This is a genomic window from Clostridium transplantifaecale (assembly GCF_900626075.1).
GTDB lineage: Bacteria > Bacillota > Clostridia > Lachnospirales > Lachnospiraceae > Otoolea > Otoolea transplantifaecalis.
The window spans coordinates 1-57671 of sequence record NZ_UYZY01000003.1; the positions used below are offsets into that span (position 1 = coordinate 1).

Genomic DNA, 57671 nt, shown 5'->3' on the forward strand with positions numbered 1-57671 from the left:
GTGAACACTACGAAAATCAGGATGGTGCTACTGGTCTTGTTGCAAAAGTAAAATTTGATGCAGATGGTACACTTGTTTTATTTGATGATCTTATTGGCTATGACTATTATCAAAAATAATATTTGATATATTATCATTTAATGGTTCAAATCTATATAAGGGGGGTTTTTATTGAAGAAGTTAGTATTGTTATTCAGTATTGTTACGAGTTTAGGAATATGCATGACTTCGTATGCTCAAGAAGTTATGCCAACATATTTTGGTAGCTATTGCTGGTATGAAAGTCCACCAGAAGGTGCTCCGTTATCCTATATCGAAATATATAATGGTGATGGTTCTGATGTGTTATGCACTTCTCAACAAGGATTACGTGATATAATAGGGGATTTACAATATGGTAAACAACATGGTGGATTTCCTTTTGATGTCAGTTATTATGGAGCAGATGCTAAAGAGTCTTTAAAACAGGTTAGGGCATACTATGTAAATGAAAATGCTTATGTTATTGCCCCATATGATTGTGAAGTAGTTATCGGTGCAGGTTGGGCAGATGAAGGACTAGGTGGAGAAGCTTATGGATATGCTAAAAAAGGTGATAAGATTATGATGTTGCCTGAATTCATAAGGTATAATGACTTTAACTCTTGCTATTATATGATGTTTCTGAGACCTACCGAAAAATTGGAAACTGTTGTAACTAAAAATGGAACTACTACTATAAAAAAATCTCTTGGTTATATAGATGCTACAAGACAGCTAATAAATGCAAAAGCATTAGGACGTATAAATCAAGACTGGCAGAGAGATAGCATTTCACTTTTTTATGCATCTAATGTAAGCAATCCAGAAATATATCCAGATTATAAATATGATAAAGGAATGACTCAGGAAGAATATGAAGAACACCAAAATCTTGTTTATGGTCGTGGAGAATGGATCGACTTAGATAAGCCTTATCCTATATATACCAGTCCCATGACTTCATATAATGTTAATGCTTATATGTTTGAATACGATGGAACAACTGATGATTTAATAGCTATTGTAACTAGAGAAGGATTATATATTAAAGATACCTTTTATAAAGAGCATGATATACAATTAAAAGATGGTGGTTTATATTTAGACGGGTATAGATTAATCTGGTATCAAAGTTATAAATATGCAATAAATCCTGACCCTAAGTATCAATTCATCTTTAGTAATTAGTAAACATTTTACCTGTCTATTATCACCGCAGATATAAATATATATTATCATTTTGTAACCAATAGGAATATAAAGGTGAAGAGGTGATAATATATGCACGCAGGAATATTTATAGGCGCTTGTGTCATAACAGTAGGTGTACTTGTGGCACTCGAAAACAGCAACGCATAACAAGGTAACATACAAAAAGGCAGATGACTATAGTGGTTATCTGCCTTAATTTATTTTCAAAAGAGGACAACGATATGAGGATTAAGAAATCAATACGAATTAAAACTGTTAGTCAATGGTATCTTTTAAAGCAAATGAATAACGATAATTTCTTTGGTAAAAGAAAAATACCAGAGGAAGTTATCAATCAAATTTTCCGTATGCTCTATTCAAAGCAGTTAGGCCGGGACGGATATATAATACTCTGCTTTTCTAAAGTAGCTGACGATCTCATGGGAATAGAGGATATAGTAGGGTTATATCCTTACCGCTTGTGGCTGGATGAGGATATGGACGAGATAGAAACCAGAACGAAAAAAGGAAAAATAAAGCACTGGTATATTGCTCATGTAAGGGTAAGAGGTCAGCGGGCAAAGATAGCCGTAATTTATACTTCAACTAAGCATGAATGAAAGGAGCCATAAAGATTGAACCAGTTTGAGTCATGGGAAGTGTTCCTAGATTATGTAAAACTCCGTATATTAAGCGGTGAGTTTAAGGACTTCTTTCAATCATTGCACATAGATATAAACCAACTGACAAACATATGGACTGAACCCGATCTATACGATATGGACTATATTGAACCTGATGAATGGGAAGGGTTCAAAGAGATGTTCCCATCACCAGAATTATATCAGAAGTTCATAAGTATTGCACCCGTAATGGAAGTACGCTCATGCAGAGCACGTATTACCCCCCTAGAAGCCGTTTTCTATGTGGTAGGGGAAGGTTTACACGGGCAACACTGCTACCGCTGTTTTGCGTATGGTTTTGAGGTTCTAACAGGCTATGCTAAAAGTGATAGTAGTTATGTGTGTTTACTGGATAAATCGGAGGAATAAAGATGTATTACATTATAGGAACTGAAAATCAATATAAGAATGTCACCGATGAATTATCAAAGTATTTACCGGAAAAAGTATCTGGCCTATTACATGAGAGGGTAAAAACGTTTGATAGATATTATGGAGCACACAGAGGTTTAGAAAAGGACTTGGGCGGATATTGTGCCGTATTCCCTACCATGCAGGTCACTGATAATAATACATATTCTAACCTGCTAAAGAAGTATTCTATCCGTTTAGACGAGTGGGAGTATCAGGACTATATCATATGTGACAAGTCAATATGGTGTGAAGAATTATATATACTTAGTTCGGATTACTCGCTAATAATAATATATCCATGTGAAGAGGAGAAATGATATGATTTCAGGTTTACTTGCTCTGACAGTCAGCAGTTTAACATCAAAGGTCATTATAGACTCTTTAAGTGCTGGCGTTGGGTTAGGAATTACAATTTATAAAGCGTCGAGAGTTTCAAGGCAAAATAATAGTTCAAACCGCCGTAAGTAACAACAATGTCCACCTCAAATCCCATGGCTGGTATGTACTGCATTGTGTCATGCTCTGCTTATTTCGTATACCGGCCATGGGATTTTCTCTGTACTTTGTTGTTACTTACAGCTAGTACTATAAAATGTGGTTATAATAAAGCTCAAGTAAAACATTTAATGTTGTACCAATATCTTTTGATGAACAATCTTTTTTTTTATAATGACAAGTAAGTAATCCTTGAGTATAAGTACAATAGAAAGAGTTTATATTAAAGGATTTATTTAATTCTGATGCTAAGAAAATACCAACAAAATCTTCTTTTACAGTAAAGTAAATGATTTCATCATAATTTTTTTTATTTACATTCATTCTTTTCCTAATTGGTTTATTATCTAAAACCTCTTGAATATAACGCCTAATTTGTCTATCGGATCGTTCATCATTATTTTCTGATTCGGAACTATCACTTTCAGTACTATCATTTTTGGAACTATCTTTTTTTTTAGGAATAAAATGCTCCTTTGCTGCATCAAGAATTTCTTGTTTATCGGTAGTATTGTTTTTACTAATATATTCTTCTATGAATGCTATATATCTCGGCTTAACATTTGAATCTCTTTTCATGGTAAAGGCCTCCATTGTGACACACTTATGGAAATTTATATTTTGACATGTTTTTTTTTTGATATTAACATAAAAGCCCAGTAAATACAACATAATTCATACAAGTTTACTAAAGAAAAATTTTTATTTGTGTTTGTCATTGTGATGTCATTTCATCAATTTTTCTGACAAATTTTCCAGAACGACCTAGACAATTTCATGTCATTTCTATTTTTCGATTTTTTGACTTTAAATTGTAAAGGTGCTATTATACTGCCATCAAGTGCTTGAGAAAATCTAAAGAAAGGATAATCCCAGATGGTGCCATGGACTATATGGGGAAAACTATGATTATCAAAATGGATAATCCAATGCTTATAACTGGGAAATGGTATGAGGGTTATGTTTCCCATCATAGAATTGACAAAGCAAAGGGAGTATTAAGAGTATTTGTATTACTGGACGAGGCTCCCAACAACGAACATATGCACGTTATAAGTCTAAGTGATAAGATGGACTCAAAATTTGCGGATTTTGCAAAAAGAATGGCCTTATTTAACGAAGCCGGGCAAGTAGATACAAGTTTCCTCGATAATATAGCAGTTAAAGTTATGCTAAAAAGAGGGAAAAACGGGCAGCTCTACATCAGCTATATGAAAATTGACTATGATTATTACAGAAATGAAGAGGCGGAAGAATACGAGGAGGCGGAAGAATGAAGCCTGAAAACGTTCTGATTAATAACCTAAAGAAAGCTATCGAGGATAAGTCAATAAGAGCAGTCAGCACCGATGATGGTGTGTTCCAATGCTTATTAAAAGGGGATGAGCACAGCGATGTGCTCCCCCTCAATAGTAAACACTTCGCATTGGCATTCAAACTATTTTACCAAAATAAGTTTGATATTAGACTGACTGATTCAGAAATACAGGAAGCAATTAGTTATCTGGAGGAAGAAGCATACAGCAATCCATTGGGAACCCTATATAATCGTGTCTATAACATTGATAACTCACAGATTGTATATGACTTAAACCGTGACGATGATACCGTTGTATGGGTTGAAAATGGTGAATGCTCAATAGAGCATATTGACGAATGGCTATTCGCCAGAACGAGCATGTTCAAGAACCAGGTAACACCTGATTTAACTGTTTCTCCTTTGAAGTTGCCGGAATACGTTAAGAAACACTTTAATCTGATTACTGATGGTAATGTTAAACTGCTGACACTTTATCTTGTTACCTGCTATATGGGGTTAGTTATTAATCACCCTCTGTTAATGTTATCGGGAGAAAAAGGTTCTTCTAAGTCCACGGCATTAAGAAAGCTGGAACGCCTAATCGATCCGAAAACCAACGACCTAACCGGAATACCAAAAGGAAGTGATGGATTAGAACTACGGCTTTCAAATTCTTACTATGTTACTATGGATAATCTTTCCTATATTAGCAGACAGATGTCAGATACACTGTCCAGAGCGGTAACAGGGGGTTCTTATGCTAAAAGAAAGCTATATGAGGATACAACTGAGGTGTGCAAAAATATTAAATCCATAATAGCGATCAACAGCATATACAATGTAGTTAAAGAGTCTGACTTATTAGACCGCACGCTAATATTAAATTTGAAACGGATTGAAAATACGGAATATAAAACAGAGCGAGAAATATGGGAAAGCTTTGATAATGACCTCCCAAAAATGTTAGGCTGCTGCTTTAAATGCCTTGCAAGTGCCATGATAGATACCGAACCGGTTCATGTAAAGGAATGGATTAGATTGGTTGATTTTCATGAGGCATGTGTTCATATTGGCAGAGTGCTAAAATATTCAGATGAAGAAGTAACAGAACTGCTCCTGAGTAATCAGAAATTAGTTAATCTAGAAGCAGTTAATGAAAATTATTCTGCTACGTGTTTAATTATGTTTATGAAGGATCGGGACAGATATGAAGGCTCCGTATCGGAGTTACTTACTGATTTAAAAGAAGTGGCAGAAAATAACTATATCCATCCCACTCTACTACCCAAAGCACCCAACCATTTAACCAGACAACTACGAAAGGTAGAAAGTAACCTATCCCAAGAATACGGTATCACATTTAAAGTAGCTAATGCAGGAAATTACCGGAAAATAGAAATTAATAAAAGGGAAAAAATTACCGACAGTAGCGACAAACGAAAAAAAGGTAAGTAAAACCTATTGGATTTGCTCATTGTCAGTACTGGCGATAAAAATATCCCTTTTTATAAAGAAGAGATATGTAATATACGATAGATAAATTCCACTTACAAGACTATGACAGGCAGTGGTACTCTCAACTGTTCACTGCCCTGTCAGTCTTATGACCTGTGTGTGACGATTAAATATATATTATAATCATGAAATCAATTAGAAAGTGAGGTTATTATATGAGTAACACTAGCAGTAAAGGAGAAGTCACAAGACACACTAAGCTGATTACAGCCAAACAGGTACAGGAAGATTATCTTAATATAGATATTCGTAATGTCCGGGCATTTTTAAATGCTTATTGTAGATACCGTAAGATAGGCAATCAATTTTTCTATATCCGTGAAGAGGTTGAGGAAAAACTTCTGGAGTCAAATGATGATATAGAATACCGGATTGATAACCACATTCCTACTCGCAAAATAGTAAGAGCAAGGAGGAAACGCTAATGTCTTTTTATGTCAGCAAAACCAAACGGAAGAATGGTACGAAATATCGTATAATACATGATAGAACCCGTAATGGTACAAGGACACGTAAATATTTCAACTTACCACCAGGAACTACTAAGGCCAAGGCTGATTCAATCTGCAATCAGATGGCATTGGAAGCGGAGTATGGAAATTATGTATCTAAAGATCCTATTCTATTTGAAGAGTATGCAGAAGAGATTTATTTTCCCAAATATGCCAAAGGCTTGTCTCCTACCACGTTACAGCACTATAAACAGATTTACTATGCTCCGAAGGGTATTAAGGAGAAGATAGGAAATCTTTATCTGTCAGAAATCAGCACTGAAGTGCTCCAGGACATAGTGAATGAATATGAAGCGTTAGGCAGTTCACCGAAGTCTATCCGTAATATTGTCAATCTCATATCTATCATAATCAAGAGGACGAAAATAGACAATTACCTGAACAGAGACACACCAAACCCCTGTGATTTTCTGATACTACCCAAAATGATGAGTAAGGAAGGGAACGTTTACAGTATTGAGGAAATCAAACTGATGATGGAGCGTGCTCAACATACTAAAAACATCAATATGCAGTTAATACTGGTATTGTGCTGTTTTGCAGGAGGTTTAAGGAGGTCTGAACTCATTGGATTGCGCTGGGATGACATTGTACACGGAGAGGAAAGCTATATTCAAATAAGACGGGCGGCTGTATATGCAGAAGGTAAAGTAATGGAAAAAGAAACGAAAACAAAAGCTAGTAATCGTATAATCCCGAGACCATCAAATGGAGTGGTATATAATACGCTATTAGCTGCCAGAAATCAGAATAGCAAGGAAAAGCTAGTGGAAAAGGATTTTCTAGGAGATAACCATGGATATATATGACATAAGTCGCCAATTACACCATTTACACCTAAACGGCTGTATAAGAAATATAAAACCTTTCTTGAAAAAGAATGCCCTGACCTGCCCTGTTTTAGACTGCACGATTTAAGGCATACCTATTTCACACTCTGCTCAGAAATTGAAGGATTTAGTGAGCTTTCCATAATCGGGACTGGAGGACATAGCAGTATTCAGAGCACAAGACGTTATCAGCACGCTACACTGAAACGAATGCGGGAAGATATGGAGAAGCTAGAGGACGAATTTCAGAATACCAAGGTCAAATCAAGCTAGATAAATAAATATTTGGGGGTAAAGGGAATGTCAGAAGAGATTCCCTTTGCCCTCTTCTATTTAAAGTAATAAGAGTGATAGGGATAATTGAATGAATTTTTCAAAAAAATGCATAATTTTTAAATTAGGGCTTGCCAAAAAGGAAAGAAGGTGATAATATAGTTAAGTCGATAGCACGGCAGTCAAGAAACCATAAAGATTATTACTATAGATAGTAGTTTTGCGGCGACAATATGACACCACTTTCGATGACAAGAATAATTATATGAGATTGTCGGGTAAGTGAACCTAGGGTAAAAAATGACATAGAAACAGTTTTAAACTGCTCTTTGGTGTTCGAATCCTGTCACCCCGATTTTTAATTTTACAGGATATTATATTTTTCACGGTAAGACCTTCTAGCCAAATATCTGGCTTTCTCCCATTATTAGTATTTGAATACTGGTTAAGTAAGTACATGTAAGTGCAACCAATTAACAACACATGGCGTCGCTTCGGCTCCCTGACGTCTACAACTAATATAGAACGGTTTTTAATAATATAGAATGATTAAGTATGGAACTATGTTGCAATGACATAGTTCCTTTTTATTTTACGGAGGATAATGATATGACTAAATTAGTAGAGAAAGAAAACATCTTAAAAACGAGGGTTACTGTATCAGCGGACGGAAAGAACACTTATGCCATCTCAAAGGCGGTTGAAGGATTAGACGGCGGAAAAGGTGTGCTTGTGATGTTATATCCCACTCGTACAGTAGATAACTTTTATGTAGAGGACTCAACAAACGTTCATCTTATGAACCATATGAAAAGCCTGGGGATTAATGAATATGTAGTGGTAAACCTGTTCTCAATCGTTACACAGAGCAGATTATCGGTTAAGGGGCTGAAATTAGATGAGGAGAACTTGAAATATATCAGAGATAATATTTTTAAGACGATTGATAATTCCAAAGATAAGGTGATTATTGCATGGGGAAATTCTCATCAGACTTCTAAGGTGGTAAATCAGGCGAAATTAGAAATTCTCAAAATGTGGACCGAATTACACAAGACGGCAAAGCTATACCAGATGACTGCTGATGGGTTAGATAAAGATAATATAGGGGTACACCCTCTTTATCTGGGAATCAGGTATGCAAATGCAACATGGAAACTTGCTCCTTATCCTCATGCAAAGGTATTGAAAGAATTAATAGAGGAAGGCCGAAAGACACCGGAGCAAAAAGCTCCCAGTCTGAAGGTGGTAAAATCACCAAAATCAGAAGAATAGAAAGCGTATAAGAATATGAATGGCTTAGAATATCCTGTCAGTTCATGATATATAAATCCCTCTTGAAGCATTGTGGCTCAAGGGGGATTTTTTAATAAAATTATTTAGATGGACATAGGTGTGTCCTTGCCGTTTGCTATATTAATTAGTATAGAGAGTTTTAAGACTTTTTAGGGGGTATATACTCTATTAATTCATACAAATCGCAATCCAAGACATAACACAAGCGTTTTAGAATATCAATGTCCAACCGCTGGATCTTATTATCTCTATAATTTCTTAATTGTGTACGTTGCATTTCAGTACGAAAGGAAAGCTGATTCAAAGATACTTTTCTTTCTTCCATTAATTCAGCTAGATGGATCTTGATATCTCCGCATTCTTCGTAGTTTACCGGAAGTTGACGCAATGGATTTTCTTTTTTAGGCATAGTTGTACCTCCGTTATTTATTATATTTTACATACGAAACAATTGTAAGATTGGTTTACATATGGTATATTTAAATATGGTTATATATATGCTCAATATACTGGTGAGATAAAAAATTTAGAAGAAAGGGTAAATGTTTATGAGAGAAAAAGATATATATCTAAAGCAATTTATTGAGGTGACATCAGAAGATGCATTAAAGAATGCCATAAAAGTAGGATATGGGAAAATTTGTATAAAAGGTGAGTATGCTAATAATATAGCTGGTAAATTAAGAACGAATGATACGGGGAATAAGCTTTCCAATGCTGGTCTCATAGCAGGATTGCTTTTCTTCACACCGCTATTTTTAGCAGGAGTAGTTGGTAAAATCCTAACAAGAGATTTATCTAAATATAGAATAACAGATGTTAGTGATTGTAAAGTAACTTTAAAGCATAAATCGTTAAAGGATTAAGGAGGGAATAATTATGGGATTTTTTAAAAGAATGATAGGTAAAACTTTATTTCATATGGCTGAAGATCGAATTAGAATGGCTGAACCAGGATATGAGACTATACTGCTATTAGAGAATTCTTCAGATGAGGATCTTGTAGAGCTAGTAACTGCATATGTTTATATGCATAATAAAGAAAAGCTACCTAGAAGAAATGATTTTTATAACAGACTTATTGATGAAATGGTGGATAGACCTGAGTCGGTTAGAAAAGAAATTGAAGAACTTTTAGGATATTTAAAATGAATTTTCCATACTTGTGTCTCTCGAATCAGGAAAATAATTGATATGAATTTAATTATTTGACACATAAACTTAATCAATGGAGGAAAAAAGAATGAAGAGAAGAAGTTTAGTAACAGTATTAAGCGTAGTTGTAATGACAGTATCAATGAGCACTACCGCTCTAGCAGGAACATGGAAACTGGGTAATGGCAATAATCAAGAACGTTGGTGGTATGATAATGATAATGGCAGCTATGCTAATAGTGGCTGGCAATGGATTGATGGTAATAATGACGGTATTGCGGAATGCTATTACTTTGATAATGATGGTTGGTTGTATACGTCTACAACAACACCAGATGGATATAGTGTCAATGAGAATGGAGCATGGACAACTGATGGACATGTGGAAACCCAAACTGCGGTAGTAGACAGTCAGAATGATTCAGTTGCTAGTCAAACTACAGAGGAATATAATGGGGAGTATAAGCTGGTAAAGTTTGTTTCTTTAGATGGTACCACATACACAGGTGATAGCTTGTATTTTACCTATCATAGTATGAACCTTAGGGTAACAAATTACAATGAGAATTCTTTAACCATTACTTATTATCAAGAAGGTAATGAAGCTGAATTTAGCTATCTTTTTGAAAAGAACGGTGAACACTACGAAAATCAGGATGGTGCTACTGGTCTTGTTGCAAAAGTAAAATTTGATGCAGATGGTACACTTGTTTTATTTGATGATCTTATTGGCTATGACTATTATCAAAAATAATATTTGATGTACTAATAGTACGAGGGGGATTTAATAATGAAGAAGATTATTGCATTAATTATGTGTATCACTATGGTATTAGGTATGAGCATAAGTACTTATGCTCAAGAAGGAATTCCAGCGTCATTATACGGAAGTGCTTGGTATCATGAACCTGTAGAAGGTTCTGTAGTATCAACTGTAGAAATATATAATGGAGATGGTTCTGATGTACAAGTATTGACAGGCAAGCAGCTTAAAAATCAATATGGACCTAATATAACTAATATTGTACATTCTCTTTATGGAGATGAATCTGTTTTGAATGGTACAACTACAACATTTGTAAATGAAGATGCTTATGTAGTAGCTCCTTTTGATGGAATAGTTGCAATAGGTTATAATAAAAATACTACAGATGGATGTTTTGGAGATATATTTGCTTATGTAAAAAAGGGTGATAAAATTAGAATGATACCTGATTTTCTAAGATATAACGATATTAATACTGCAGCATATTCTATGTATTTAAGTCCTACTGAATTAGTAGATGCTGTTATACTTAGCGAAAAACGTGCTAATAAAATAGAAAAAACGTTAGGACAAATAAGAGTTCCAATAACACATTGGGAACTGCCAGAAGGACGTCACCCTTCTGATTATGAAAGAGAAAGTATTACGTTATTATATGGTACAAATGTTCCTAATCCTGAAATTTATCCAGTAAATCCTGATGGAATGGAGGGTTATGAGTTAGATGCTAAACGTAAAGAAGCAGAAGAAAAATATGGAGATGATGGAGAAGGTTGGTTTAATGAAGATGGATATCAACCAGAATATTTAAGTAAAGCATTCTATGTTAGTGATATTAGCACCCTTAGGTATTCTTTAGTTGGTGGAAGAAATAAACTTTGTGATAGAGGTGAAACAGAAAGACTTGAAGATGGCTCTTTACGGTATATTACTTATGATTGCTTTGTTGTATCAAGAGATACTTATTATAATCATAATATAGAGCTTATTGATAATCTTTTATATATGGATGGTTATAAGTTAATGTATAATAAACATTATCAAGCTAGAGAAAATCCTGATTATCTATTTGTAAATGTAGATTAATAAAATTTAAATTATAAAGAAAGTACCCCCTTATCTATTATCACCGCAGATATAAATATATATTATCATTTTGTAACCAGTAGGAATATAAAGGCGAAGAGGTGATAATATATGCACGCAGGAATATTTATAGGTGCTTGTGTCATAACAGTAGGTGTACTTGTGGCACTCGAAAACAGCAACGCATAACAAGGTAACATACAGAAAGGCAGATGACTATAGTGGTTATCTGCCTTAATTTATTTTCAAAAGAGGGTAACGATATGAAGAGTAAGAAATCAATACGGATTAAGAATATTAGCCAGTGGCAACTTTTAAAGCAGATGAATAACAACGGTTTCTTTGGTAAGAAAAAGATACCAGAGGAAGTTATAATCAAAATTTTCCGTATAATCTATTCAAAAGAGTTAGGCCAAGAAGGATTTGTAGTACTATGCTTTTCAAAAGTAGACGATGACCTCATAGGTATCGAGGATATTGTAGGGTTATATCCTTACCGCTTGTGGTTGGATGAAGATATGGACGAGATAGAAACCAGAACGAAAAAAGGAAAAATAAAACGCTGGTATATTGCTCATGTAAGGGTAAGAGGTCAACGGGCAAAGATAGCTGTAATTTATACTTCAACTAAGGATGAATGAAAGGAGCCATGAAGATTGAACCAGTTTGAGTCATGGGAAGTGTTCCTAGATTATGTAAAACTCCGTATATTAAACGGTGAGTTTAAGGACTTCTTTCAATTATTACACATAGATATAAACCAACTGACAAACATATGGACTGAACCCGATCTATACGATATGGACTATATTGAGCCTGACGAATGGGAAGGGTTCAAAGAGATGTTCCCATCACCAGATCTATACCAGAAGTTTATAAGTATTGCACCCGTAATGGAAGTACGCTCATGTAGAGCACGTATTACCCCCCTAGAAGCCGTTTTCTATGTGGTAGGGGGTTTACACGGGCAACACTGCTACCGCTGTTTTGCATATGGTTTTGAGGTTCTAACAGGCTATGCTAAAAGTGATAGTAGTTATGTGTGTTTACTGGATAAATCGGAGGAATAAAGATGTATTACATTATAGGAACTGAAAATCAATATAAGAATGTCACTGATGAATTATTAAACTATATACCGGAAAAAGTATGTGGCCTATTACATGAGCGAGTAAAAACGTTTGATAGCTATTATGGAGCACACAGGGATTTAGAAAAAGACTTAGGCGGATATTGTGCTGTATTCCCGACCATGCAGGTCACTGATAATAATACATATTCTAACCTGCTAAAGAAGCATTTTATCCGTTTAGAAGACTGGGAATATCAGGACTATATTGTATGTGACAAGTCAATATGGTGTGAAGAATTATATATACTTAGTTCGGATTACTCACTCATAATAATATATCCATGTGAAGAGGAGAAATAATATGATTTCAGGATTACTTGCTCTGACAGTCAGCAGCTTAACATCAAAGATTATTATAGACTCTTTAAGTGCTGGTGTTGGTTTAGGAATTACAATTTATAAAGCGTCGAGAATATCAAAATCAAATAGTAGAAGACGATAAAAAGCAAGAAGGTGAACTGGAAAATACGGAGCGCAAGAGTATTGTAGCGGTGTTCTCAAAAGAGAAGTCTGCTACAAACGCAAGCTCCGTATTTTTTTGTTTACCTTGCTCGGGGGATAAAAAAATTTTTTTATTTTTTTTGTATTTATCTGGAGTAAAAAGCATAGTATAAAAAGAAATAACTATTAGGTCTTTTTTTTGTACAGCAAAATGGAGGTGATCTTATGATTTGATTGACAAAAAATGATTACAAAAGATATTGAATATACAGTAAGACGAAAAGAGTGAGTTCTCTAAAAAAAAAGAAAGAGGAAAATAATATGAAATTTACATTGATAGACTCAAAACTTAAACTTGGAAAATGGTATAGAGGGCAGATAACACATCACATCATAGATAATAACAGCACTAGGATAAGAATTTTCGTTAACTTAGAAAAGGACAAATCCACTCAGTATATGAAATCTGTTCCCCTTATACTAAACAGTAATTCAAAGTTTGCCAAATTAGCTGATGATTTGGAAATATTTAATGAATATGGCGAAATTGATACCGACCTTATGGATGGTATAGTGGTACAAGCCAAATTGCAGAAAGGAAAGGACGATATAAGATACATAGATGATATGCACATAGATGATGATTGGTATGATCAAACTGACGAAGAAGATAATAATGATGAGGTGGATTAATACGATGATGATGACCAATACCTATAATGGACTAATAACATCATGTATTATTACTCCTGAAAGCCATACAATAATGGTCAGTTTTAATGTAGCAAGAAACGACACTGACATTTCAATAACCCTTATATATGAAGGTGGCAAGGCTTATAAACGGTTATTAGCGGACTTTAACAGTCTTCCAATATTTAAATCAGATGGAAGTGCTGACCTTGTAAGTATCGTAGGGTTACAAGTCCGTCTACAGCTTATAGTACATAATGAAAAAGTGCAACTAACCAATATAGCGTTAGATCTTGATTACTATACGCCTTATCAAGAAACGGAGGACTTAATCGCATGAGCACACAGGAAGAAATAAAGGATTTAACAACACAAGAGCTAATCATAAGTGCCAGTGAGCAGGTTATGTTTTACTACTCTTCTGTTGACGGTGGATTTATAAAAACCCAGATTGAAAAGCAGGGGGAGAAAATAAATGTCTTTTACAGCATTGAATCCACTGAATTTAAAAATTGGTTCAGGCTATTCTGCTTTGACACTTATGGTAAAATAATCAACTCAGGTAATAGCATACAGGCACAGGAGCATTTCCGAATGGTAGCTAAGAAAATCGGAAAAGAAGTCACTCTACATAGACGGTGCATAGAAAAGTCCGATAAAATTTATTATGATTTATACTGGGATAATAGTAGTATCATAAGGATAACAGGAGTAGATGTAAAAATAATAAAACCAAGTAAACCGATGTTTAAAACAGGAGCATCCATGTCTCCGCAAGTAAGACCGGATTTATCAGCCACCCCTCAAGATCTAGTTGAATTGGTAAATAAGCACTTCCATCTACATGACGAGGCTGATAAGGTTTTATTTCCGCTTTTCCTAGTGAGTTGTTTATGGGGGGACAAGCTATCTCATCCATTAATTCAGTTATACGGCCCGCCTGCCAGCGCAAAATCTACTACCCTTAAACGAATTGAGGATTTAATCGATCCCCATATTTATGACTTGTATGATATGCCGGAAAATCCGGAAGATGTAGCATTAGCATTATCTTTAAATTACCTATGCTGCTTCGACAATGTATCATACATACCTCCTAAAATTAGTGACCTGTTATGCCGGAACTGTACGGGGGGCACACAGATAAAGAGGAAGCGATTTACCGATACCGACCAAAGTGCTTTGAAACTCAAATCGGTAGTATGCTTAAATGGAGTGAGCCAGAATATAACCCGTACTGACCTTGCTGAACGTACCCTGTTTTTTGAAATGGAGAAAATCCCTAATGATGAAAAACAGCCTGATAGCGTTCTGCTGGCGACATGGAAAAAGGACTTACCTCTTTTTTTTGGAGCGCTATGTAATTTGGCAAAAGAGGTTCTAAATAGTACGTATCAGTGTAAATATGCAAGCCCTATACGTTTAACTGACTTTTATCAAATAGCAGTCAAAGCAGGCATTATAATAGGGTACAGTGAAAAGGTTGTCAATAAAGCCTTTAAAAATAATACTGCCAGAGTAAAACGAGAACTCGCAGGAAGCAGTATTATTGTGTCTGTTATAGTTGAGTTTATGGCTGATAAACAGCAATATCCAACTGATAATGATACTTGCTCTGTAACAGAGCTTTTTAGAGAACTGAAATTATTTGCCATAGATGAATGCGAAATTGAAGGCAGATACTTTCCAGGTTCACCCACATGGTTTTCACGGAAATTAAATCAAAATCGTGAAACCTTAGAAGCCGTAGGGATTTATTACCATATTAAGAAAAGTAATGATGGTAATTACCAATCTATTTCCCTATGGCAAAAATAATTTCATTTTAGCGTCAGTAGCACCCGTTGTAATATTCCCTTGCCCAACTAGGGAAATGGCAGTTTGATGCTATGGGTGCTATTAGTAAAAGATTTATATAGTCATAACAGAACCAGTACAGGGGAGCTGGAACTCTCCTGTCTGGTATTCTGATGTGATTATGCAAGTCAAATATATATTATTAAATTAATAAATATTATGTGAGGAGGTAATAAAATATGTCTAATTTAATCAGTATTGAAGGTAAAACCATTAATAAAACTAGGCTTATTACGGCTAAACAGGTACAAGAAGAATATCTTAATATAGATATTCGTAATGTTCGGGCATTTTTAAATGCTTATTGCAGGTACCGTAAAATAGGAAATCAATATTTCTATATCCGGTCAGAGGTAGAAGAAAAACTTCTGGAGTCAAACGATGATATAGAATACCGGATTGATAACCACATTTCTAAACGCAAAATAGTAAGAGCAAGGAGGAAACGCTAATGTCTTTTTATGTCAGCAAAACCAAACGGAAGAATGGTACGAAATACCGTATAATACATGATAGAACCCGTAATGGTACAAGGACACGTAAATATTTCAACTTACCACCAGGAACTACTAAGGCCAAGGCTGATTCAATCTGCAATCAGATGGCATTGGAAGCGGAGTATGGAAATTATGTATCTAAAGATCCTATTCTATTTGAAGAGTATGCAGAAGAGATTTATTTTCCCAAATATGCCAAAGGCTTGTCTCCTACCACGTTACAGCACTATAAACAGATTTACTATGCTCCGAAAGGTATCAAGGAGAAGATAGGAAATCTTTATCTGTCAGAAATCAGCACTGAAGTGCTCCAGGACATAGTGAATGAATATGAAGCGTTAGGCAGTTCACCGAAGTCTATCCGTAATATTGTCAATCTCATATCTATCATAATCAAGAGGACGAAAATAGACAATTACCTGAACAGAGACACACCAAACCCCTGTGATTTTCTGATACTACCCAAAATGATGAGTAAGGAAGGGAACGTTTACAGTATTGAGGAAATCAAACTGATGATGGAGCGTGCTCAACATACTAAAAACATCAATATGCAGTTAATACTGGTATTGTGCTGTTTTGCAGGAGGTTTAAGGAGGTCTGAACTCATTGGATTGCGCTGGGATGACATTGTACTCGGAGAGGAAAGCTATATTCAAATAAGACGGGCGGCTGTATATGCAGAAGGTAAAGTAATAGAAAAGGAAACGAAAACAAAAGCTGGTCATCGTATAATCCCTATTCCATCAAATGGAGTGGTATATAATACGCTATTAGCTGCCAGAAAGCAGTATAGCAAGGAAAAGCTAGTGGAAAAGGATTTTCAAGGAGATAACCATGTTTTCATATTACATAAGGCTCCATTTGCACCAGTCTCACCTAATCGGCTGTACAAGATATATAAAACCTTTCTTGAAAAAGAATGCCCTGACCTGCCCTGTTTTAGACTGCACGATTTAAGGCATACCTATTTCACACTCTGCTCAGAAATTGAAGGATTTAGTGAGCTTTCCATAATCGGGACTGGAGGACATAGCAGTATTCAGAGCACAAGACGTTATCAGCACGCTACACTGAAACGAATGCGGGAAGATATGGAGAAGCTAGAGGACGAATTTCAGAATACCAAGGTCAAATCAAGCTAGATAAATAAATATTTGGGGGTAAAGGGAATGTCAGAAGAGATTCCCTTTGCCCTCTTCTATTTAAAGTAATTTAAAGTAATAAGAGTGATAGGGATAATTGAATGAGTTTTTCAAAAAAATGCATAATTTTTAAATTAGGGCTTGCCAAAAAGGAAAGAAGGTGATAATATAGTTAAGTCGATAGCACGGCAGTCAAGAAACCATAAAGATTATTACTATAGATAGTAGTTTTGCGGCGACAATATGACACCACTTTCGATGACACGAATAATTATATGAGATTGTCGGGTAAGTGAACCTAGGGTAAAAAATGACATAGAAACAGTTTTAAACTGCTCTTTGGTGTTCGAATCCTGTCACCCCGATTGGAATGTGAGATGTGGCGGGAGCCCGAGGTATTATGGAACTTCGTTCCATAATCGCCGTTTTACACGGCGATTCAACCTGATACATGAGATATTTCTTATGTGAGCAAGCTTCCAACGGAATATCTCATGTACCAGGTTGTACCTCTCATAATTATTACGCGGGTGTAGTTCAATGGTAGAACACTAGCCTTCCAAGCTAGATACGTGGGTTCGATTCCCATCACCCGCTTTTTTGCTGCCCTGATTTTACAGGGCGGAGAATCCCGATCGCGGGATTTTTCTGTATCGTGTTGCATTGTATGCTGCGTCTCATGCGGCATGAGTTTTGAAAAGTAAGGAGCCGCTGTAACAGTAGAATCATTTCTACCGGGACAACGGCTCCTTTTTTCTGATTTCCGTCCGCTCTTACCGTTCAGACGATTCTGCCGACATCCTGTTGAAAAAATCGAACATTCCCTCCAGGTCATACAGCCATGCCGTTCCGTGCGTCTCGCCGCCAACGGCTGCGAATTCTGCCGGTACGCCCCGGTCTTTCAGTTCCCGGTACATGGAGAGGAGCAGATGGAAGCCGGAGTCCTCCTGAACTTAATTTAACAGGTAAATCATCAGATTGAGATAAGCTGCAAAGAGGCACCATATCAAATACGGAATCTGAAGGAATGCCGCTGCAGGACTGATTTGCAGGAATTGCCGGATCATAAGCGCAATGATAATAATCATAACGGACAGCCACAAAAATGCGGCCAGATAAAGCGACCATCCAAAGAAAATAATGCTCCAGAAAAAGTTGAAAAACAGTTGGAGCCGATATAACTTAAGCGCCTTATCTTTTTTCGGACTGTGGGATTCATAGATAATAAACGACGAGATACCCATTAAAATATACAGGATCGTCCATACAATAGGAAATATAAAGGATGGAGGGCTGAGGGGAGGCTTATTGAGTGAAGAATACCCGGAAGCATTCCCGCTCAGCAGCGCGGACAGTGAGCCGACCACCAGCGGTATCAGAATAGAAATAATCAGGGCGCTTTTATTGTTTATTTTCATAGTCTTCATTCCACGATATTTTTAATAAAGATATGTAAAATTGCCGGCAAATATGAGAGTTGAGTTCTTATTTTCCGGACTTTGGTTATCTGGTGCATAAGGTGTATAAAGGAACGGCGGCCCCGATTATACAGGGGCCGCCGGCAGATGTTTTATGTCAACTGTAATATAAAAATCGTTTTCAGGTAAGTTTCTGCCGATTCGCAAACTTTCACTCGTCTTTGTACATCCTCATTTCATAGCGGCCGTCGGAATATAGCACCTGCAGCGTACAATTGACAGGCGCCACGCCGTACACCCGGTGGCTTTCCATCGGATTACCGCAGCTGCAGGAGTGGTATATGTCCTGTATGCCGCGCCCGCTTAATTCTCCGATTTGAAGGATAAAAAGCTGCTGTTCATAATCTTTCCAATTTTCACATAAAGCAAGCTGCCACAGGTAGTCGATCAGGACGTTCGCCAGGGATTCCCTTACATCGGGTGCCACAGAGCGCACGTCGGTGAGGCTGACCGGCGGAATCTTACTCATCGTTCTCTTCAGCGTCAAATTCATTTTCAATCCCTCCATTTCCGAATGGCGGCTGTTCCATTCCGGACGGGCCGTGACCACGCCCTCTGAAAGGACCGCCGCCGTGAGCACGTTCTCCGGGGCGGCCGCAGCCGTGAGCCCGCTCACCGGGACGGTCGCAGCCACGAGCCCGCTCATCGGGACGGTCGCAGCCGTGAGCATGCCCTCTGAAATGGTCAAAGCCGCGTGTACGGCCGTCACAGTTAGTCCGTGCGTCACAGTTATAACCGGGATAAGGCCAATTTTCACGCTCCTGCGCAACGGATGACATGAACTGTTCCACATACTTGCGGTGAGCTTCAAAATCTTCGTCCGGCCTCAGTTCCTCACACTGCCCGATAATGCGTCCAAGATAATCACTGAAAGCGGACTGTTCCTCGTCATTCAGGCAGTCGAGGATTTTCGAAATGTCCGGTTCGCGATCATCTGTATCATCAATGGCTTTTGCTCCTTCTTCGGTCAGGCGTATCGTCATGACACGTTTGTCGTCCCTGGAAGGTTCACGTGTGATATAACCGCTTTTTTCCAACTTTGCAACCAGTTCGGCGACCGATTGTTTGCTCATATTCAGCAGATATGTCAATTCCTTCTGGCTCATCTCCGGTTTCAGTTTCAGGATTGCCAGGACACGGCCCTGGCCCCGGTGCGGGTTGTGCGGTTTGCGGTACTGGCTGAACATAATGCGGTGCATGTGTGTCTGAAGCTGTTGAAGCTGGCTGGTTATAATATCTTTCATTTCATTCATGGGAATATCCTCCTATTCTTGCGGTTCGTTATCGAATCATTATGTCAGGTACTTGACTTTGATTAGTATAGCACCTGACTAATAGGATGTCAAGTACCTGACTTAAAAATAATCAAGTACCTGACCTTATAGGCGGAACACAGTTCAACAAGCCGGTGTATGTAATTACCGGACGGCAGACCTTCAGCTCGATCGAAAAGATGCATTTAATCAATTTTTCCTGGAATGGCCGGATAAGAGCAGGAACCGGGATGCCTCATTGCAGTAAAAAAGCGTCAGTCTGTGCATGGCCCTCGTGCAGGCAATATAGAGCAGGCTGCGGTCATATTCAGACTGATAAGTCAGGCTGTCCGCATGGGGGATGAGCACCTCGTCAAACTCCAGGCCCTTTGCCATCCGGACGGAGGTAATCGAAATCCCGCCTGCAAAATGTGTGCTTTCCGGCAGAATCAGGTTCACTTCGCATTCGTCCGAGAGCAGGGCGTGGAGTTTCTTAGCTTCCCGTTCCGTTTTGGTGATAATACCGAGTGAAGAACTTTCTCCCGCCCCGAAGTCCCGGACGGCTTCTTTTAATTTCCGGATTTCATCCTGCTCATTTTTACATTTTACCAGTGCGGGAGCTTCCCCGTGGCGCACCATCGCTTCCAGTGCGCTGATTTTTCCAATGCGCTTTGCGAGAGCCATAATCTCATAGGTGGAACGGTAACTTTTATTCAGTTCTACATATCCGGCGCCGTCGTAGATGCGGCGCAGATCCTCCAGAGTGTGCGTATGGTAAGGGTTCAGATACTGCCCGAAGTCGCCCAGAATGGTTTTTTGGCAGGGGAACATCTTGTTTATTACGGCATATTGGATGGGAGTGTAGTCCTGCATTTCATCGATCACCAGATGCTTTGTGATTTTGCTCTCCTTTATCCCTTCGAATGCGGCGTGGAGATAGAGAAAAGGAAAAACATCCGTCCATTCCAGCTTATTCCTGGCCGGCATGACATACATCTGCGGCCGGCCCAGCCATTTGTAAAAATCCTTATAAAGCGCCGGAGTGTTTTTTAAACGCAGCATTGCGGTGAGGCTTTTTAGAACCGTTCTTGCCTTCGGCAGATCTTCCTGCCAGATGTTTTCGTTTTGAAGGCGGTTGCAAATATCGTCTGCGGTCATGGAGAGCCTCCGTTTAACAGGGTATTTTCCGTAGGCCAGAAAACGTTCCCGTATCCATTTGCTGTCTACGGTGAACCGGCCGAATGTATAGTCGGCGGGAGTGAAAATCCGGTCCGGCATCTCCCGTATGTAGTCATCCAGCAGACCGGCAAAATCCGGTGAGGATTTAAAACGGACGCGTTCGATCCATTTCTCATCCTCCACTTCCAGAGGATCCGGCTCAGGTTCAAAGCCGATGATGTTTTCCAGTCCAATCTCTGCAATATCGGAGAAACTCAGTTCATAGATCGGCTCTTCGCCTAATTCCGGGATAACGTTTGAGATATAATCCCCAAAGACCCTGTTGGGGGATAGAATGGTCACATTGCGGGCGGTCAGCCTGTCCTTCTGGCGGTAGAGCAGGAAAGCAATCCGGTGGAGTGCGATGGATGTTTTACCGGAGCCGGCCACTCCCTGGATGATCATCGTCCCGGCCTGTTCACTCCGGATAATCCGGTTCTGTTCTTTCTGAATCGTTGATATGATGGATTTCATCTTTTCATCGGAGGTATGGGAAAGTTCCTTCTGCAGGATGTCGTCCTGTACATGGGCGGCGCTTTCAAGGGCATATTCCAGTACTCCGTCTTTAATTTTAAACTGCCGTTTCCGCTTCAGTTCCCCGTCGATTCTTCCCATCGGGGCGTCATAACCGGCCGGTCCGGTTTCATAATCATAGAACATGCTGGAAACGGGGGCGCGCCAGTCGAAAATAAGAGGTTCCTTTCCCTGGCTGAAGGTAAAACGTCCGATGTAAAATTTCTCCGGTTCTTTACCGTTATTGCTTTGAAAGTCAATTCTGGCGAAGTAGGGAGAATCTTTCAGGCGGGCAATTCTGTCGCGGAGTAAGACGGCAAAAGCGCCCGTCTGATCCGTCTGTCTGAGAAGCAGTTCATTCTGAAACATTTCGTGAGGGTCGATTTCACCCCTGTAGTCCGCCATATAGCGTTTGGAATCCCTGTATTCCCGATCGATCCGCTCCACATCGGCCTGCGCCTCTTTCAGCGCCTGTTCCAGCCTGCGGTTGACTTCTTCAAGATGCGCGGCTTCGTCGGGAAACGGCACGCTGCCTGTTTGGGGCTGTCCGTTATTCATGGTCCTCCTCCTTTAATACAAATCTCTGGGTGGGATACCCAAATTCAATCAACAGTTCCGCTTCGGCAAACCCAAGTCCTTTGATTTCCTTTCGCTGGCCGGTATCCGCCCGGTCGCCCTCACGGTAGGTGGTGATGCTGATTTCCTTCCCTTTCAACAGTTCCCCCATTACCTTTTTCAGAAATGCTTTTGGGATGCCCTTTTTCCGGTAGAGCGGATGGCTGCCCATAAAATCGATGCTTCCGGTGTCATATGAAAAAATCATAATCCCGATGGCGTTCCCGCCGTCTTTCAAAATCAGCGCCTGCCTGGTCTTTATTTTTTCTTTCAGCACGCAGACATATTCCTCCTCATTCAGGCAGGGGAATCCGTCTACGACGAGGCGGACCAGCTCCATCCAGCAGGGGATGTCCTCCTCGGCGGCGAACTCAATTTCCCACTCCGCCGGTTCTTTTAAATCCAACATGCCAAAACTCCCTTCCAAACGGTATTTTAACTGCAGCGGGTAAAATTTTTCATTTTCCCGGTATCTGCCCGGCGACATTTTATACATGGCAGTGAACACATTTGTAAATGCCTGCTGGCTTTCATATCCTGCCAGCAGCGCGATATCCAGAATTGATTTGCCGGAAAATACAAGCAGTTTTGCGGCCTCGGTGAGCTGCCTCCTCTGAAGGTATTCATGCGGCGTCAGGCCGACCGCGCCGGTAAACATGCGGTGCAGATGATATTTGGAATAGTGGACGGCGTCCGCCATACGGTCTAAATCCAGTTTCTCCGTCAGGTGCGCTTCAATATATTCAATCACGGAGACAATATTTTCAATATTTTCGTTTCGCATATCCGAAACCTCCTTCCGGTCTATTATTATACCCGACGATTGCATCGGACTTTTAATCATTCTTGCTCTCTGCGCGCCGCGGAAGCAGCCGGGATGCAGGGGAAACTAAAAACCTAAGGAAAAGCGGGAGAGTATTATGCAATTATGCAACAGGCAAGAAAAAACCGCAAGATCTGGAACAATGGATACGAATGAACGCTTTGGCCTTTCGTAAGGGGAGCGCTGATTCCGTAACGTTATTCAGATATTGTTTATGCCCCTGATTCATGCTATAATCGTTTCAACAGCACTTTGTCAATATGTACACTAACTGGGCGGCGAAAAGCAGGACGGCACCGCCCTGTTTTTATGCAGGGCAAGTTTGAAGCAAAGTATGAAATTTATAAATACGAAAGCGGAGGCCAGGGGGAATGAGTAAATTAAAGGTGGGGAAAAAGTTATTTATCTCGTATGTGATGATCTTAATTGTACTGATAGCGGGATGTGCCGTGAGCATCGCCGATTTTGTTAAATTAGGAGGGCAGATAGAGACTTTTTACAACGGACCCTTCACGGTTAATGACAGCGCAGGCACTGTTAACGCCAATTTTGAAAGAATGCAGAAGGCAGTCTACCGTTCAATTTCAAACACGGATCCTGAGATTGTAAGGGAAGCGGTTACTAATGCCAGGGAAGCCGCTCTGATTATACAGGAGCAGATAGCGATAATTGAAGAGCATTTTCTGGGTGACAAAGAGATTATTGCCCGTCTGAATGCAGCGCTTGAAAAGCTTGCGCCGATGCGGGAGACGGTGCTTTCCCTGGCCGCGGAAAACCGTAATTCGGAAGCGGCCGGTTACATGGAGAACAATAATATCCCCACAATCAAGGAGGCCCAGGCGGAGCTGGATAACCTGATAGAGAGCGGAAAAAACAAGGGGGAAAGTCTTGTCGCCGGGCTTCAGGACAGACAGACCAAGGCGGTCACCACGATGATGATATTGGGAAGCGTTGGAGTGATTGTCAGCGCCATATTCGGCGCATATATCACGCGGGGGATTTCACAGCCGGTGAAGGAACTGGAAGAAGCGGCCCGCAGTATGGCCCGGGGAGAGTTTTCTGATATAAAGATTGAGTACCGCGCGCAGGATGAACTGGGGCAGCTGGCCGACGATATGAGAAATATGGCGTCTATCCTGTCGACTATTATACGGGATGAAACTTATCTGCTTGGAGAAATGGCAAATGGGAATTTTAATGTGCATAGCAGTGAAGAAGAGCAGTACGTAGGTGATTTACGTCAGTTTTTTTTATCGATGAGACGGATTAACGACGGATTGAGCAGTACCCTTTTACAGATTAACCGCGCTTCCCAGGAAGTTGCATCGGGTTCAGAACAGGTGGCCCAGGCAGCCCAGACTCTGGCTGAGGGAGCTTCAGAGCAGGCATCTTCCGTAGAGGAACTTTCCGACACGAATGAGAGAATATCGGAGCAGATAGACAGAAATACAAGGAACGTGCAGGATGCCAGTGCGGGGGCCAGAATCCTTCAGTCAAATGCACAGGAAAGCAAAATCTGCATGCAGGATATGCTGAATGCGATGGCCGAGATCAGCAAAAGTTCCTGCGAAATCAGGAAGATCATAAAAACAATCCAGGACATTGCTTTCCAGACTAATCTTCTTGCCCTGAATGCAGCGGTGGAAGCGGCACATGCGGGAGAACAGGGGAAAGGATTTGCCGTGGTGGCGAATGAGGTGCGCGATCTGGCGGGAAAATCCGCCGCAGCATCGAAAAGCACGGCAGCCCTGATAGAAAATTCTCTTCTGATGGTAGAAAAGGGAACGAAGATAGCAAATAAAACGGCTGAATCATTGGAAGAAGTAGTATCAGGAGTCCGGCAGGTGACGGAATCACTGAGTTATATTGCCGATGCGTCGGAAAAACAGTCTGATTCGATCCGTCAGATTACGGATAGCGTCAATTTGATATCGGGCGTGGTCCAGACAAATTCCGCAACATCGGAAGAGAGCGCCGCCGCCAGTGAGGAATTGTCTTCCCAGGCACAGCTGCTAAATAATTTGGTCGCCCGGTTTAAATTAAAAGAAGCTGCCGGGAATAGTATAGAGAGATTACGCTGAAAAGCGCCGCCGGTTTCCTTCCGGCGGCGCTTTTCTCACGACATTGTGATATAATTAGAGAGGACGGAACACAAACCGTTTAGAATTTCACAAATTTATAACAGACTAAGAGAGGAAAGAGTTTTGACAGACAGCGACAAACTGATTTACAATCTGGTTTATGATTACTATGAGACAAGAATATTAATGGGAGTGTGCCTTTATGGTGAAGAGCTCCCTTCCATACCTAAAATCGGGGAAACTTTTCGTATGGCTCCCCGGACCGTGAGGGCCGCGCTTTCCCGCCTGGAGGAAAAAGGATATATAGAAGTAACGGCCAGAAAACCGGCCAGGGTGATATACCAGGCAGACGAGGCGCGGTTCAGGGAAAATGCCGCTATGTATTTTGTGCCGAGAAGGGCGGGAATCATTGATTTCTGCGGGGCGGGATTATTGCTGGTGGAACCGGTCTGGATGTATGCCCAGAGCAGTTTAGATAAAGATACATGGGAGAAGCTGAAAAAAAATCTGTCGGAAGCATGGATGACGGATTTGTCCGTTTCTACCCGTCTTCATCTTCATGCCTTTGATGAACTGCAGAACAGGCTGTTCCTGAATTTTTATTGGGAACTGCTCCGGTATATCCGTTTTCCCTATCTGTCCAGAAAGGATATGCATTCGGAAAGAGACAGAGAACTTTTGGTTGACGGAAAAGAGAATGAGTCTGAGATTATGAGAGTAACGTTTGAGGACGATTTTAATGCCGGCATGAGAAAACTTCTGATGTTCTGTGCCAGGGCAGAAGAGGAGTATGGGCTGAAGGAAATGGAACCGATACCCTTTTGCTGGAACGTATACTGGCAGCGGCCGCAGTTATGTTATACGCTGGTTTCACGTATTATCACCGTAATCATGAAAGGAACTTATCCGATCGGAAGTTCCCTGCCCTCCCTGTCCAACATGGCGAAGCAGCTGGACGTTTCATACAGGACGCTGCGCCGCACTCTCAGTATCCTGGGCAGTCTTGGGATTATCAGTTGCCACCGGGGAAGAGTGGCGGAAGTCTGTTTCGAGATTGGCCCTATTGATTTTGGGCGGGCTGAAGTAAAGGAGGGATTGCGCCTCTACCGGGAAAGTTTGCAATTCATGGCATTAACGGTGCGTCCCGTTTTGCTTTATACTCTGCAGAATGTGGAAAAGGAACAGCGAGATTCACTGACGGCAGGATTTGAAGAGATTTCCAGACAGGATAAATGCTATCTGTGCTTTAAACTGGTGAGTGATTTCATCGTAACTAACTGCCCTTTGGCTACCGTGAGGGAGTGCTACCGCGTTTTAGATGAATTTATAGTCTGGGGATATCCTTTTGTTTTGAACCGTGCAAAGAGACCAGATCTGCGGGAAGAGTATGCGAAAGTAATCTGTAAGGCGGAAAAATCGCTTAAGAAAGGAGAACTGGAAAGCTTCGCCGACACCTGGAAAAATCTTCTGGAGCAAGATTTGCTGAAAGCCAATCAGATTGTATAGGCATAAATGCCTCACTTTGCAGTTTTATTAACAGGTGTCTTGTCACATGATTTAAAATATGCTATACTTTGCGGGTGCGGTTCATACAGGCGGTTTACCGGATTCACTGACAATTCTTCAGTCCCTCAGCCTGCCGCACAGCAGGAAAGACCGCCATGAGTGCGGCAGAATAGAGGAGCATATGACAAAACAGGAAGAGATAAATCAATTAAAAAAGGAAAAGGATGCAGTGATCCTGGCTCACTATTATGTAGAGCCGGAAGTGCAGGAAATTGCTGATTATGTAGGGGATTCCTTTAATTTGAGCAAATACGCCGCCGGGCTGGCGAATCAGACACTTGTTTTCTGCGGCGTTTCGTTTATGGGAGAGAGCGGGAAGCTTTTAAGCCCTGAAAAGACGGTGCTGATGCCTGATGCGGATGCGGACTGCCCGATGGCCCATATGGTGCGGAAGGAAGAGGTCGAGCAGGCGAGGAAAAGATATGAAGATCTGGCGGTCGTCTGTTATATCAACTCAACGGCAGAGATTAAATCATGGGCCGATGTGTGCGTCACCTCTGCTAATGCCGTACAGATTGTGAGAAATCTGCCAAATAAAAATATATTGTTTATCCCGGATAAAAACCTGGGACGTTTTGTAGCGGAACAGGTCCCGGATAAAAATGTGATTCTGGTGAAAGGGTTCTGCCCTGTCCATGAACAGATGAAAGCGATGGAAATTGAGAAACTGAGGAAGGAGCATCCGGAGGCGAAAGTGCTGGCTCACCCGGAATGCAATGAGCCGCTGCTAAAACAGGCTGATTACATAGGTTCCACCACAGGAATTATAAATTATACGACAAAGAGCGAGGCGGATGAGTTTATCATAGCGACGGAAATCGGAGTACGCTATGAACTGGAAAAGAAAAATCCCGGAAAAAGATTCTATTTTCCTGCAACCGCGCCGGTCTGTGCCGATATGAAGAAAATTACACTGGATAAGATTATCAATGTGCTGAAAACAGGTGACAACAAGGCCGGAGTCCGGGAGGACCTTGCCGCCCCTGCGAAAAAAACTTTGTCTAGAATGCTTGAACTGGCCTGATAAAGAGGGGGGATAACGATGGTGAAGAACATTTACTGCGATGTAGTGATTGCCGGCTGCGGAGTGGGAGGACTTTATACGGCGCTGAGCCTGCCGCGGGAACAGAAGATTGTGATGCTGTCGAAGGAAGGAATTGAAAAATGTGATTCCATGCTGGCACAGGGAGGAATCTGTGTGATGCGGGATGACGAGGATTTTGAACCTTACTTTGAGGATACGATGAAAGCCGGGCATTATGAGAACCGAAAAGAGAGCGTTGAAATCATGATTCGTTCCAGCCGGGAGGTGATTAACCATCTTGTGGAGCTGGGGGTGCAGTTTGACAGAAATCCCGACGGAAGCTTAAATTATACCCGCGAGGGGGCGCATTCCCGTCCGAGAATCTGTTTCCACAAGGATATCACAGGGAAAGAAATTACAAGCGTGCTGCAGAGGCGGGTGAAGGAGCTTCCGAATGTGATAGTGTTGGAATACACGGCCATGACGGACATCCTGGTATCCGACGGAAAATGTGCCGGTATGTCTGCCGTGACGGCGGAGGGACACACGCTTTACATTCATGCGGCCGACACGGTTATGGCTACGGGAGGGATCGGCGGGCTCTATGAACACTCGACGAATTATCCATGTCTTACCGGGGATGCCCTCGCAGTTGCCAAGAAACATGGCATAAAACTGGAACATCTGGATTATGTCCAGATTCATCCGACCAGCCTGTACAGCGGTAAACCGGGGCGCAGCTTCCTGATTTCAGAATCGGCCAGGGGAGAGGGAGCCGTGCTCCTAAACGGCAAGGGAGAGCGCTTTGTAAACGAACTTCTGCCCAGAGACGTGGTTTCAAAAGCGATCAGGAAGGAGATGGAGAAGGAGGGGAGCAGCCATGTCTGGCTGTCCTTTGAGCCGGTGGGCGAAGAGGAAATACGGAGCCATTTCCCCAACATCTATCAGAAATGCCTGGAAGAGGGATATGATATCACAAAGGAACCAATCCCTGTTGTTCCCGCACAGCATTATTTTATGGGCGGAATTCATGTGGACAGTGATTCCAGGACAACAATGGATCATCTGTATGCGGTAGGCGAGACCAGCTGCAACGGTGTCCATGGGAAAAACCGTCTGGCCAGCAACAGCCTGCTGGAAAGCCTTGTATTTGCAAAAAGAGCCGCCGTTAAAATCGCGGAAGGCCGGAAAGGGAGTATCAGCTATGAATCCAATTACCATGCAGCTTGCTGCTGACAAGTATATCCGTCTTGCACTGGAGGAGGATATCAACAGTGAGGATGTGACAACCAATTCCGTCATGCCGGAGTATAGAAAAGGGGAAGTACAGCTTATCTGTAAGGAAGATGGAATGATTGCCGGACTGCGGATATTTGAACGGGTATTTACACTGCTTGATCCGGAAACGGAGGTAGTGTTTGACGTGAAGGACGGCGATGCCGTAAAAAAGGGCCAGCATCTGGCCACAGTAAGAGGCGATATCAGGGTTCTCCTCTCCGGCGAGAGGACGGCGCTCAATTATCTTCAACGCATGAGCGGAATTGCCACCTACACCAACACGGTCGTAAAACTTCTGGAGGGAACAAAAACAAAGCTTCTGGATACGAGAAAGACGACTCCCTGTATGCGGATTTTTGAAAAATACGCGGTCCGTATCGGCGGCGGTAACAATCACAGATATAACTTGTCGGATGGCATTCTGCTAAAGGATAATCACATAGACGCGGCCGGAGGAGTCGGAAAGGCCGTAGAGGCGGCCAGGGCGTACGCTCCGTTTGTCCGCAAAATCGAGGTAGAGACCGAGAACCTTGATATGGTGAAAGAAGCGGTGGAGTCCGGTGCGGATATCATTATGCTGGATAATATGACCCCGGAACAGATGGCTGAGGCCGTGCGTCTGATAGACGGGAGGGCGGAGACAGAATGTTCGGGTAATATCACAAAGGAAAATATAAGGGCCATTACGGCCACGGGCGTAGACTATGTATCCAGCGGCGCCCTGACGCATTCGGCGCCGATCCTGGATATCAGCCTGAAGCATCTGAAAGTTTTGGAATAAGGACGGAAGAAATGCAGAACTGCCTTTTCAATTCTTAAAATATTAAAAATAATTTATTTAGCCTGCGGGGCTGCCGCAGCAGCTGTATTTTTTGATAGCTGCTGCGACAGCCTTTTGTCGATCGAAAATAAAAAATGTGAAGTCCTAATGCCACATAAAAACATTCATTTGACTGCAATAAAGGACTTGAACTAAATGCGGCTATTTTTAAAATGTCAAACTTTAACGAGAATTATCTCGTCATTTGACAGAATAATATTGAAAAACTACAAGAAAAAAGTAGAAAATGAAGTAAAATGAAAAAATGGCAAAAATCCATTGACAATAAAATTTATAAGTGATATAAATAAAACTAAATTAGGACATAAAAATAATAAGTCCTAAAATGGGCGCCTGATAAAAAGACAAAGGAGATAATGAAATGACAAATGCATTATTGACAGAATTGCTGCAGAGCATGGCTCTGCTGGGAGTTTTTCTATTACTCGGGGTTTTTATCAGGGCGAAATTGAAGCTGTTTCAAAAAACGTTCATTCCGTCATCTGTGATCGGAGGTTTTTTACTGCTGCTTTTGGGACCTCAGGTACTGAATGTCCTGCCCGTTCCGGAAGAATGGTTTTCCATCTACTCACTTTTGCCGGGGATTCTCATTGTTCCCGTCGTGGCCTCGGTTCCTCTGGGTCTGACTATCGCAGGAGGAGATAAAAACGGTGTGAATGCCGGAATTTTAAAGAATGTATTTCCTTTAATCGGGATCGGACTCGGAGCTTCCATGCTTCAGTTTGCGACAGGATTCGGGACACATGTCCTTTTTGGCGGAGAGAGTTTATACGAAGTATTTGGAATTGAGCTTTCTATCGGCTTTGTCGGCGGCCACGGCACGGCCGGAACGCTTGGGAATATGCTTTCCGAACTGAACCTTCCATACTGGCAGACCTCTCAGGGGGTGGCCACCACCACAGCCACCTTTGGCATTGTGGGTGGAATCCTGATTGGCATTATGATGATTAACTGGGCGGCCAGACATGGACAGACCGCAGTTTTGAAAAAACCGGCCGATATTCCAGAACCGATCCGAGTCGGGTTTGAGAAAGACATTAAAAAGCAGGCGTCTGTGGGACGTGAGACAACGATGTCTTCCTCTATCGATACCCTGGCCTTCCATGCCGCACTGATTTTCGCAGCCTGCGGTCTGGCGTATCTCCTTCTGATGGGAGCAAAGAAATACCAGATTCCCGTTCTGTCAAGCATTTCAGTGTGGGCTTACGCTATGATTGTAATGTTTGGAATCTGGGGGCTCATGAGTAAATTAAAACTGGCCTATCTGGTGGACGAGAAGATTAAGAGTAAGGTTTCCAGCTCTTTTACGGAATTTGCAGTAATTGCGGCAATTGCCAGTCTGCCGATCAAAGCGGTTGCAGCATACATAATACCGATTATGGTGATGGTACTCATCGGATACATTGTGACAAGTATTGTTTTGTTCTTCTTCTGTAAGAAGCTGCTTAAGGGATACTGGTTTGAGCAGATGGTGGCTACTTTGGGTATGAGTACGGGGGTATTTCTCACCGGAGTGCTGCTCCTTAGAATCTGTGACCCGGATCTGGAGAGTCCTGCCCTGGCTAATTATTCACTGTCGTATACGGTGACCAGCATTATCTATTTTGCGATGCTGAACCTGTTCATTGTGCTGCCGATGAATTACGGTGCAGGGGTTACGGCTCTGGCCGCCCTGGTTATGGGAATTGCCGCACTGCTATTTGCCGTCATTACCAGCCGCCTGTCATTCGGCCCGGCATTTAAGGGGAATTAAAGAATAGCGGGAGACCGGCACTGAAGCTGTGAAAAGCAGGGAGCGCAATGAATGGGACAAGACGAAAAGTGAGCGATACTGAAAGAAAGGTGGAGTGATACAGTGGAAAATTACGAAGAGTTGCTGACAGAGCTGAATGCCTGCATTTGGGATTATGCGGAACTGAAATTCGGAGAATACCGTTCGGCTCAGGCTCTGGAGAAGCTCCTGGAGCAAAACGGATTTGAGGTGAGGAGCAGTGTGGCGGGGATGGAAACGGCCTTTACTGCAACCTGCGGCTCCGGTTCCCCCGTTATTGGAATTCTGGCGGAATATGATGCTCTGTCGGGGCTGAGCCAGGAAGCGGGCGAGACTTGCCAGAAACCGCGGGAAGGGACGGATAACGGCCATGGCTGCGGCCACTGCCTGCTGGGAACGGCCTCCGTGGGAGCGGCTCTGATAGTGAAAGATTATCTGGAAGGACATAAGAAAAACGGAACCGTGGTTCTGGCCGGCTGTCCGGCAGAAGAAGGCGGTTCCGGAAAAGCCTATATGGCCAGGGCGGGTATCTTTGACCGCCTCGATATTGCCCTGACCTGGCATCCGGGCGGAGGTTATGCAGTGCTGACAGGTTCCCTTCAGGCAAACTGCCAGGCATATTTCAGATTTAAAGGCGTGTCGTCCCATGCGGCCGGCGCGCCCCATCTGGGCCGGAGCGCTCTGGATGCGGTGGAGCTGATGGATGTGGGAGTCAATTATATGCGGGAACATATGGAGCCCGTGGATCGAATTCATTACGCCATTACGGACACCGGGGGCAGCTCACCGAATGTGGTGCAAAACCATGCCGAAGTGCTCTATCTGATCCGTTCTGAAAATACAGAAAAGGTCCGGAAACTTTATGAGAGGGTATGTAAAATTGCCCGGGGAGCGGCCATGATGACGGAGACCGCGGTGGAGATTGTATTTGATAAGGCGTGTTCGAATACCATCTCAAATGAGGTTCTGGAGCAATTGCTGTACGAGAGCATGGAACGCGTTCCGCTTCCTGTCTATTCGGAGGAGGAGCTAAAGTTTGCCGCAGAGATGAAAAAGACGATCACCGACAGAGATATTGAAAGCGACTTGTCCATCGGTTTTATGGAAGGCAGGGAAAAGCGCGGTGTGGAGGCCAGATACAGGGAACTCGTAATGAGTGATTTTGTCGTCCCTCACCGTCACCGGGAGGTTCTGGTTGCAGGCTCCTCAGATGTGGGAGATGTGAGCCATACGGTTCCTACGGCCCAGTTTATCGGAGGGTGTTTTGTGCCGGGAACCCCGGCCCATTCCTGGCAGATGGTTTCCCAGAGTAAGTCGGAAACAGCCGTCAAAGGAATGCTTTATGCCGCCAGGGTGCTGGCTGATGCAGCCATACGTGTCATTGAAGATCCGCAGATAGCCGTATTGGCCCGGGAGGAATTTAAGACGGTCACGGAGGGAAAAGCGTATTGCTGCCCGATTCCGCCTGATGTGCTGCCAAACATGAATTCAGGACGAAAGAAGGCGGAACAGCCCTCAGAGTTGCGCCAGACGGCACAGGATGCAGGATAAAGAATCAGGAGGATAAGGGAAAATATGATAATGGAATCAGCCAGACGGCTCCAGCCGCATCTCGGAATGCTCAGAAGGGAATTCCACCGCTGCCCCGAGATATCCGGCCATGAAACAGGGACTGCGGAGAAGATCAGGAAAGAGCTTGAGGAAATAGGAGGTTATGAGCTCCAGACCGGTATTGGGGGATGCGGAATCATCGCATCCCTGCGGGGAGCAAAAGCGGGCAAAACGGTGGCTCTGAGGGCGGATATGGATGCTTTGCAGGTCACGGAGGAGACCGGTCTTCCCTTCAGCTCACAAACACCGGGAGTCATGCATGCCTGCGGCCATGATAATCACATTACGATGCTGCTGGGGGCGGCCCGCCTTCTGGCTGAGAGAAGAGAAGAATTGGCCGGTTCCGTCCGGCTTATCTTCCAGCCTTCAGAGGAGATGTCCCCGCATGGAGGTTCCAGGGAGATGATTGCAGGAGGGGCTATGGAAGGTGTGGACGCCGTGTTTGGCATACACGTATGGCCGGAACTGCCTCTGGGAAGCATCGGGATAAAGGCGGGGCCTCTCATGGCGGCATCGGATCATTTTACCGTGAGAATTAAAGGATGCCTGAGCCATGCAGCCCGTCCAAATGAAGGAGTAGACGCCCTGGTTGCCGGTTCCCAGTTTGTGACGGCGGTTCAGACGATTGTCAGCCGGAATGCGGATCCCATGAAATCCATGGTCATTACAATTGGAACGTTTGAAGCCGGCACCCGTTATAATATTGTGGCGGGAGAATGCGTGCTGGAAGGCACCTGCCGTACTTTTGCGTCCGATATGAGGGATTTAGCTGAAAAGAGACTCAATGAGATTTTACAGGGCGTCTGCCTGCTGTCCGGATGTACGGGAACACTGGATTATGAGAGAGGATATATGGCGCTCATCAATGAACCTGCCATGGCGGAATATATGAAAAAAACGGCCTCGGAACTTTTTGGCCCCGAAAAGGCAGTTTCGGTAGAACCGGCCATGACGGCGGAGGATTTCTCTTTTTATCTGGCGGAGAAGCCGGGCGCCTTTGCCTGGATTGGGACGACGGGGGAAGGGGAAAATGCCTGGCCGCTGCACAGCAGCCGCTATAATCCTAATGAGGAAGTTCTGTGGAGAGGGGCGGCCCTAATGGCCGGTCTTGTTATGAACTTTGATAAACAATAAGGTTTAAAGAAAAAGGAAACAAGAAAAGAACTGCCTTCAAAGAGGTTTGCTGTGCCTCATGGACGGCAGTTCTTTTAGTCGTTTTTTCAGTCGGTTTTTTAGAAGAAAAGAAGATACCAGTTCTGCTCTACAAACTGATAAGTTTTATTGGGCCGCCCCTTTTCCTGGGCGCCGTCCAGATAAGTTTCGGAAATCAGTTCGCACGAACTGAGCTTTTGTATAATCCTGTTGCAGCTTCTGGGGGTAATGTTCAGCCATTGGGCCAGAAGAGCGGAGGTTATAATCTGCTTCGGGTTTTTTGTAAAAAGGCCGATAATTTTGTAGAGATTGGCTTCATTGATGCCTTGTTCCCTGGAAAAATCCAGAACTTTTTCGTTGTCATAACTGAAACGGAGTGTGTTGCTGACCGAGAGAGGACCGATGAGATGCATCTGTTCATCTAACAGAAAACCGTCGTTTTTCTTGTAATGGACGGCCTCCTCCAGGGCGTGCTCCGCCTGTTCCTGGCTTTGCTCAAAGGCGGTGGAAATACCGGCTCCGAGCCGGAAATCAATCTCTTCCTTTTCCCTTAGATATCCGATCAGCGTACAAAGCCGGCGGACGAACTGCGGGATATCCTCCAGTTCCGAACTCAGCTGAAAATAGGTGATATTGGACTGGATGGAAAAATTCAGGTTCTGTTCCTTACGGAAATCTACAAGATATTTATACAGGGTGACCTTCTTGTATTCAATCTCGCCGCCGGGCAGGGAGTTGTCATAAATCAGGCGTATCAGGACACAGGTCTTATATAAAGTAGTGTTTAACTGAAGCTTGGCAAGGTGAACGGCGTTCCGTATGGACTCGGCGATAGTGTTGTCATCGGGAAAAATATAGAGATAGGGGATTTTTGCCTCCTCGTACAAGGGAAGGGAGTTGGTGGAACGGACAAAAACCATATCAATTTTCTTTTCCTCCCACAGCTTTTTTGCCGTATTAAAAAGAATATCGTAATTCAGTTCATCGGAAGTGCAGCAATAAGGCATCAGTTCCGGTTTCAGATATTTGTTCAAATCCAGATAATTATTGCTGGGCAGCAGGAAATCGCAGTAAATCCTGTTAAGGGGAATGTCCGGGTGGGTCAGGACAAAATCCAGGGCTATAGCCAGAAAATGCTTAGTTTCGTATGAAACAAAGGTGCAGGGCTTATTGATCTTCGCTATATTTGTAAGCTGATAGTAACCAAATTCCCCACTGCAGAAAATGACATCGCAATTGTCTCTGCACTGGTGATAAATTGTTTCAATTTCTTCCAGGGAATGGTATACATATTTATGGAAGATACAGCCGAAATTATTCTGCGCAATCACCCGGTTGATGGCCTGCAGTGAAACCTCGGGACTGATAATGCTGATTGTAATCATAAAATTCTCCAGTTTTAAAATACTCTTTTATCGCCGCATCGCCGGGGCATGAAGAAAAGACGGCAAAAAACGGCCGCTGCCGAAGCTTCAGGCCGGCGGCGCCGGATAAAAGGCAGTTAAATGTGTTTAGCTTAAGTGTACTATAAAAGCCGGCTTTTGGGAAGCTTCGAAGGAGGTGTTGTCCGGGAAATTTGCAGTTGCAGGGACGGGAGGAATGTATTAGAATTACAGTGATACGGATAAGAGCGTAAACAGCCGGCAGAACCGGATAAAAAGGATGGAGGAGGGAAGCTGCAATGGAAAATGGATTAACCGGTGCAAAGAGACGGGAGATGATTCTGAGCATGATGAGGCAGGCGGAACGTCCTCTCTCGGGAACGGCTCTGGGAAAGGCTGCCGGCGTCAGCCGCCAGGTCGTGGTACAGGATATCGCCCTGCTGCGCACGGAGGGGTGTCCGATTGTCGCTACGGCGCGGGGCTATATCTTAAACGAGGATAAGACGGCCATGCGCCTTTTTAAGGTCTGCCACGGTAACGATGAAACGGAGGATGAACTGAAAACCATCGTGGATCTGGGAGGCTGTGTTTTGGATGTTATGATCAATCACCGCGTATATGGAAAAATGTCGGCTCCCCTGAACATCAAAAATCGCCGGGACATACAGCGGTTTATGAATGACATTAAGTCGGGCAAGTCGTCCCCGCTTATGAACGTGACTTCAGGCTACCATTTTCATCACGTATCGGCAGAACAGGAAGAGATATTGGATGAAATTGGGGAGGCTTTGAAGGAAAAACACTATTTGACGGAGCTTATGCCGTATGAAGAGATATAGGCGCGGAGCGGGCAGAAGCTGAACCGGTAAGCGCGGCGGTATCAAATCACTACAATTGTGGAAATTTATAGGAAATTTATAGCAGAAAATGCTTGCGATCATGTTTATCCTGTGGTATACTATGACCCGTTGATGCGTTTTTCTACAACTGCTTCCAAATTTCCTCAATTTGTGCTTGACAGTCGGATGGTTTTAGTATATACTACTTTTGCTGTCAAAAAACGCAGCAGACAATGCCAGGTTGGCAGAACAGCCGAGAGCAGAGGAAGTTATGTTGCCAAATGTTTGGCCAAATCGCAAAGTGAATATGAGTCTGTAGCTCAGTTGGATAGAGCAACGGCCTTCTAAGCCGTGGGTCGGGGGTTCGAATCCCTTCAGGCTCGTCATCTGAACCAATTGGTTCAGATAACGTATGGTGGGTATAGCGCAGTTGGTTAGCGCGCCAGATTGTGGCTCTGGAGGCCAAGGGTTCGAATCCCTTTATCCACCTTCCCTTTTCAGGGGTTCGCTGATGGGCTATCGCCAAGCGGTAAGGCACAGGACTTTGACTCCTGCATTCGTTGGTTCGAATCCAACTAGCCCAGTTATTAGGGGGTATTAGCTCAGTCGGTAGAGCACTTGACTTTTAATCAAGTTGTCCGGGGTTCGAATCCCCGATGCCTCATGAATGAAATGAAGCGGAAAACCTTGTGGTTGACAGGTTTTCCGCTTTTTTGCTTTGCACACTGTGCGAAAGTACGTATTTTTAAAGCAAAAAAAGTGTCTGGAATTTTCCTCTTTCCATCCGGTGTGCAGCGCCGGACATCCCTGATTATTAAATTACAGTTCTGTATAAAAGTCCCTCAATCATCCAATAATTTAATAAAAGCAATTTTATAAAGCCGCGGGAGTTCTGTACCGGAAAAAGGAAAGAACGGCAACAAAAAAAGAGGCCTGCAAAGTACAAGTCAGAAAACCTCTTTTTAGATATTGGATTCCTCTTTTTCGAATTTAATTACATCGGTTATATCGCAGTCATAGGTATTACACAGGTCGTTTAGAGTATTCAGGGTAATGCTTCTGTTGTGTTTTAAATTATCTAACATGCCTCTGCTCATGCGATATTTATGGATTAAATCATATTGGCTGATTCTTTTTCTTCTGAGAGTATCCCAAAACGGCTCGAAAGTAATCATATATTTACCTCACTTTGTTTAAGTGTACAAGTCAAAATCACTATTGAATATTGCCAAATGTTTGGGAATATATGTATAATGGATGTGATATCAGTAAACGGACTATGTGTGAGGTATGGGAGGTAAGAATATGGAGCAGGATTTTGAGCGTTTTTTATCAAAACTGGAAACTGCAATGACCTGTAGAAAAAAGACTGTGGATACAAATCAATTTATCAAGTTTGAATCCCTGTATAAAAAAACTCTGATTGAATTTGCGGATCTGTGCGAAGCGTCGATGGAAACAAAATATGATGAGGACTCCGTCTCGGTTACAATTGTGGGAAAAACACTTGTGATCTCTGACTTTGACAGTGCAATGAAGGAGATAATTATGGACAGGAATACGGTTATTCATTTCGGTATGGACGAGAAGAAAAAGGACAGCGTGATGATGAATTTGTGGTTCAGATGCTGGTCGTGGGAGGAGTAAAGGGGAAGGATTACGCAGTTTGGAAAATATTCAGTTGACATCTATAGCGGAATATGATAAAGTTCTAGAGAGGGTTAGTTAGAACTAACTATGGGCAATGGAGCGGTGTCTGCCGGGGAAAACGAAGAGAAAAAATCTTGATAAGAAGGACATTTTTTTTTACATATAAGTTAGTTGATACTAACTATTTGCGCTGAGATTCACCGGCTCCGGCTGGAGCTGTGATGCGGCAGTGACTTCAGTACTCATAGTAACAGGGAAAGGAAGACAGTAAGGATCATGAACAGGAAATTTGAAAAGATGCTTGTTGAACAGTGTGCCCCGACTTTGGCGGGGATCAAGCCGGCTAATCTGTTCCGGTTTTCCGGAGGAGGGAAGGAGATACGGCGGGAGGTTTTGTACTGGGACAGAGAATTGAACCGGCATGGCATATCGGTGGAGATTATCAAGGAATGTCCCGGGACAGATTCAATTCTTGTATATGTATATCGAAAGGAGTGGGTGGAAGAAATTTTATCCGGTTCCGAAGTGAGGGATTTTCTGGAACAGAAGGGCTATGCCGGGTCGGATAACTGCGGCCGGTTTCTGGAACAGTTGTCGGAGCGCCTCTGCCTGGAAGAAGAATTTCCGCACGAGGTAGGGATTTTTCTTGGCTATCCTCTGGAAGATGTAATTGGCTTTATAGAGAACAGGGGCCAAAACTATACCAGTTGCGGATTTTGGAAAACCTACGGAGATCCGTGCGAGGCCAGGAGCCGTTTTGACGGATACAGGGCCTGCATTAACATGTTCATGAAAATGTTTGAAAACGGTATACCGGTCATTCAGCTTCTCAGGGCGGTCTGACATGGATAAGGCCGGAAAAAGGCCTGTATAAATAATGAAAGGATGGATAGAAAGATGAGTAAAATTGCAGTTGTTTATTGGAGCGGTACAGGAAATACAGAGGCGATGGCATATTACGTGGCAGAGGGAGCCAAAGCGGCAGGAGCGGAGGCAGATACATTTACATCGGCAGAGTTTACTACGGATAAAGCGGCGGAGTATCCGGCAATTGCCTTTGGATGCCCGTCCATGGGAGCGGAGCAGCTGGAGGAAACAGAATTTGAACCCATGTTTGAAGAGGTGAAGACAACGCTGGGCGGAAAACGCATCGGCTTATTCGGTTCCTACGGATGGGGAGACGGAGAGTGGATGAGAATCTGGGAAGACGACTGCAGCAAACTCGGCTGCACAATGCCTGCCGAGCCGGTCCTGGCAAACGGTGCGCCGGATGATACGGCTGCAGAAGAGTGCAGGGCTCTCGGAGCAGCGCTTGCCCGATAAGGGGGCTCATAAAACGAAACGGCGTCAGTCTCACTGTTGAAAGGTGAGGCTGACGCCGTTTCGTTTTATGGGAATGAATAGAGACAGTACATATTGAAAACGCGAGGGTTATCACTATGCCGTGACCCGGTCTGAGGCGGCTGGTTTCTTCTATTCCTTTAAAAGGAGAGAAAGTCTCTCAACTACATCTCCAGCTCCTCAAAACTCCTCCGGAGAATCTGGCACGACTGATCCATCTTTTCTTTTTCCTCGTCACTGAGGGACAGGGGCAGAACCCTCTGAATCCCGTTCTGGTTGATAATACACGGAACGCCTGTAAATAGGCCGGACTGTCTGTATTCGCCCCTCAGCATGGCTGATACGGTGAGGACACTGTGCTCGTTGCCGAGAATTGCCTTAGTGATTCGCGTCAGGGCCATACCGATGCCGTAATAGGTCGCATTTTTAGCTTCAATAATCTTATAAGCGGCAGTGCGGACCTCCTCGGAAATCTGTTCAAGCTCCTGAGAACAGATGGACCCGTGGGATTCTTCACAGAGTTCCGGGATGGATTTTGTGGCTACCATAGCCTGGCTCCAGGGGACGAATTCCGTGTCTCCGTGTTCGCCCATTACATATGCATGGATATTGCGGGGATCCACTTTCAGATAGTCGCCCAGCAGATAACGCAGTCTGGCCGTATCCAGGGCGGTTCCGGTGCCGAGGACTCTCCGGGGATTAAAACCGGAGAGGGTGCATGTGATTCTTGTCATGATATCGACCGGATTGGTGGCGACAAGGAAAATGCCGTTAAAACCGGACGACGTCACTGGTTCAATAATGGATTTAAAAACTTCGGTGTTCCGTTTGAGAAGATTCAGGCGGCTTTCTCCCGGTTTCTGGGCCACTCCGGCGCAGATTACGGCGATGTCTGCATCGGTGCAGTCGTCATAGCTGCCGGCGTAAATCTTCATGTTGGAGCCGGAAAATGCAAGACCGTGGTTTAAGTCCATGGCTTCTCCGATGGCCCTCTCTTTATTGACGTCAATTAAAACAAGTTCGTCGCAGACGTTCTGGTTCAGCAGTGCATAGGCATAGCTCATCCCGACCATTCCTGTTCCGATAAGCGCAACCTTACGTTTGTCAGTTCTCATATTGGCCTCCTTTACCTGGCGAAAAAACGATTTATTAAGTTATAGATACCCATAAATACGGTAATTTATTCTTGTATAAAGTTAGCGGATGCTAACCTTCATATGGAATATTGTATTCTGATTTTGGGAAAAATGCAAGTACAAATACTGATTTAATTGAGATGCGAGGACGCCTCTGTAAGACGGCGGACGGGGGAGTGAGAGATTATTTATGAGTCTTCAGTCCCGGTTTGTAGGTTGTGGTGAGGGGGAATCCAGGAGAAAAAATTCCTACGGGGACCCGCTCCCGCTTGTGGAGCGCACAGCGGATGCTAAGACGTCAAAGAACGCCGTCTAAGCACCGGCGGGCTCCAATGTCCCCTTCGGAAAGTTTTCTCCTTCCTTCCCCCCGGTCAGGTTGTCGACGGGACTGAAGACTCAGGGAAGGTGATTGCCCCATCCGCCGGCTCCAGGGGCTGATTGTCTCTTTCGTCAAGTGCGGAGGGAGGTCTTGTCGCGGCCACTGCGAAGCGGTGATATTTTTACATTCTGACAGTATTTCAGGATGAATCTGGTAACAGATGAATTCCTAAAACAATTCCTAAAACAAAGGCTGGATGTTCTGACGAAATCCCCTGAGCTGAGAAAGCTTAAAATAAACAATTTATGTCTAGATCGCAGGTATTTTAGAACATTCGACTTTCGTTTTAGAACTTCATCTGTTATCAAATTCATTGTAAGATACCGTCAGACTGTTAAAGTATCGCAGTTTCGTAGTGGCCGTGACAGGGCCCTCCCCATTTAAGGTTAGAGACAATCAGCGTCCGGAGCGGACTATGTCCGGTGCCTCGAAAACCTTCGCCTGAGTCTTTTGTCCCCGGCGATAACCTGCCAGGGGAAGGAGGCGGAATCAATTGTGCAGGGGATATGGGAGTCCGCCGGTGCCTGGCGAGGTCTTTTCGAGCCTGGCACCGCTGTGCACTCCAAAAAGCGCGAGCGGTCCCCGTAACAATTCATTCCGGCCGGATTCCCCCTTCACGACAACCTTCAATAGGGGGCAAAAGACTCAGCCATCCCCCTCACCACACCGGACATGGTCCGTTCCGGACGCGTCCTCCTCACCTCAGTTAAATCAGTATTTACAAAGTTTTTGTGGAATACTGCTTTTCCAATGTTACAAAATGTGATATGATATTAGGAAATATTTGCTCTGAACAGAATAGATTGTGCGAAAACTTCGGTAAAATGGGCGCAGTAACCCAGCTGAAGCGGCACACAACAGAGTTCTGTACTATAGAGAAGCAGTAAACGGAGGGAATGCTTATGGAAGAAAATAAGAATGTAACAGCTGAAGCGGGAGATAAGGAAGAGGCCGTGTCAAAGAACTTTATCGAGCGTGAGATTGATAAGGATCTGGCAGAGGGTGTCTACAACCATGTCCAGACAAGATTCCCACCGGAACCGAACGGATATCTCCATATCGGCCATGCCAAGTCCATTATTTTAAACTCCGGACTGGCTGCGGAATATAACGGTAAATTCAACCTGCGTTTTGACGATACCAACCCGACGAAAGAGAAGACGGAATTTGTGGAGTCCATCATCGAGGATGTGAAGTGGCTGGGAGCTGATTTTGAGGACAGGCTGTTCTTTGCCTCCGACTATTTCCAGACCATGTACGACTGTGCAGTTCTTCTTATTAAAAAAGGAAAGGCATTTGTCTGCGACCTGACGGCCGACCAGATACGCGAATACAGAGGAGATTTTAACAACCCGGGCAAGGAGAGTCCATACCGCAGCCGAAGTGTGGAGGAGAACCTGGAGCTGTTTGAGAATATGAAGAACGGCGTCTACAAGGACGGCGAGAAGGTTCTGAGAGCCAAGATTGATATGGCGTCCCCAAATATCAACATGAGGGATCCGGTTATCTACCGTGTTGCCCATATGAGCCACCACAACACAGGCGACAAGTGGTGCATCTATCCGATGTACGATTTTGCCCATCCGATTGAGGATGCGATCGAGCATATCACGCATTCCATCTGTACCCTGGAATTTGAGGATCACCGTCCTCTGTACGACTGGGTCGTGAAAGAATGTGAATTCGAGAACCCGCCGCGTCAGATCGAATTTGCCAAGATGTACCTTACCAATGTGGTTACCGGTAAGAGATATATTAAGAAGCTGGTAGAGGACGGAGTGGTAGACGGCTGGGATGACCCGCGTCTCGTTACGATCGCCGCACTCAGAAGAAGAGGCTTTACCCCTCAGTCCCTGCGCAAGTTCGTGGAACTGGCCGGAGTATCCAAGGCGGATAACTCCATTGACAGCGCTATGCTGGAATACTGCCTGCGTGAGGACCTGAAATTATCGAGAGCCAGAGTTATGGCGATTTTAGATCCAATCAAACTGGTGATTGACAACTATCCGGAAGGGCAGGTAGAGGAGCTGGAGGCGCCGAACAACCTGGAGAATGAAGCTCTCGGATCCAGAAAGCTGCCTTTTTGCCGTGAACTTTATATCGAAAGAGAAGACTTCATGGAGGAACCGCCGAAGAAGTATTTCCGTCTGTTCCCGGGCAATGAAGTGCGTCTGATGAATGCATACTTTGTGACATGCACCGGATGTGAGAAGGATGAGAACGGCAATGTGACGGTAGTCCACTGTACCTACGACCCGGAGACAAAGAGCGGTTCCGGATTTAATGCGAGGAAAGTAAAGGGCACCATCCACTGGGTAGCGGCTCCGACGGCGCTGAAAGCGGAATGCCGCCTCTATGAAAACCTGATCGATGAGGAGAAAGGCAAGCTCAACGCGGACGGAACGCTGAACCTCAATCCCAACTCCCTTACAATTTTAAAGGAGTGCTACGTGGAGCCTAGCCTGAAAGAGGCTAAGGCATTTGACAGCTTCCAGTTTGTAAGAAACGGATACTTCTGTGTGGACTGCAAAGACAGCGCACCGGGAGCGCCGGTATTTAACCGGATCGTTTCCCTGAAGAGTTCATTTAAAATTACTAAATAAAAGCCACTGCAATGATTAGCATATTAAAAAGATGATATAATTATAATAGGAAGAAAGAGGGTGCCTGACACTCTCTTTTTTCAGTACACAGGAAAGCTTTGCGGGAAGGAACATACAGCTGCGGAAAATACGAACGGTGAACCTGAAAAGAAAAAATGTCTTTATAAGAAGTGTATAGAAAATTACACAAAAGAGCCATATTGTTAAGAAAACGAAAAAGAAATGTATGGATTTCGGAATAAAGGTGAAGAGTCTTCGAATTGTAGAAAGAGGGCGAAGAATAATGAAAATAAACATGAAAAATGGTGTCACAAAATGTCGTAAAACCTTGATTTTATAAGAGGTTTTACCCAATTGAAGAAGGCATTTTTTGTGCATATTTTATGAAACCCCCGGTTGACATTCAGGGGGGTTACTGTTATAATTTAGCCATAGTGAACTTGTAAGAATTAAAAGCATAAGCAAGTTTCACAAAGGGCTAAAAAAGCCTTTATATTTTTTAAGCTTTTAAAAATGGAATGCATTCCACGATGTGGAATATTGTGAGGCGATATTTTGATAATATAATTTTTCACAAAGGAGTGCGAAACGAATAAGAGAGATCTCTTTTGAGATCTGCTGAAAAGGAGGTGCAATGCACGTATGTGGACTGAAGCAACAATGCCTTTTGGGCAGTCGGTCATCGTATCCCTGTTGGGACTTGCGGTAGTATTTATTACTCTGGTTACGTTGGCTCTGTCAATCATCTTAATCTCAAAAATCCTGCGTACTATTATCAAGGACGGAGCGCAGAAGCCGGCAGCAGTAGCTGCCCCGGTAGTATCGGATGAAACAGACAAAGAGACACTGGCGGTACTTATGGCTACGATTGGTATGGATCTTGAATTACCAGCCGAGCAGTTTAAGATTGTAAACGTGAAGGAACTCTAATAGTTACCAGGAATGGAAGGAAATCGAAAGGAAGGTTACAGCAGTTATGAAGTATACGGCTACCCTCAATGGAAAACAGTATGAAGTAGAACTTGAAAGAGTTGGCGAATATGAGCCGATTCCAAGATATGGCGAGGCAGCGCCTGCACCGGCAGCTCCAATTGCAGCTCCCGCAGCAGCACCGGCCCCAGCAGCAGCTCCGGCTCCTGCACCAGCCCCAGTGGCAGCGCCTGCCCCAGCAGCAGCTCCCGCAGCAGGCGGCACAACAGTAGAAGCTCCAATGCCAGGTAAAGTACTTGACATCAAAGTAGCAGCAGGCCAGGCGGTAAAATACGGCCAGGTTGTTATGACTATGGAAGCTATGAAGATGGAAACTGAAATCGTTGCACCGGCAGACGGTACGGTATCACAGGTTCTTGTGAAAGCAGGAGATGCTGTGGAGACCGGAACCGCAATGGTTGTTCTGAACTAATAGATTCACAAAAGCAATCGAAAGGATGTAAAAAGATTATGAAATATATTGCTACGATCAATGGCAAAAGATATGAAGTAGAAGTAGAGAGAATTGAAGAATACAAATCTCTGGACCGTAACGGTGTGGCAGCGCCAAAGGCTCCGACACTGGCAAGCACGGTACCGGTACAGAGACCGGCAGCAGCACCGGCTCCTGCAGCGGCAGCACCTGCACCAGCTCCCGCTCCTGTAGCAGCAGCACCGGCTCCGGCGGCAGCACCTGCAGCAGGCAGCACAACAGTGGAGGCTCCAATGCCAGGTAAAGTTCTGGATGTAAAAGTAGCAGTTGGCCAGGCTGTTAAATATGGCACTGTAGTAGCTGTTATGGAAGCTATGAAGATGGAAACTGAAATTGTTGCACCGGCAGATGGCACAGTAAGCCAGATTCTTGTTAAGGCAGGGGATCCTGTAGATACTGGAGCTGCCATGGTTGTCCTTAACTAGGAGGTAGAGTAATGAACTTTTTTGAAATTATGAAGGAAATGCTGCTTCAGTCCGGTTTCGCAGCCCTGAGCTGGAAGAACCTGGTAATGTTTGCAATTTCCTTTGTCCTTTTATATTTTGCGATTAAAAAGCAGTACGAGCCGCTTCTTCTGCTTCCAATCGCATTCGGTATGTTTCTTGCAAACCTGCCGCTGGCAGATTTAATGAAAGAATCCGAGCCATGGTACACACAGGGTGTTCTGCGTATCATGTACGGCGGAGTTAAGTCCAGCTTATTCCCATGTCTCATCTTCCTCTGTGTAGGAGCGATGACGGACTTCGGACCATTGATTGCGAACCCAATCAGCTTACTGCTCGGTGCTGCGGCACAGTTCGGTATCTATATCGCATTCATGCTGGCTAACGCAACTGGCCTTTTCACCGTTGGTGAGGCAGCAGCTATCGGTATCATTGGAGGCGCTGACGGCCCTACAGCTATTTACATTGCCAACAACCTGGCACCGGATCTGGTTGCGCCGATTGCGGTTGCCGCCTATTCCTACATGGCCCTGATTCCTATGATTCAGCCGCCAATTATGAAACTGCTTACAACAAAGAAAGAGCGTTCCATCGTTATGAAACAGCTCCGTAAGGTAAGCAAGGTAGAGAAGGTAGTATTCCCGGTATTCGTAGTACTGTTCTGTTCTCTGCTTCTTCCGTCGGTAGCACCTCTTTTAGGTATGCTGATGCTTGGTAACCTGTTCCGTGAGTCCGGTGTCGTTGAGCGTCTTTCCGACACAGCACAGAACGCACTCTGCAACATCGTTACCATCATGCTTGGTACAACCGTAGGCGCTACGGCAAACGGAGATATCTTCCTCCGTGTACAGACAATCGCTATCATCGCTATGGGACTTATGGCATTCTGTTTCTCAACAGTGGGCGGTGTTCTGTTAGGTAAGCTTCTCTGCCTGATAACAGGAGGAAAAATCAATCCTCTTATCGGTTCCGCAGGTGTGTCTGCCGTTCCTATGGCAGCCCGTGTATCTCAGACAGTTGGTTCCAAAGAGAACCCTACAAACTTCCTTCTGATGCATGCGATGGGACCAAACGTAGCAGGTGTTATCGGTTCTGCAGTAGCAGCCGGTTTCTTCATGCTGATTTTTAAATAATTTTTGAGTTACTATTCACAGCCCTGCAATAGCAGCCCTGCGAACAGCAATAAATAATCTACGGTAGTTATAGAAAATTTTTATAAAGGAGGCTTTATTGTGAGTAATAAAGTGTGTACATTACAAGAGGCAGTTGCTAAGTATGTAGAAGACGGCGATTCGATCTCCTTCGGTGGTTTCACAACCAACAAAAAACCGATGGCTGCAGTGCGCGAGATTCTTCGCCAGGGCAAAAAAGATTTTATCGCATGGGCTGGTCCTGCCGGCTCTGACTGGGATATGTTAATTGGTGAGGATCGCGTTAAGGCATATATCAACTGCTATACCGCTGATTCAGGTGTTACCAACGTTTCCCGTCGTTTCCGTAAGAAAATTGAAGCAGGAGAACTGATTTACGAGGATTACTCCCAGGATGCCATCATGTTCATGCTTCATGCCGCTTCCTTAGGACTTCCTTTCTTACCAGTACGCTTTATGATCGGCTCCGGACTGGTAGACGAATGGGGAATCAGCAAAGAAGTGCGTCAGACAATCGACAAGCTTTCTGATGACAAATTCGTATACGTAGAGAACCCATTCAAACCGGGCGAGAAAGTAGTTGCACTTCCTGTTCCGGAACTTGATACCGCTATTATCCATGTACAGAAAGCTTCACCGGACGGAACATGTATCCTTTTGGGCGATGAGTTCCATGATATTGATATCGTTGTAGCAGCTAAGAAAGTTATTGTTACGTGTGAAGAACTGGTTAGCAATGATGTAATCCGCAGAGATCCGACCCTGACCAAGATTCCTTGCTTTGCTGTAGATGCAGTTTGCGAAGTTCCTTACGGCGCATTCCCAACACAGTGCTACGGCTACTATGACTACGACAATGCTTTCCTGAAGGCATATGGTGCAGCCAGCAAGACGGAAGAAGATTTCAAGGCATTCTTAAACGAATACGTTTATGGTGTTAAGGATCAGGCAGAATTTCTTGAGAAGATCGGTGTGAACCGTCTCCTTAAATTAAAAGTATCTGATGGATATGGCTATTCTACAGATGTGAGCAAGGAGGATTAATCATGGCTGACTATACAAAGTATACAAACAAAGAAATGCAGGCAATTACACTTGCCCAGCAGATCACAAATGATAATATTGCAATTGTAGGTACTGGACTTCCGTTAATCGGCGCATCCGTTGCAAAACGTTTATTTGCACCGAAATGCAACCTGATTGTTGAGAGCGGTCTGATGGACTGTTCCCCAATCGAGGTTCCGCGTTCCGTTGGTGACCTTCGTTTCATGGCACACTGCGGATGCCAGTGGCCGAATATCCGTTTCATCGGTTTTGAGGCGAATGAGTGGTTACATGACACAGACAGACTGATTGCCTTCATCGGCGGCGCCCAGATCGACCCTTACGGAAACGTAAACTCCACATGTATCGGTGATTACCATGCTCCGAAGACACGTTTCACAGGTTCCGGCGGTGCAAACGCAATCGCAACCTTCTCTAACACAATCATCATGATTCAGCACGAGAAACGCCGTTTCATGCAGAAGATTGATTACGTTACAAGCCCAGGCTGGATCGATGGACCTGGCGGACGTGAGAGACTTGGTCTTCCGGGCAACCGTGGACCGCAGGCAGTTGTTACCGACCGCGGTATCCTCAAATTCGACGAGAAGACAAAGAGAATGTACCTTGCAGGCTACTATGAGACATCTTCACCGGAAGACGTTATCGAGAACACAGGATTCGATATCGACGTATCCAGAGCAGTGAAGCTGGAGGCTCCGTCACCGGATGTTATCCGTATGATCCGTGAAGAGATCGACCCTGGCCAGGCATTTATCCAGGTTCCAAAGGAAGAGCCGGCTAACTGATTTTAGTACGAAATGTCTTACATACGCTGCGGCGGCCCAGGCTGCCGCAGCGGAATAACCATAGTTAAGTGATTAAAGAATAGGAGAATGAAGACATGAATATGTATTCCATGCCAGGATATTTCCAGAACATGCCTACAATTGGTAAAGAACTGGTTAATCCGAATCCGGAAAATGAGCAGGAAATCAAAGCTGTTGAGAGTGACATCCATGAGTCTATCAAAAAAGCTCTTGCAGCAGGCATCACTTCTGAAGAGAAGTTAAACGAGCGCGGACAGTTATCTGCTATGCAGCGTATCAACGCATTAATCGATGCTGGTACATGGTGCCCGTTAAACAGCCTTTTCAATCCTGAGAATAACAAATTCGGCACAACAAACATCGTAAACGGCCTTGGCCGCGTAGATGGAAAATGGGTTTATATCGTAGCTTCCGATAATAAGAAGATGGCCGGCGCCTGGGTACCTGGACAGGCTGAGAATCTGCTTCGCTGCTCCGATGCTGCCAAGATGATGCATCTTCCATTAATCTACTTACTGAACTGCTCCGGTGTAGAATTCCCGAACCAGGATAAAGTATATCCAAACAGACGTGGCGGCGGTACACCATTCTTCCGCAACTCTGAATTAAACCAGCTCGGTATTCCGGTAATCGTAGGTATCTACGGAACCAACCCTGCAGGCGGCGGATACCACAGTATTTCCCCGACCATTCTGATCGCACATCAGGATGCCAACATGGCAGTCGGCGGTGCAGGTATCTTATCAGGTATGAACCCGAAGGGATATATCGACGACGAAGCGGCAGAGCAGATCATCGCAGCTCAGATCGAAAACAGCAAGCTGAAAGTTCCGGCTCCTGGTTCCGTTCCGATCCACTATGATGAGACTGGATTCTTCCGTGAAGTATACCAGAACGACTTAGGCGTAATCGAAGGTATCAAGAAATACATCAGCTACCTTCCTGCTTACAACTTAGAATTCTTCCGTGTTGACACACCAAAGGCTCCTCAGCTTCCTGCAGAAGACCTTTACAGCATCATTCCGATGAACCAGAAACGTCCGTACGATATGTACGAAGTAATCGCACGTCTCTTCGACAACAGTGAATTCTCCGAATTCAAGAAGGGTTACGGCCCGGAGATGATTACAGGTCTGGCTAAGGTTAACGGTCTGTTAGTAGGTGTTGTAGCCAACGCACAGGGTCTTCTGATGAACTATCCGGAGTACAAACAGAACTCCGTAGGTATCGGCGGAAAGTTATACCGTCAGGGCCTTATCAAGATGAACGAGTTCGTTACTCTTTGCGCACGTGACAGAATCCCGTTAATCTGGTTACAGGATACAACTGGTATCGATGTAGGCGATGAGGCTGAGAAAGCTGAGCTTCTTGGTTTAGGACAGTCCCTGATCTACTCCATTGAGAACTCCAAACTGCCATCCTTAGAGATCACAATCCGTAAGGCCAGCGCCGCTGCCCACTATGTACTTGGCGGACCTCAGGGCAACAACACCAACGTATTCTCTCTTGGTACAGGTGTTTGCGAGTATTATGTAATGCCGGGCGAGACGGCTGCAAACGCTATGTACTCAAGAAAGCTGGTTAAAGCGAAAAAAGCAGGTGAAGATTTAACTCCAATCATCGGAAAGATGAACGACATGATTCAGATGTACACAGACAAGTCCCGTCCTAAATACTGTACAGAAAAAGGTATGGTAGACGAGATTGTCGATATGACAGAGATGCGTCCATACATCCAGGCATTTACTGAGGCTGCTTATCAGAACCCACAGTCCATCTGCCCGATGCATCAGATGCTCACACCAAGATCCGTTCGTGAATTTCAGACCTTCGGTAAATAATTGATTTATATCTAAAAACAAAGTGAATGTATAAGTGAAAACGCTGCGTGCATAAAACAATTGATAGTTGATAGTAAGATAGTAGATAGTAAAAAAGTCTGAGACTTTTCAGATAAATCGGGCAAGGGCTGCTGGAACCTTTGCTCGATTTATCTGTATCCCCGGGCGGATAAAGGTTTTTTTATAACTGTCTTATCAATTATTTTATAGCGTTTTATGTATTTTCCAGCGACTTTTAGCACGTTTTGTGGTATCATGGACTCGTAAGCGGTGTGCCTGGATATGCCGGAACGCCGTGTAATAAGAACTTTTTAGCCTAATGAAAGGAAATAGATACAATGAGCGCAATTTATACTTTAGGTATCGATGTCGGCTCCACAGCCTCCAAATGCATTATCTTAAAAGACGGCAAGGAGATTGTGGCGAAATCGCTGATTGACGTCGGCGCAGGTACCAGCGGACCGCAGCGCGCGATTGAGGCCGTGCTCGATGATATAGGCATGAAAAAGGAAGAGATGGCTTATACACTGGCAACAGGCTATGGCCGTACCTCTCTGATGGACGGTATTGCCGACAAGCAGATGAGCGAGCTTTCATGTCATGCCAAAGGAGCTTCCTTTCTGTTTCCAAATGTCCACACAGTCATCGATATCGGAGGACAGGATGTCAAAGTCCTGCACATTGACAATGGTGCAATGACCAATTTCCAGATGAATGATAAGTGTGCGGCCGGAACGGGACGGTTCCTGGATGTTATGGCGCGCGTTTTGGAAGTAAAAGTAGCAGATCTGGGCAGGCTCGGCGCAATGTCCCAGAAGAAGGTGGGAATCAGTTCCACCTGTACCGTTTTTGCCGAGAGTGAGGTTATAAGCCAGTTGGCGATGGGAACCGACAAATGCGATATTATTGCCGGAATTCACCGCTCGGTGGCTCATCGTGTCACAGGGCTCGCCCACCGTATCGGTGTGGTGCCGGATGTTGTTATGACCGGCGGCGTTGCTCAGAACCTGGGTGTTGTTCAGGCACTCCAGGATGAGCTTGGATGTCCGATTAAGATTTCCCCGCTGACACAGTATAATGGTGCGCTTGGCGCCGCTCTGCTTGCATGGCAGGCTGCCAGCCGCCGCAGTAGTAGTAATTCATAGAAAGAATGGAGGATAATTATTATGGCAAAACAAGTTAGTCCTGGCGTTCTCGCACTTCGTAAGGTCGTTGACGACGTCCACAAAGATGCACGCGAGGCCAAAGCAAGAGGCGAGTTAGTTGGCTGGTCCTCATCCAAGTTCCCATGTGAGCTTGCAGCAGCATTTGATCTGAATGTTATGTATCCGGAGAATCAGGCTGCTGGTATCGCTGCAAACCGTTACGGTGAGTTAATGTGTCAGGCAGCCGAAGATCTGGGTTATGACAACGATATCTGTGGATATGCCCGTATCAGCCTTGCTTATGCAGCCGGCGTACGCGTATCCCGTAAGTATGATCCGGAGACAGGAGAGTATATCATTGATCCAAGCACCGGAAAGCCATTAAAGGATGCAGACGGAAACGTTGTAATCGACGAAGCTACCGGTAAGCCGAAGAAAGATCCTAAGACTCAGACTCCTTACCTGGTACTGGATAACCTGCTTGAGATTGAAGCTCTTCCGGACGGCCCTGAAAAAGAGCGCCGTATGGAAGCGATCGCTACAATCCGCCAGATGCGTATTCCGCAGCCGGATTTCGTTCTGTGCTGTAACAATATCTGTAACTGTATGACAAAATGGTACGAGAACATTGCCCGTATGTGCAATATTCCTCTGATCATGATCGATATCCCATACAACAATACAGTAGACGTACATGACGACAACGTTAAATATGTGCGCGCACAGTTTGACAAAGCAATCAAACAGCTGGAAGAACTGACAGGTAAGAAGTTCGATGAGAAGAAATTCGAGCAGGCCTGTGCAAATGCAAACCGTACCGCGCAAGCTTGGTTAAGCGTTTGTGATTACCTTCAGTACAAACCCGCTCCATACAGCGGTTTCGACCTGTTCAACCATATGGCCGACGTTGTTACTGCACGTGCAAGAGTGGAAGCTGCCGAAGCATTTGAGCTTCTTGCAAGAGATCTGGAAGAGACTGTTAAGAAGGGCGAGACAACCACTCCATTCCCGGAGAAATACCGTGTTATGTTCGAGGGTATCCCATGCTGGCCAAAACTTCCGGCTCTGTTTAAACCACTGAAAGAGCATGGAGTAAACGTTACAGCCGTTGTATATGCACCTGCATTCGGTTTCGTTTATAACAACATCGATGAGATGGCCCGTGCTTACTATAAAGCTCCGAACTCTGTCTGCATCGAGCAGGGTGTTGACTGGCGTGAAGGCATCTGCCGCGACAATAAGGTAGACGGCGTTCTCGTTCATTACAACAGAAGCTGTAAACCGTGGAGCGGTTATATGGCTGAGATGCAGCGCCGCTTTACCGACGATCTGGGTGTTCCATGCGCAGGCTTCGACGGTGACCAGGCTGACCCGCGTAACTTCAATGCCGCTCAGTACGAAACACGTGTACAGGGCCTTGTAGAAGCGATGGAAGCAAACAAGCAGGCAAAGGAGGTATAATCAGATGAGTGTTAATGCATTATTAGACGAATTTAAAGTTAAGGCTGCCACTCCGAAACAGCAGCTTGCAGAATACAAAGCACAGGGTAAGAAAGTCATCGGTGTTCTGCCATATTATGCTCCGGAAGAATTAGTTTATGCAGCAGGTATGGTACCGATGGGAATCTGGGGTTCCAACAATAAGACCATCAGCCGTGCAAAAGAGTACTGTGCAACATTCTACTGCACTATCGCACAGCTTGCGCTTGAGATGCTGTTAGACGGCACCATGGACGATCTGGACGGTATTATCACACCAACTATCTGTGATACCCTGCGTCCTATGAGCCAGAACTTCCGTGTTTCTATGGGAGAGAAGATGGCAGTCATCTTCCTGGCACATCCACAGAACCGTTTTGAAGACTTCGGTCTTCAGTTCTGTGTTGATCAGTACAGAACAGTTAAAGAAGAGCTTGAGAAAGTATCCGGCAAAGAGATTACCAATGAGGCAATCCAGGATGCAATCAAAGTTTACAATAAGAGCCGTGCAGCCCGCCGTAAATTCGTAGAGCTGGCAAGCGCTCACTGCGACGTAGTTACACCTACCAAGCGTTCCGCTGTATTAAAGGCATTCTTCTTCATGGAGAAACCGGAATACATAGCTAAGCTTGAGGAACTGAACGCAGAACTTGAGAAACTTCCGGTCTGTGACTGGCAGGGCACCAAGGTTGTTACTTCCGGTATCATCTGTGACAACCCGAAGCTGCTTGAAATTTTCGAAGAGAACAATATTGCTATCGCTGCAGACGACGTTGCCCACGAGAGCCGTGCATTCCGCACAGATGCTCCGGAGGACGAGGCCGACGCTCTGATGGCACTGGCAAAACAGTTTGCTAACGTGGACTACGAAGTTCTTCTGTATGATGCAGAGTCTTCCAAGAACCGCCGCGGCGAGTTTATTGCAAATATGGTAAAAGAGAGCGGAGCTCAGGGTCTGGTACTGTTTATGCAGCAGTTCTGTGATCCGGAGGAGATGGAGTATCCATACCTGAAGAAAGCTCTGATGGCTGCAGATATCCCGCACATCAAACTGGGTATCGATCAGCAGATGCGTGACTTCGGTCAGGCAAGCACTGCTATCCAGGCATTTGCAGATGTTCTGGAGATGAGAAAGTAATTTAGCGGATGAAAATCCGGGGAATAGAGGGCGCTCCTGTAAAAGGGGGCGCCTTTTTCTGTGGAGGAGGGAGAAATGAGGATGCGGATGGGGAGGTCCGGGATGGGGAGCGGAGGTAGGGAGAGTCTTCGGTCCCGGGCTTTAGGCTGCTGCAGGCGGGGATTGTTGTGGGCGCTAGGTGGGATTGAGGGATGGGGGATTGCTGGCAGTGGGTACATTATAGAGACTGTTTCTATGTTTTTTGTAGAAATGGTCTTTTTTTGTTGGTGAGGAGAAGGGGGAAAGTGGGGATTGGTTCGGACAGGTACAATATAGATGAATTTTACAGAGTAAAATGAATAAATAGATAAAGAATCTGATAAAAAATAGACAATTAGTGAATTGTATGGATTGCATAATAATAAATATTTTTTTTGTGAATATTTTCTGTTGTATTGATTGTCCATGTATTTTATAATGTTTTTAGTAAATAAAACTTAGTTTTATACAATAAAATATTCTGGAGAGGAGAAGTATGGTTTTAGACAGTTTTGTTTTGAAAGGCAAAGTTGCCCTCATCACAGGGGGAGGGACGGGGATTGGTTTGGGGATTGCGCGGGGGCTGGCGGAAGCGGGGGCGGATGTGGCCTGCGTATATAACAGCCATAGGCCCGATGAGCTGGAGGCATATGTAAAAGGGCTGGGAGGTGAGTTTCTTGCGGTCCGCAGGGATTTGTCTGAGATGGAAAGTCTGCCGGAGGTGATGCGGTGCGTGCTGGAGAAGTTTGGACGGCTTGATATTCTTGTGAATAACTCCGGCATCTGTCCTCGGGAAGCGGCTCTGGATTACAGTGAGAAGACATGGGACGATATTATGCAGTTGAATTCGAAGACGGTATTTTTCCTTTCTCAACTGGCTGCCAGGCAGTTTATTGAGCAGAAGTCAGGGGGGAAGATTATTAATATTGCTTCGATGATGTCTTACCTGGGCGGTTTTAATACGGCGGCTTATACGGCCAGCAAGCATGCGGTGGCTGGACTTACGAAGGTGCTTGCCAGCGAGTGGGGAGGCAGGGGGATTAATGTCAATGCGATAGCTCCCGGGTGGATTTGTACCAATCTGTCGGCGCCGCTTCGGGCGGATCCGCAGAGGAATGAATCGGTGAAGGCCAGAATTCCGCAGGGAGACTGGGGAACTCCGGAAGATTTTAAAGGGGTGGCGGTACTTCTTGCAAGCCACGCTTCAGATTACATTAACGGCGTGGTTATTCCGGTTGACGGAGGTTATCTGACTAAGTAAGAAAAGATGTTCAGACAGGTAGGTGTGGTTGCCTGATCAGCTTAGCGGGCAGGAGGAGAGTGATTGAATGAAGGCATTGGTGTTGAACGGTGCATATGATTTAAGCTTTGAGGAGAGACGCATGCCGGAGCGAAAGGACGGGGAGCTTCTGATCAGGATGCGGGCTGTGAGCATTTGCGGTTCTGATATCCATGCGATCAGAGGGGAACAGCCGTTATTTACCTTTCCAAGGGTAATAGGGCATGAGATAGCGGCAGTCGTGGCGGATGCTGGGGATTCCACGAAATTCAGGGAGGGGGACAGTGTATGTGTCATGCCATGCATCTCCTGTGATTCCTGTATGGCCTGTAAGGCGGGGAAGACGAACTGCTGCAGTTGTCTGAAGCTTTACGGTGTCCATGAAGACGGAGGTCTTCAGGAGTATTTATCGCTGCCCGAGCGGTTTTTACTTAAGAATCCGTTTCCGGACAGACAGGAGGAGGCGGCACTCATAGAACCGCTGACCATCGGTTATCACGCCGTATCGCGAATGCGGCCGGGACGGGGAAAGAGACTCCTGATTCTCGGGGCAGGACCAATTGGGACCGCATGCGCGGTGTGTGCGGAGGCGCTTGGGATGAATGCGGTATTGGCAGATATTAACCCGGCCAGGCGGGAATTTGTCCGGAAAACCTTTGGTTTCTCCGTCTTTAATCCCCTGGATGAGACGGAGAAAGCAGATGTCATGGGTCAAATTGCTCAGGACGGATTCGACGGAGTGATTGATACAACCGCCAATAAGAATTCGATGGAACATGCATTTGAATGGATTGGACATGGAGGTGAGATCGTATTTGTCGGAATGTTTAAAGGGACTCTGGAAATAGATGAGGCCGCTTTCCACATGAAAGAACCGTCGCTTCATGTTACGCGGAATTCGGTGCCCGAAGATTACCGGTCCGTTATGGGGCTGTGGGAAGAGGGGCGAGTGGATCCCGGTCTTTTTATCACAGACAGGACTGCGTTTGAAAACGCGGGGACCGAGGTTTTAAAATGGGCGGACGGGAGACAGGAGGTATTTAAAGGGATTGTGAAATTTAAGGAGGGCGTATAACTTGCCATCAGGTTTTTTTGTTGATATAATTCAATAAAAGATTTTATCAGGGCAGCGGCTGGGTAAAAGCCTGTTTGACAGGCCCTGGGCGAAACAGGAGGGAAACCGGTGAATACAAGTAAGGATTATACAATCAGCGCGGTTCAGAAGGCGTTAAAGCTTTTAAAACTCTTTGACGAAAACCACTTTGAGATGTCACTGTCTGAGATCAGCGCGATGACGGGAGTGGGAAAAAGTTCGACACTGCGTTTGCTTTTTACTCTGGCGTCAGAGGGGTTTATCGAATATGATGAAACGAATAAGACGTACAGTCTTGGACTGGTGCCTCTCCACCTCAGCACTCTGAAGAAAAACCATCTGGATTTGCGCAAGATAGCGGTGCCGTACCTTCAGGAGATAGCGGACCGTAAAAGTGTTATCTGTTATCTTGGAATACGGAGGGAAGACAAGGTTCTGATGATCGAATGTGTCGTACCCAGGGATGTACCCTCATGGGCGCAGCTTATGATCCGCTCGGGCGGAATGAGGGAACTATACTCTACCGGAATCGGAAGATTATTTCTTTCCAGGATGCCAGGGGAGGAACTGGAGGAATATATTCAATCAATCCATGTGGAGCGGTTTACCGATAAGACGGTCACCGATAAGGAGGAACTGCTCAGGATAATCCGAAAGGCCGGGAAAGAAGGATATTCTTTTAATAATGGGGAAAATGAACCATATATTTCCAGTGTCTGTGCTCCGATTTTCGATTACAATAAAGAGATGACGGCAGGGATCAGTATCTGTGGAATTCAGGAGCTATTCGAAGGGGAAAAGAGAGAAGAGGCAAAACAGGATGTAATCAGAACGGCAGGAAGGATATCTGCAAGACTGGGATGTCCTGTATAAAAAAAACAAAGGTAAAAGA

58 protein-coding genes and 5 tRNA genes are annotated in these 57671 nt (G+C 44.2%); 53 read left to right on the forward strand and 10 right to left on the reverse strand.

Annotation, left to right across the window (positions count from 1 at the left end):
- The first annotated feature begins 171 nt into the window (after window positions 1-171).
- The 4 genes from EJL91_RS11570 (at window position 172) to EJL91_RS11585 (ending at window position 2626) form a co-directional block, all read left to right on the forward strand.
- Window positions 172-1209: a hypothetical protein gene (locus EJL91_RS11570; protein WP_125142145.1), complete on the forward strand. Its 1038-nt coding sequence runs from the start codon at window positions 172-174 to the stop codon at window positions 1207-1209.
- Window positions 1210-1454: 245 nt separating this feature from the next.
- Window positions 1455-1832 (forward strand): hypothetical protein, encoded by a 378-nt coding sequence (locus EJL91_RS11575; protein ID WP_125142146.1) that lies wholly within the window; start codon window positions 1455-1457, stop codon window positions 1830-1832.
- Window positions 1833-1847: 15 nt separating this feature from the next.
- On the forward strand, window positions 1848-2264 hold the full coding sequence (locus EJL91_RS11580; protein WP_125142147.1) for a hypothetical protein: 417 nt from the start codon (window positions 1848-1850) through the stop codon (window positions 2262-2264).
- Window positions 2265-2266: 2 nt separating this feature from the next.
- Window positions 2267-2626: a hypothetical protein gene (locus EJL91_RS11585; RefSeq protein ID WP_125142148.1), complete on the forward strand. Its 360-nt coding sequence runs from the start codon at window positions 2267-2269 to the stop codon at window positions 2624-2626.
- A 268-nt stretch (window positions 2627-2894) separates the two neighbouring features.
- Here the strand turns inward: EJL91_RS11585 and EJL91_RS11590 are convergent, their stop codons facing one another.
- Window positions 2895-3383, reverse strand: a complete 489-nt coding sequence (locus EJL91_RS11590) for a hypothetical protein (protein ID WP_125142149.1) — start codon at window positions 3381-3383, stop codon at window positions 2895-2897.
- Between the two features lie 326 nt (window positions 3384-3709).
- Between EJL91_RS11590 and EJL91_RS11595 the strand changes: the two genes are divergently transcribed.
- From EJL91_RS11595 to EJL91_RS11615, 5 genes are all read left to right on the forward strand, one after another.
- On the forward strand, window positions 3710-4081 hold the full coding sequence (locus tag EJL91_RS11595) for a hypothetical protein (protein WP_125142150.1): 372 nt from the start codon (window positions 3710-3712) through the stop codon (window positions 4079-4081).
- Window positions 4078-5559 carry a hypothetical protein gene (locus EJL91_RS11600; protein WP_125142151.1) on the forward strand — a complete coding sequence of 494 codons (1482 nt, stop codon included), beginning with the start codon at window positions 4078-4080 and terminating at the stop codon, window positions 5557-5559. Before EJL91_RS11595 ends, EJL91_RS11600 begins: the two co-directional genes overlap by 4 nt.
- A 215-nt stretch (window positions 5560-5774) precedes the next feature.
- Entirely contained in the window at window positions 5775-6044 is a 270-nt protein-coding gene (locus tag EJL91_RS11605) for a hypothetical protein (protein WP_125142152.1), read from the forward strand.
- Window positions 6044-6940 (forward strand): tyrosine-type recombinase/integrase, encoded by an 897-nt coding sequence (locus EJL91_RS11610; RefSeq protein WP_243125325.1) that lies wholly within the window; start codon window positions 6044-6046, stop codon window positions 6938-6940. Before EJL91_RS11605 ends, EJL91_RS11610 begins: the two co-directional genes overlap by 1 nt.
- Before the next feature lie 903 nt (window positions 6941-7843).
- Window positions 7844-8509, forward strand: coding sequence for a DUF1643 domain-containing protein (locus EJL91_RS11615; RefSeq protein WP_164516825.1), 666 nt, complete (start codon window positions 7844-7846; stop codon window positions 8507-8509).
- A gap of 160 nt (window positions 8510-8669) precedes the next feature.
- Here EJL91_RS11615 and EJL91_RS11620 read toward each other — a convergent pair whose 3' ends face one another.
- Window positions 8670-8939 carry a helix-turn-helix domain-containing protein gene (locus tag EJL91_RS11620; RefSeq protein ID WP_125142154.1) on the reverse strand — a complete coding sequence of 90 codons (270 nt, stop codon included), beginning with the start codon at window positions 8937-8939 and terminating at the stop codon, window positions 8670-8672.
- Between the two features lie 139 nt (window positions 8940-9078).
- Here EJL91_RS11620 and EJL91_RS11625 point away from each other — a divergent pair, with 139 nt between their 5' ends.
- From EJL91_RS11625 to EJL91_RS11685, 13 genes are all read left to right on the forward strand, one after another.
- Entirely contained in the window at window positions 9079-9396 is a 318-nt protein-coding gene (locus EJL91_RS11625; protein ID WP_125142155.1) for a hypothetical protein, read from the forward strand.
- 13 nt (window positions 9397-9409) lie between these two features.
- Window positions 9410-9682 carry a hypothetical protein gene (locus EJL91_RS11630; protein ID WP_125142156.1) on the forward strand — a complete coding sequence of 91 codons (273 nt, stop codon included), beginning with the start codon at window positions 9410-9412 and terminating at the stop codon, window positions 9680-9682.
- A gap of 91 nt (window positions 9683-9773) precedes the next feature.
- Window positions 9774-10439, forward strand: coding sequence for a hypothetical protein (locus tag EJL91_RS11635; RefSeq protein ID WP_125142157.1), 666 nt, complete (start codon window positions 9774-9776; stop codon window positions 10437-10439).
- Between the two features lie 36 nt (window positions 10440-10475).
- Window positions 10476-11537, forward strand: coding sequence for a hypothetical protein (locus EJL91_RS11640; RefSeq protein ID WP_125142158.1), 1062 nt, complete (start codon window positions 10476-10478; stop codon window positions 11535-11537).
- A 263-nt stretch (window positions 11538-11800) separates the two neighbouring features.
- The gene (locus EJL91_RS11645; RefSeq protein WP_125142159.1) at window positions 11801-12178 is read left to right on the forward strand and encodes a hypothetical protein; all 378 of its coding nucleotides are present in this window, start codon (window positions 11801-11803) and stop codon (window positions 12176-12178) included.
- Between the two features lie 15 nt (window positions 12179-12193).
- On the forward strand, window positions 12194-12607 hold the full coding sequence (locus EJL91_RS11650) for a hypothetical protein (RefSeq protein WP_125142160.1): 414 nt from the start codon (window positions 12194-12196) through the stop codon (window positions 12605-12607).
- A gap of 2 nt (window positions 12608-12609) precedes the next feature.
- Window positions 12610-12969 carry a hypothetical protein gene (locus EJL91_RS11655; protein ID WP_125142161.1) on the forward strand — a complete coding sequence of 120 codons (360 nt, stop codon included), beginning with the start codon at window positions 12610-12612 and terminating at the stop codon, window positions 12967-12969.
- A gap of 462 nt (window positions 12970-13431) precedes the next feature.
- Window positions 13432-13803, forward strand: coding sequence for a hypothetical protein (locus EJL91_RS11660; RefSeq protein WP_125142162.1), 372 nt, complete (start codon window positions 13432-13434; stop codon window positions 13801-13803).
- 4 nt (window positions 13804-13807) lie between these two features.
- Entirely contained in the window at window positions 13808-14143 is a 336-nt protein-coding gene (locus EJL91_RS11665) for a hypothetical protein (RefSeq protein ID WP_125142163.1), read from the forward strand.
- The gene (locus tag EJL91_RS11670; RefSeq protein WP_125142164.1) at window positions 14140-15621 is read left to right on the forward strand and encodes a hypothetical protein; all 1482 of its coding nucleotides are present in this window, start codon (window positions 14140-14142) and stop codon (window positions 15619-15621) included. Before EJL91_RS11665 ends, EJL91_RS11670 begins: the two co-directional genes overlap by 4 nt.
- A 218-nt stretch (window positions 15622-15839) precedes the next feature.
- Window positions 15840-16112 carry a hypothetical protein gene (locus EJL91_RS11675; protein ID WP_125142165.1) on the forward strand — a complete coding sequence of 91 codons (273 nt, stop codon included), beginning with the start codon at window positions 15840-15842 and terminating at the stop codon, window positions 16110-16112.
- Window positions 16112-17302, forward strand: a complete 1191-nt coding sequence (locus EJL91_RS11680) for a tyrosine-type recombinase/integrase (RefSeq protein WP_125142166.1) — start codon at window positions 16112-16114, stop codon at window positions 17300-17302. The genes EJL91_RS11675 and EJL91_RS11680 overlap by 1 nt, the downstream gene beginning before the upstream one ends.
- Before the next feature lie 526 nt (window positions 17303-17828).
- A tRNA-Gly gene (locus EJL91_RS11685) sits at window positions 17829-17899 on the forward strand.
- A gap of 356 nt (window positions 17900-18255) precedes the next feature.
- Here EJL91_RS11685 and EJL91_RS11690 read toward each other — a convergent pair.
- The 5 genes from EJL91_RS11690 to EJL91_RS11710 all read right to left on the reverse strand — a co-directional run bounded on the left by EJL91_RS11690 (window position 18256) and on the right by EJL91_RS11710 (window position 23163).
- The gene (locus EJL91_RS11690) at window positions 18256-18720 is read right to left on the reverse strand and encodes a TspO/MBR family protein (RefSeq protein WP_125142167.1); all 465 of its coding nucleotides are present in this window, start codon (window positions 18718-18720) and stop codon (window positions 18256-18258) included.
- A gap of 211 nt (window positions 18721-18931) precedes the next feature.
- Window positions 18932-19273: a hypothetical protein gene (locus tag EJL91_RS11695; RefSeq protein WP_125142168.1), complete on the reverse strand. Its 342-nt coding sequence runs from the start codon at window positions 19271-19273 to the stop codon at window positions 18932-18934.
- Window positions 19242-20033: a MarR family winged helix-turn-helix transcriptional regulator gene (locus EJL91_RS11700; RefSeq protein ID WP_125142169.1), complete on the reverse strand. Its 792-nt coding sequence runs from the start codon at window positions 20031-20033 to the stop codon at window positions 19242-19244. Before EJL91_RS11700 ends, EJL91_RS11695 begins: the two co-directional genes overlap by 32 nt.
- Before the next feature lie 210 nt (window positions 20034-20243).
- On the reverse strand, window positions 20244-22322 hold the full coding sequence (locus EJL91_RS11705) for a HelD family protein (protein ID WP_125142170.1): 2079 nt from the start codon (window positions 22320-22322) through the stop codon (window positions 20244-20246).
- Window positions 22315-23163, reverse strand: a complete 849-nt coding sequence (locus EJL91_RS11710; RefSeq protein WP_125142171.1) for a helix-turn-helix domain-containing protein — start codon at window positions 23161-23163, stop codon at window positions 22315-22317. Before EJL91_RS11710 ends, EJL91_RS11705 begins: the two co-directional genes overlap by 8 nt.
- A gap of 410 nt (window positions 23164-23573) precedes the next feature.
- On the opposite strand from EJL91_RS11710, the gene EJL91_RS11715 reads away from it, so the two are divergent.
- The 8 genes from EJL91_RS11715 (at window position 23574) to EJL91_RS11750 (ending at window position 34508) form a co-directional block, all read left to right on the forward strand.
- The gene (locus tag EJL91_RS11715; protein ID WP_125142172.1) at window positions 23574-25283 is read left to right on the forward strand and encodes a methyl-accepting chemotaxis protein; all 1710 of its coding nucleotides are present in this window, start codon (window positions 23574-23576) and stop codon (window positions 25281-25283) included.
- A 123-nt stretch (window positions 25284-25406) separates the two neighbouring features.
- The gene (locus EJL91_RS11720; RefSeq protein WP_125142173.1) at window positions 25407-26789 is read left to right on the forward strand and encodes a GntR family transcriptional regulator; all 1383 of its coding nucleotides are present in this window, start codon (window positions 25407-25409) and stop codon (window positions 26787-26789) included.
- Between the two features lie 181 nt (window positions 26790-26970).
- On the forward strand, window positions 26971-27873 hold the full coding sequence (nadA, locus tag EJL91_RS11725) for a quinolinate synthase NadA (RefSeq protein WP_125142174.1): 903 nt from the start codon (window positions 26971-26973) through the stop codon (window positions 27871-27873).
- A gap of 18 nt (window positions 27874-27891) precedes the next feature.
- Window positions 27892-29109: an L-aspartate oxidase gene (locus EJL91_RS11730; RefSeq protein ID WP_125142175.1), complete on the forward strand. Its 1218-nt coding sequence runs from the start codon at window positions 27892-27894 to the stop codon at window positions 29107-29109.
- Window positions 29078-29932, forward strand: coding sequence for a carboxylating nicotinate-nucleotide diphosphorylase (gene nadC / locus EJL91_RS11735; protein WP_125142176.1), 855 nt, complete (start codon window positions 29078-29080; stop codon window positions 29930-29932). The genes EJL91_RS11730 and nadC overlap by 32 nt, the downstream gene beginning before the upstream one ends.
- Before the next feature lie 421 nt (window positions 29933-30353).
- Window positions 30354-31745: a sodium/glutamate symporter gene (locus EJL91_RS11740; protein ID WP_125142177.1), complete on the forward strand. Its 1392-nt coding sequence runs from the start codon at window positions 30354-30356 to the stop codon at window positions 31743-31745.
- Between the two features lie 102 nt (window positions 31746-31847).
- Window positions 31848-33314, forward strand: coding sequence for an amidohydrolase (locus EJL91_RS11745; RefSeq protein WP_206429496.1), 1467 nt, complete (start codon window positions 31848-31850; stop codon window positions 33312-33314).
- Window positions 33315-33338: 24 nt separating this feature from the next.
- Window positions 33339-34508, forward strand: coding sequence for a M20 metallopeptidase family protein (locus EJL91_RS11750; RefSeq protein WP_125142179.1), 1170 nt, complete (start codon window positions 33339-33341; stop codon window positions 34506-34508).
- Window positions 34509-34606: 98 nt separating this feature from the next.
- Here EJL91_RS11750 and EJL91_RS11755 read toward each other — a convergent pair whose 3' ends face one another.
- A complete protein-coding gene (locus tag EJL91_RS11755) occupies window positions 34607-35911 on the reverse strand; it encodes a hypothetical protein (RefSeq protein WP_125142180.1) in 1305 nt (434 codons plus the stop codon).
- Window positions 35912-36207: 296 nt separating this feature from the next.
- Between EJL91_RS11755 and EJL91_RS11760 the strand changes: the two genes are divergently transcribed.
- The 5 genes from EJL91_RS11760 (at window position 36208) to EJL91_RS11780 (ending at window position 37411) form a co-directional block, all read left to right on the forward strand.
- Window positions 36208-36747, forward strand: coding sequence for a transcription repressor NadR (locus EJL91_RS11760; protein WP_125142181.1), 540 nt, complete (start codon window positions 36208-36210; stop codon window positions 36745-36747).
- A gap of 309 nt (window positions 36748-37056) precedes the next feature.
- A tRNA-Arg gene (locus tag EJL91_RS11765) sits at window positions 37057-37130 on the forward strand.
- A 32-nt stretch (window positions 37131-37162) separates the two neighbouring features.
- Window positions 37163-37236, forward strand: a tRNA-His gene (locus EJL91_RS11770).
- Between the two features lie 23 nt (window positions 37237-37259).
- Window positions 37260-37331, forward strand: a tRNA-Gln gene (locus EJL91_RS11775).
- 7 nt (window positions 37332-37338) lie between these two features.
- Window positions 37339-37411: transfer RNA gene (locus tag EJL91_RS11780), tRNA-Lys, on the forward strand.
- 298 nt (window positions 37412-37709) lie between these two features.
- Here the strand turns inward: EJL91_RS11780 and EJL91_RS11785 are convergent.
- Window positions 37710-37922: a helix-turn-helix domain-containing protein gene (locus tag EJL91_RS11785; protein WP_125142182.1), complete on the reverse strand. Its 213-nt coding sequence runs from the start codon at window positions 37920-37922 to the stop codon at window positions 37710-37712.
- 130 nt (window positions 37923-38052) lie between these two features.
- Here EJL91_RS11785 and EJL91_RS11790 point away from each other — a divergent pair, with 130 nt between their 5' ends.
- The 3 genes from EJL91_RS11790 to EJL91_RS11800 all read left to right on the forward strand — a co-directional run bounded on the left by EJL91_RS11790 (window position 38053) and on the right by EJL91_RS11800 (window position 39720).
- A complete protein-coding gene (locus tag EJL91_RS11790) occupies window positions 38053-38394 on the forward strand; it encodes a hypothetical protein (RefSeq protein WP_125142183.1) in 342 nt (113 codons plus the stop codon).
- Window positions 38395-38673: 279 nt separating this feature from the next.
- Entirely contained in the window at window positions 38674-39240 is a 567-nt protein-coding gene (locus EJL91_RS11795; RefSeq protein WP_125142184.1) for a DUF3793 family protein, read from the forward strand.
- A 54-nt stretch (window positions 39241-39294) separates the two neighbouring features.
- Window positions 39295-39720 carry a flavodoxin gene (locus EJL91_RS11800; protein WP_125142185.1) on the forward strand — a complete coding sequence of 142 codons (426 nt, stop codon included), beginning with the start codon at window positions 39295-39297 and terminating at the stop codon, window positions 39718-39720.
- Window positions 39721-39902: 182 nt separating this feature from the next.
- Here EJL91_RS11800 and EJL91_RS11805 read toward each other — a convergent pair whose 3' ends face one another.
- Window positions 39903-40853, reverse strand: coding sequence for an L-lactate dehydrogenase (locus tag EJL91_RS11805; protein WP_125142186.1), 951 nt, complete (start codon window positions 40851-40853; stop codon window positions 39903-39905).
- 211 nt (window positions 40854-41064) lie between these two features.
- On the opposite strand from EJL91_RS11805, the gene EJL91_RS25130 reads away from it, so the two are divergent.
- The 15 genes from EJL91_RS25130 to EJL91_RS11880 all read left to right on the forward strand — a co-directional run bounded on the left by EJL91_RS25130 (window position 41065) and on the right by EJL91_RS11880 (window position 57652).
- Window positions 41065-41190, forward strand: coding sequence for a hypothetical protein (locus tag EJL91_RS25130; protein ID WP_279230043.1), 126 nt, complete (start codon window positions 41065-41067; stop codon window positions 41188-41190).
- Window positions 41191-42155: 965 nt separating this feature from the next.
- Window positions 42156-43856, forward strand: coding sequence for a glutamine--tRNA ligase/YqeY domain fusion protein (locus EJL91_RS11815; protein ID WP_125142187.1), 1701 nt, complete (start codon window positions 42156-42158; stop codon window positions 43854-43856).
- 642 nt (window positions 43857-44498) lie between these two features.
- On the forward strand, window positions 44499-44786 hold the full coding sequence (locus EJL91_RS11820) for an OadG family protein (protein ID WP_125142188.1): 288 nt from the start codon (window positions 44499-44501) through the stop codon (window positions 44784-44786).
- Between the two features lie 46 nt (window positions 44787-44832).
- Entirely contained in the window at window positions 44833-45258 is a 426-nt protein-coding gene (locus EJL91_RS11825) for a biotin/lipoyl-containing protein (RefSeq protein WP_125142189.1), read from the forward strand.
- A gap of 38 nt (window positions 45259-45296) precedes the next feature.
- Window positions 45297-45743: a biotin/lipoyl-containing protein gene (locus EJL91_RS11830; RefSeq protein WP_125142190.1), complete on the forward strand. Its 447-nt coding sequence runs from the start codon at window positions 45297-45299 to the stop codon at window positions 45741-45743.
- A gap of 11 nt (window positions 45744-45754) precedes the next feature.
- Complete coding sequence (locus EJL91_RS11835) at window positions 45755-46894, forward strand: sodium ion-translocating decarboxylase subunit beta (protein WP_125142191.1); 1140 nt, start codon at window positions 45755-45757, stop codon at window positions 46892-46894.
- A gap of 111 nt (window positions 46895-47005) precedes the next feature.
- Complete coding sequence (gctA, locus tag EJL91_RS11840) at window positions 47006-47956, forward strand: glutaconate CoA-transferase subunit A (RefSeq protein ID WP_341466992.1); 951 nt, start codon at window positions 47006-47008, stop codon at window positions 47954-47956.
- A 2-nt stretch (window positions 47957-47958) separates the two neighbouring features.
- A complete protein-coding gene (gene gctB, locus EJL91_RS11845) occupies window positions 47959-48765 on the forward strand; it encodes a glutaconate CoA-transferase subunit B (protein ID WP_125142193.1) in 807 nt (268 codons plus the stop codon).
- 95 nt (window positions 48766-48860) lie between these two features.
- Entirely contained in the window at window positions 48861-50627 is a 1767-nt protein-coding gene (locus EJL91_RS11850) for an acyl-CoA carboxylase subunit beta (protein ID WP_125142194.1), read from the forward strand.
- A 338-nt stretch (window positions 50628-50965) separates the two neighbouring features.
- The gene (gene hgdC, locus EJL91_RS11855) at window positions 50966-51772 is read left to right on the forward strand and encodes a (R)-2-hydroxyglutaryl-CoA dehydratase activase HgdC (protein WP_125142195.1); all 807 of its coding nucleotides are present in this window, start codon (window positions 50966-50968) and stop codon (window positions 51770-51772) included.
- 21 nt (window positions 51773-51793) lie between these two features.
- Window positions 51794-53233: a (R)-2-hydroxyglutaryl-CoA dehydratase subunit alpha gene (gene hgdA / locus EJL91_RS11860; protein WP_125142196.1), complete on the forward strand. Its 1440-nt coding sequence runs from the start codon at window positions 51794-51796 to the stop codon at window positions 53231-53233.
- 4 nt (window positions 53234-53237) lie between these two features.
- Window positions 53238-54389: a (R)-2-hydroxyglutaryl-CoA dehydratase subunit beta gene (gene hgdB, locus EJL91_RS11865; protein WP_125142197.1), complete on the forward strand. Its 1152-nt coding sequence runs from the start codon at window positions 53238-53240 to the stop codon at window positions 54387-54389.
- 514 nt (window positions 54390-54903) lie between these two features.
- A complete protein-coding gene (locus tag EJL91_RS11870) occupies window positions 54904-55668 on the forward strand; it encodes an SDR family oxidoreductase (protein WP_125142198.1) in 765 nt (254 codons plus the stop codon).
- A gap of 67 nt (window positions 55669-55735) precedes the next feature.
- Entirely contained in the window at window positions 55736-56761 is a 1026-nt protein-coding gene (locus EJL91_RS11875; protein WP_125142199.1) for an alcohol dehydrogenase catalytic domain-containing protein, read from the forward strand.
- A 108-nt stretch (window positions 56762-56869) separates the two neighbouring features.
- Window positions 56870-57652: an IclR family transcriptional regulator gene (locus EJL91_RS11880; RefSeq protein ID WP_125142200.1), complete on the forward strand. Its 783-nt coding sequence runs from the start codon at window positions 56870-56872 to the stop codon at window positions 57650-57652.
- The last annotated feature ends 19 nt before the right edge of the window (window positions 57653-57671 follow it).

Excerpts from the sequence above, each read along its gene's own strand:
- EJL91_RS11575 (WP_125142146.1), top strand. The coding sequence starts at position 1,455 with ATGAGGATTAAGAAATCAATACGAATTAAAACTGTTAGTCAATGGTAT.
- EJL91_RS11585 (WP_125142148.1), top strand. The coding sequence starts at position 2,267 with ATGTATTACATTATAGGAACTGAAAATCAATATAAGAATGTCACCGAT.
- EJL91_RS11590 (WP_125142149.1), bottom strand. The coding sequence starts at position 3,383 with ATGAAAAGAGATTCAAATGTTAAGCCGAGATATATAGCATTCATAGAA.
- EJL91_RS11595 (WP_125142150.1), top strand. The coding sequence starts at position 3,710 with ATGATTATCAAAATGGATAATCCAATGCTTATAACTGGGAAATGGTAT.
- EJL91_RS11600 (WP_125142151.1), top strand. The coding sequence starts at position 4,078 with ATGAAGCCTGAAAACGTTCTGATTAATAACCTAAAGAAAGCTATCGAG.
- EJL91_RS11605 (WP_125142152.1), top strand. The coding sequence starts at position 5,775 with ATGAGTAACACTAGCAGTAAAGGAGAAGTCACAAGACACACTAAGCTG.
- EJL91_RS11610 (WP_243125325.1), top strand. The coding sequence starts at position 6,044 with ATGTCTTTTTATGTCAGCAAAACCAAACGGAAGAATGGTACGAAATAT.
- EJL91_RS11615 (WP_164516825.1), top strand. The coding sequence starts at position 7,844 with ATGACTAAATTAGTAGAGAAAGAAAACATCTTAAAAACGAGGGTTACT.
- EJL91_RS11620 (WP_125142154.1), bottom strand. The coding sequence starts at position 8,939 with ATGCCTAAAAAAGAAAATCCATTGCGTCAACTTCCGGTAAACTACGAA.
- EJL91_RS11625 (WP_125142155.1), top strand. The coding sequence starts at position 9,079 with ATGAGAGAAAAAGATATATATCTAAAGCAATTTATTGAGGTGACATCA.
- EJL91_RS11630 (WP_125142156.1), top strand. The coding sequence starts at position 9,410 with ATGGGATTTTTTAAAAGAATGATAGGTAAAACTTTATTTCATATGGCT.
- EJL91_RS11635 (WP_125142157.1), top strand. The coding sequence starts at position 9,774 with ATGAAGAGAAGAAGTTTAGTAACAGTATTAAGCGTAGTTGTAATGACA.
- EJL91_RS11640 (WP_125142158.1), top strand. The coding sequence starts at position 10,476 with ATGAAGAAGATTATTGCATTAATTATGTGTATCACTATGGTATTAGGT.
- EJL91_RS11645 (WP_125142159.1), top strand. The coding sequence starts at position 11,801 with ATGAAGAGTAAGAAATCAATACGGATTAAGAATATTAGCCAGTGGCAA.
- EJL91_RS11655 (WP_125142161.1), top strand. The coding sequence starts at position 12,610 with ATGTATTACATTATAGGAACTGAAAATCAATATAAGAATGTCACTGAT.
- EJL91_RS11660 (WP_125142162.1), top strand. The coding sequence starts at position 13,432 with ATGAAATTTACATTGATAGACTCAAAACTTAAACTTGGAAAATGGTAT.
- EJL91_RS11665 (WP_125142163.1), top strand. The coding sequence starts at position 13,808 with ATGATGATGACCAATACCTATAATGGACTAATAACATCATGTATTATT.
- EJL91_RS11670 (WP_125142164.1), top strand. The coding sequence starts at position 14,140 with ATGAGCACACAGGAAGAAATAAAGGATTTAACAACACAAGAGCTAATC.
- EJL91_RS11675 (WP_125142165.1), top strand. The coding sequence starts at position 15,840 with ATGTCTAATTTAATCAGTATTGAAGGTAAAACCATTAATAAAACTAGG.
- EJL91_RS11680 (WP_125142166.1), top strand. The coding sequence starts at position 16,112 with ATGTCTTTTTATGTCAGCAAAACCAAACGGAAGAATGGTACGAAATAC.
- EJL91_RS11690 (WP_125142167.1), bottom strand. The coding sequence starts at position 18,720 with ATGAAAATAAACAATAAAAGCGCCCTGATTATTTCTATTCTGATACCG.
- EJL91_RS11695 (WP_125142168.1), bottom strand. The coding sequence starts at position 19,273 with ATGAATTTGACGCTGAAGAGAACGATGAGTAAGATTCCGCCGGTCAGC.
- EJL91_RS11700 (WP_125142169.1), bottom strand. The coding sequence starts at position 20,033 with ATGAATGAAATGAAAGATATTATAACCAGCCAGCTTCAACAGCTTCAG.
- EJL91_RS11705 (WP_125142170.1), bottom strand. The coding sequence starts at position 22,322 with ATGAATAACGGACAGCCCCAAACAGGCAGCGTGCCGTTTCCCGACGAA.
- EJL91_RS11710 (WP_125142171.1), bottom strand. The coding sequence starts at position 23,163 with ATGCGAAACGAAAATATTGAAAATATTGTCTCCGTGATTGAATATATT.
- EJL91_RS11715 (WP_125142172.1), top strand. The coding sequence starts at position 23,574 with ATGAGTAAATTAAAGGTGGGGAAAAAGTTATTTATCTCGTATGTGATG.
- nadA (WP_125142174.1), top strand. The coding sequence starts at position 26,971 with ATGACAAAACAGGAAGAGATAAATCAATTAAAAAAGGAAAAGGATGCA.
- EJL91_RS11730 (WP_125142175.1), top strand. The coding sequence starts at position 27,892 with ATGGTGAAGAACATTTACTGCGATGTAGTGATTGCCGGCTGCGGAGTG.
- nadC (WP_125142176.1), top strand. The coding sequence starts at position 29,078 with ATGAATCCAATTACCATGCAGCTTGCTGCTGACAAGTATATCCGTCTT.
- EJL91_RS11740 (WP_125142177.1), top strand. The coding sequence starts at position 30,354 with ATGACAAATGCATTATTGACAGAATTGCTGCAGAGCATGGCTCTGCTG.
- EJL91_RS11750 (WP_125142179.1), top strand. The coding sequence starts at position 33,339 with ATGATAATGGAATCAGCCAGACGGCTCCAGCCGCATCTCGGAATGCTC.
- EJL91_RS11755 (WP_125142180.1), bottom strand. The coding sequence starts at position 35,911 with ATGATTACAATCAGCATTATCAGTCCCGAGGTTTCACTGCAGGCCATC.
- EJL91_RS11760 (WP_125142181.1), top strand. The coding sequence starts at position 36,208 with ATGGAAAATGGATTAACCGGTGCAAAGAGACGGGAGATGATTCTGAGC.
- EJL91_RS11785 (WP_125142182.1), bottom strand. The coding sequence starts at position 37,922 with ATGATTACTTTCGAGCCGTTTTGGGATACTCTCAGAAGAAAAAGAATC.
- EJL91_RS11790 (WP_125142183.1), top strand. The coding sequence starts at position 38,053 with ATGGAGCAGGATTTTGAGCGTTTTTTATCAAAACTGGAAACTGCAATG.
- EJL91_RS11795 (WP_125142184.1), top strand. The coding sequence starts at position 38,674 with ATGAACAGGAAATTTGAAAAGATGCTTGTTGAACAGTGTGCCCCGACT.
- EJL91_RS11800 (WP_125142185.1), top strand. The coding sequence starts at position 39,295 with ATGAGTAAAATTGCAGTTGTTTATTGGAGCGGTACAGGAAATACAGAG.
- EJL91_RS11805 (WP_125142186.1), bottom strand. The coding sequence starts at position 40,853 with ATGAGAACTGACAAACGTAAGGTTGCGCTTATCGGAACAGGAATGGTC.
- EJL91_RS25130 (WP_279230043.1), top strand. The coding sequence starts at position 41,065 with ATGAGTCTTCAGTCCCGGTTTGTAGGTTGTGGTGAGGGGGAATCCAGG.
- EJL91_RS11815 (WP_125142187.1), top strand. The coding sequence starts at position 42,156 with ATGGAAGAAAATAAGAATGTAACAGCTGAAGCGGGAGATAAGGAAGAG.
- EJL91_RS11820 (WP_125142188.1), top strand. The coding sequence starts at position 44,499 with ATGTGGACTGAAGCAACAATGCCTTTTGGGCAGTCGGTCATCGTATCC.
- EJL91_RS11825 (WP_125142189.1), top strand. The coding sequence starts at position 44,833 with ATGAAGTATACGGCTACCCTCAATGGAAAACAGTATGAAGTAGAACTT.
- EJL91_RS11830 (WP_125142190.1), top strand. The coding sequence starts at position 45,297 with ATGAAATATATTGCTACGATCAATGGCAAAAGATATGAAGTAGAAGTA.
- EJL91_RS11835 (WP_125142191.1), top strand. The coding sequence starts at position 45,755 with ATGAACTTTTTTGAAATTATGAAGGAAATGCTGCTTCAGTCCGGTTTC.
- gctB (WP_125142193.1), top strand. The coding sequence starts at position 47,959 with ATGGCTGACTATACAAAGTATACAAACAAAGAAATGCAGGCAATTACA.
- EJL91_RS11850 (WP_125142194.1), top strand. The coding sequence starts at position 48,861 with ATGAATATGTATTCCATGCCAGGATATTTCCAGAACATGCCTACAATT.
- hgdC (WP_125142195.1), top strand. The coding sequence starts at position 50,966 with ATGAGCGCAATTTATACTTTAGGTATCGATGTCGGCTCCACAGCCTCC.
- hgdA (WP_125142196.1), top strand. The coding sequence starts at position 51,794 with ATGGCAAAACAAGTTAGTCCTGGCGTTCTCGCACTTCGTAAGGTCGTT.
- hgdB (WP_125142197.1), top strand. The coding sequence starts at position 53,238 with ATGAGTGTTAATGCATTATTAGACGAATTTAAAGTTAAGGCTGCCACT.
- EJL91_RS11870 (WP_125142198.1), top strand. The coding sequence starts at position 54,904 with ATGGTTTTAGACAGTTTTGTTTTGAAAGGCAAAGTTGCCCTCATCACA.
- EJL91_RS11875 (WP_125142199.1), top strand. The coding sequence starts at position 55,736 with ATGAAGGCATTGGTGTTGAACGGTGCATATGATTTAAGCTTTGAGGAG.